The sequence below is a fragment of the Sagittula sp. genome, assembly GCF_052825245.1.
The window spans coordinates 1-56323 of sequence record NZ_JBRBWD010000038.1 but is presented as its reverse complement, the minus strand read 5'-3'; the positions used below and the strand labels follow the sequence as shown (position 1 = coordinate 56323).

Below are 56323 nucleotides of genomic sequence, written 5' to 3'. Positions count from 1 at the left end.
GTCCGTGGCCGGGGCGCGGCGCTTGTCCTTGCGGCCAAGGCGCAGGCCGGATTTCTTCGGCGTCTTCGGGCGCGCCTCGCCCTCGGACTTGGAGGTCGTGCGCGGCAGGGCCGATCCGAACCGCGGGGCCTCTCCGGTCTGCGGGCTGGCGGCGCCGAGTGTCGGGGCTGCGGTGCCTGCCTCCGGTCGGGAGGGCACACCGAGCGGGCGGGCTTGGGTGTCGGCGTCCGCGCGTCCGGCGGCGCCGAGCGTGGGGGCCGAATTGCTGGCGTCGGGATGGGACGGTGCGCCAAGCGCGCGTGCCGTGGTTCCGCCCTGACGGTCGCCTGCCGGGCCCACGGCGCGGGACGCGGCGGCGAGCGCGGGCTCATCCGTGCGCGGCGCCGGGGCTGCGGGAAGCGGCAGGGTGCCTGCGGGGATCGTGGTCTCGTCCGTCCGGGCCGTCAGCGGTGTGCCGGGCGCCGGGGGCGTGGCCTGTGCCTGCGGCTTCGGCGCTTCGGGTGTGCGGCCCATCGGCATGGCTGCCGGTTTCAGATCCGGCAGCCCCTCGATGTGATCGGAGGTGACATGCGAGTCGCGGGTGCGCATCTCGGGCGTGGCCAGCGGCGTGAAGCGCGCGCGGCGCGGCGGCACGTCTGTCGAGGGCACGAGGTTCGGGCGCGGCGCCGGGGGCACACGCCCGTCGGCGCGCAGCGTGCGGGACGATGCGAAGGCGACAGGCGCCGCCTCGGCGGGGGCGGCCTCGGTGCCGCTGTCCGAGGGCTGCGGCGCGGCATCGGTCTTGTGCGTGGCGACGGGGTCGGGGCGCGCGGGGGCGTCCACGTCCGGGAGGACCGGCATTGCAGGGGGCATCGCGGCCTTCCGCGGCATGGCCGGTGCGGCTGATGCGGGGATCGTCCTGTCGTCGGAAGCGGCGCGTGCCGTTTCGGGCTCTGACACCGCGTGGTCCGCGTTACCCGAAGGCGGCAGCGCGGCGGCCTCTTCTTCATCTGTTGCCGGGGCGAAGTTGGCCGGGGCGCGGTGCACCGGGGCCTCGTCGCGCAGCGGCAGCGCGGGGGCGTCGTCCTTCGTGGCGGCAACCGGCTTGGTGGCAACCGGCGCCATGTTGCGCGCTTCCGGGAGTTCCGCCGCGACGTGATCGGGCATCTCCGGCGTGCTGAGCGGTTCTGGTGCGGCCACCGGATCGGGCTTGCGGGGCGCCGGGGCGGCGGCGGAGACCGGGGTCAGGGCCGCTTCGGTGGCCGGCACGATCTCGATGGCGCGGGACGGGCGGTCCGCCGCGCGCTTCCATGTCCGCGCCTTGCCGAAGTAGACCGCGCCGTCGAACGCGCCGTCGGGCGCCTGCGCAAGGTGGCAGACCGGCGTGAAGCCGTGTTCCTTGGCGAAGGTCTCTGCCTCGTCCAGCGTCTCGCGGGCGACGGCGGCGATCTGCAGCCGTCCGCCGACCAGCGCGTGGTCGTAGGCCAGCGCGCTCAGCGGGTAGGGCGTGGCCCCGTCCAGCGCGGCGCGGATCGCCACGTCGCGCGCCGAGGCGTCCCCGCCAAAGTCCGGCAGGTCGAGGAAGCGGATCTGCTCCGTCGGGATGACGATGGCGACCTCGGCCCCCTTGGGGTCGAGCTTTTCGGCGCGGTCACGCATGGCGATGACCGCGACATCAAGGTCCGGGTGGTCGATGGGCACCTCTTCGATACGGGCCCAGGAGGACCCGACACGACGCAGCAAGGCGATGCCTTCGAACGAAAGGGCGAGCGCAAAATTCGATACCATGGCGCGGGTCTTACCAGTCCTGCCGTGCTCGGGGGAGGGTTTATCCCTTTTGCATGAAGTATATGGCAACTCTTCGCCGAGGGGAAGAAAGACCTCGCTCAGGGGATGGACGCCGACCGCCCGATGACCGACCTTCACACAGAAATGTTCCCTGATTTGAGGATGTTGCGATGCGCTTCATAACGATGATTTTACTTGTGGCGATGACCGGGCCTGCCTTCGCCCAGGAAACGCCCGCTCAGGCGCCGGCACAGGCCCCCGGCCGCATGACCGTCTCGGGCGAGGCAAAGGTCGTGGCGACCCCCGACATGGCGGTCCTGAGCCTCGGTGCGCAGGGACGCGGAGAGACGGCGGCGGAGGCGATGGATTCGACCTCGACCGCGGTGTCGGCGATCCTGAGCCGGTTGCAGGAACTCGGTGTCGCGGAGAACGACATCAAGACGACCTCGCTCAACCTCTCGGAAGAGCGGCGCTGGGACCGCGAGCAGGAGGTCGAGGTGTTCGAAGGCTACCGCGCGGAGAACCTCGTGGAGGTGCGCGTGCGCGACCTCGACGCGCTGGGGGCGATTCTCGGCGACGTTCTGGATGAAGGTGCGAACCGGATGCAGGGCCTGCAGTTCACGCTTCAGGACCCGCGCGAGGTCGAGGACGAGGCGCGCCGCCAGGCCGTCGCGGACGCCCGCGCCAAGGCGGAGCTTTACGCAGAGGCGGCAGGCGTGTCGCTGGGCTCGCTGGTGACGCTGACCGACAGCGCGACGCCCATCGTGCGCCCGATGGACCTGGCGGAGCCGGTGGTGATGGAAGCGCGTGCCGCAAAGGACGTGCCGGTCGCAGCGGGCGAGATCGAGATCCGCGCCGAAGTCACGATGACCTACGCGCTGGATCAGTGAGTTACGGGGCAGGGCGGAGATGATCCGCCCTGCCGTCACGCTGCCGGCGTCTTACGACAGCGACTTGTGCAGCGCCTGGTCCAGATCGGCGATCAGGTCCTTCGCATCCTCGATCCCGATGGAAATCCGCACCACGTCCGGCGCCGCCCCGGCCGCGACCTGCTGCTCTTCGGTGAGCTGGCGGTGGGTGGTGGAGGCGGAGTGGATCACCAGGCTGCGGGTGTCGCCGAGGTTGGCGACATGGCTGAAGATCTCCAGCGAATCCACGAACTTGATGCAGGCGTCGTAACCGCCCTTGAGCGCGACGGTGAACAGGCCGCCCGCGCCCTTCGGGCAGATCCGCGCCACGCGGTCATGGTAGGGCGAGCTGGCGAGACCGGCATAGGTCACGCCCTTCACCGCCTCGTGCTTCTCCAGCCAGGCGGCGATCTCCTTGGCGTTCTCCACGTGTTTCTGCATCCGGAGGCTCAGCGTCTCGATCCCCAGAAGCGTGTAATGCGCCGCCTGCGGGTTCAGCGTCATGCCGAGGTCGCGCAAACCGATGGCGATGCCGTGGAAGGTGAAGGCCAGCGGGCCGAAGGTCTCGTGGAATTTCAGCCCGTGGTAGGCCGGTTCCGGCGCCGAGAGCGACGGGAACTTGTCGGATGCGGACCAGTCGAACTTGCCGGAATCGACCACAACGCCGCCGGTGACGGTGCCGTTGCCCGTCAGGTACTTGGTCATCGAGTGCACGACCAGCGTCGCGCCGTGCTCGATGGGGCGACAGAGGTAGGGTGTGGCGGAGGTGTTGTCGACGATCAGCGGCAGCCCGGCCTTGTCGGCGATGGCGGCGATTGCGTCGAGGTCGGTGATATAGCCGCCGGGGTTGGCGATGGATTCGCAGAACACCGCGCGCGTGTCGTCGTCGATGGCCGCGGCCACCGCGTCGAGATCGTCGAAGTCGACGAACTTCGCGGACCAGCCGAAGCGCCTGATGGTCTGGCTGAACTGGGTGATCGAGCCGCCGTAAAGCCGGGTGGAGACGACGATGTTGCGCCCCGGACCCATCAGCGGGAACAGCGCCATGATCTGCGCCGCGTGGCCGGAGGAACAGCAGACCGCGCCCACACCGCCTTCGAGCACCGCGACGCGTTCCTGCAGGGCGGCAACGGTCGGGTTGGTCAGGCGGGAATAGATGTAGCCCACTTCCTGAAGGTTGAAGAGTGCGGCGGCGTGTTCGGCATCGCGAAAGACATAGGCCGTGGTCTGATAAATCGGCACCTGCCGTGCGCCGGTGGCCGGATCGGGCCGGGCGCCCGCGTGAATCTGCAGCGTGTCGAAGCCGAACTGGGGTGCATCAGTCATCTGTCCCTCTCCCTTTGGGTATTCGCGGCGACGGTATGCGAAGGGACGGGGGCGGACAAGCGCAAGCGCCCGCGCCGGACGCGCGCGCCGGAGGAAAGCTGCCCCAGCGTCAGGTCGGGCGGGCAGGGGACGCGGGGCGGAGGGGCGCCCCCCCGCCCTAGGGGTCAGCGCGCGGCTTCGACGCAGAGCACCGTGGGCAGGTGCTGCGCCAGTTCCTGCCAGCTGTCGCCCTCGTCGAAGCTGGCGAAAACCGACCCTGAGTTCGTGCCGAACCACAGCCCCGCGGCTGCGTCGGTGGTCATCGCCTGCCGCAGCACGGTGAAGTAGCAGTTCTCCTGCGGCAGCCCGGTGCGGCAGGCCTCCCACGTGTCGCCGCCGTCGCGCGACCGCCAGACCGCGGCACTGGCGTCGGGCGGGTAGCGGCCCTCCATGTCGCCGTTGAGCGGCAGGGTCCAGATCGTCTCGGGCTTCTCCGGATGGACGGCAATCGGGAAGCCGAAGGTGGAGGGCAACCCTTCGGTGATGTCGTCCCACGACCGCCCGCCATCGCGGGAGCGGAAGACGCCGTGGTGGTTCTGCTGGTAGAGAAGGTCCTCGTCGCCGCCCGCGCGGACGATGTTGTGCACGCAATGGCCGGTCTCGCCGTCCTTCGGTCCGGCCGGGTGGTGGGTGTGTCCGCAGGGGCCGAGGTTGCCCAGCCGGTTGCGCCGCTCCCAGCTTGCGCCGCCGTCGTCGGTGGCAAAGATCCCCGCGGCAGAGATGGCGAGCCAGACCTTTTCGGGCGTCTTCGGGGCCGAGACGATGCTGTGCAGCACCAGCCCCGCGCCGCCCGCCTGCCAGCTTTCTGCTGAAGGGTGGTCCGTCAGGCTTTCCACCGCCTGCCAGGACATCCCCTTGTCACCGCTGGAGAATAGCATTGCCGGTTTCGCACCGGCATAGATCCTGTCGCCCGCCTTGCCCAGCGACCAGATCGCCTTGATCCGTCCGCTGTAGGGGGCGGGGTCGGCGGTCGCGTCCAGGCCGAAGATCTTGGCGGCCTCCGGGTCTGCGCGGGCCCATGCGTCCATCTCTCCGTCGGCAAGCTTCACCACCTCCCAGGTCACGCCCTCGTCGGCAGAGCGCCAGATACCCGCGCCCGGGAAATCGCCGCCGCCACCCGCAAGCATCACGCCGTCGGAGCCGAGCGCGTGGTTGATCGGCCATCCGTCGCAATGCGGCCCGGAGAGGGCCCAGCCGTCGCGGCCGTTTTCGGATTTCAGAAGGAAAAGCCCCTTGGTGGTGCCGATGAATATGGTGGTGCAATGGCTCATGGTTAAACTCCTGTCGCGTGGCGCGAGACTAGCAGTTTCGGCGCGCCTTGTGTGAAAAGAGTTGATATCCACCCATTGCCGCGCGCAGAGTGGCAGATCCTTGCCAACAGGCCCCGTTCCGGTCGTAGATCGGGCGGCCGCTCCGCCTAGCGCATCCAGAAGCCTTCGCGCTTCAGCGTGTTGCGGATGGCCTGCTCGCGGCGGGGCAGGTCGTCGCGGTCGAAGAGCGCGCGGGCCTTCTGGCCGCGGCCCTGGTAGATCATGCGCTTGAACGGGTCGTACTGCTTCAGGATCTTCTTCAGGCGGTTGGGTTCCGTCACGCTTTCCAGCACCTCCACCGCCTTGTCCGATTCGCGCGCGTAAAGGAGCGGGATGGTGCGGTAGTGGCAGGTGACGGACCCGTCCAGCAGGCCCTCGGGCAGGGTGTCCTTGCCGCCGCCGAACGAATGGATCACCAGCGGCAGCGCGACCTGGTCGAGCCATGGGTCGAGCGACTGGCAGACGAGCGCCTCTGGCGGGTTGTCGCGGATTTCCAGTGCGTAGTCGAGGAACCGCTGACCGAAGACCTTCGGGCAGCGGTAGAAGAAGAACCCGGCGTTGAAGTAGAGATAGCGCTGCCAGTACTCGTCGGGCTGGCTCAGGTCGAGGCTCGACTCGAAATCCAGCCCGAAGCGGTCGTAGAGCGATTTCCAGATGCCCGTGTAGCCGGGGCCGTAAAGCTCCGGCTGAGGCCATGTGCCTTCGCGGCGCAGCGATGCGGTGGGCCGGTCGAAATCGAAGGGCACCGCGCCCAGGTCGTCCAGCACCAGCGTATCGGTGTCGAAGAACACGAAGGGTTCACCCTCGGGCAGGGCAAAGAGCGCCTCGATCTTGTTGCCGTACGGGTACTTGTTGCCGAAGTGGCGCGACTCGAAAGAGACGAAGGTCGCGCCAAGTTCCGTCAGCGCCTCGCGGATCTCCGCGTCGCGGATCGTCGGATCGTTTGGCCAGAGGGCGCCCGGAGCGGGTTCGGCCACGAACAGGCGGAACCCGTCCTTGGGAGAGCGTTCCGCGCGGGAGGCGGCGAACAGCAGCGCCTCGTAGGCCAGGCGGCCGTTCTGGCCGACGATGAGGATATTGACGGTTTGCGCGTCGCGCGCGGGGCGTGGCATGATAGGGCTGCTCGCATTTTTTCCGGCAGTATACGCGAGGACGCGCAGACCGAAAGCGCCGATCTGCCGACAGGTTTTAACGGGGAGATTGAGATGCTGGATGTGGTTCTGGTGATGATCGCGCTGGTGACGGGCGGCGGCGGGGCAGGGGCTGAGAGGGAGACATTGACCTTGGCGCCGGCGGAGACACCGGCCCCCGTGGCCTCATCCTCGTCGTCGTCAGAGGAGGCGCCGCCGCCGGTCACATCTTCCGAAGAGGCTCCCGCCGCTCTGCCGTACGAGGCCGAGCCGCAGGTGGCGACGGGCCGTTTCCTGACCGCGCTCGAGATCAAGCCGATCATGGGGGCCACGCGGGCCAACTGGGTCGCGGTGCGGGAATGGGACGGGCAGGACCTGATCTACGTGACCCACATCTGGAGCTGGCGCTGCGGGCTGGTGGCGATGAAGCTGGGCGTGAACGGCGCCGACCCCGAGGACTGGCCGCTGCCGCCCTGCCACGAGGACACCGCCCAGCCCAACGCCATGCTGGAGAGCGACGGGCTGCCCTACCGGGCCTTCCCGCTGAAGTCGGTGGAGACGGTCACGGTGGAGTTGATCTACGACGACCTGACGACCGAGCGGTCGACCTTCAACCGGCCGGGCGTGCTGATGCCCTGATGATCGTGCCCTGATCGTGATGGCGCAGGGAGGGCGGCGCACAGCCCCGCCCTACGATCCGCAGCACTTGCCCGAATCCGTCGTGGACAGATCCGGTCGGCGCTCAGACCTCGATGGCTTCCAGCACCTGCGGTTCGATCACCCTGACGCCGGGCAGGCCCGCCGCCAGCTTGTCGGCCGACTGTTCGAGCGCGTCGAAGGTGCGGTAATGGCAGGGGATCACGGTCTTGAAATCGAAGTAGGTCTTCGCGGCATACGCGGCCATTTCCATGTCCATGGTGTAGTAGCCGCCCGCCGACAGGATGCCGATGGTCGGTTTGAAGTAGTCCGCGATCCACGCCATGTCGGCCATCGGGCATGTGTCGCCGGAGAAATAGAGCACCTGTCCGCCGCTCTGGATGACGAAGCCCGCCTCCTGTCCCATGTAGGCCGCCGCGCCGTCGACCTTCATCGAGGAGGAATGCGAGGCCGGGACCATGGTCACCTTGACCTCGCCGAAGGTGATCGATCCGCCCATGTTGAACGCGTGCCCCTCCTTCGCGCCCATCGCCTGCAGCGCATGGCCCAGCTCGAAGATGGCGTGGACCGGCGCGCCGGTGCGTTCGGACACGTTGACGATGTCGCTCGTGTGGTCGAAATGCCCGTGGGTGACGAGGATCTGCGTCGCACTGCCGATGGCGGCCTCGGCATCCTTGCCTTCCATCATCGGGTTGCCGTCGATCCACGGGTCGATCAGCAGCACCTCGCCGCCGGTTTCGATGCGGAAACTGCCGTGGCCCATCCAGATGATCTTCATGTCTGTTCTCCCTGTGGTCTTCGGGGGGAAAGGCTAGCAGGGCGCGGCCCGAAGGCCAGAGGCGGGGCGCAGCAAATCCGGCTGCCGCGCGAGATTTCGCGATTGGCCGGTTGGTGGGGGCGACGGCGGCGCGGGGGCGGCTGGTGATCGCCACCTGCGGTCCGTTGCCGTGAATATCCGGAAAAGCGGGCAGCCCGGGGGCGGTATGCAGGCAGGGCGCGGCCTTATCCCGTCACATGCTTGCGGGCCGGGCGGCGGGGCGGTAAAGCGGCGCGTGAACTTTCTGCGAAAGAGGCCCCCATGTCGATCGACATCGAGACCGCCGCCCGCGTCGCCAAGCTTGCGCGGATCAAGGTGGAAGAGGACGACCTGCCCGCGCTGGCACATGCCTTCAACGACATCCTCGGGTTCATCGAGCAACTGAACGAGGTGGATGTCGAGGGCGTGGAGCCGATGGTCTCCGTCACGCCGATGCGGCTGAAGCGCCGCCAAGACGGGGTGACCGATGGCGGCATGCAGGACAAGGTCCTGTCGAACGCACCGGATGCCCGGGAAGGCTTCTTTGCGGTTCCGAAGGTGGTCGAGTGATGAGCGAACTGACGAAACTGAAGATTGCCGAGGCGCGCGATGCGCTGCGTTCCGGCGATGTGACCTCTGCCGAACTGACGGACGCCTGCCTTTCGGCGATCGACCAGGCCGATGCCCTGAACGCCTTCGTGCACAAAACGCCCGAAATCGCGCGCGAACAGGCGGCTGCGGCGGACGCGCGGCTGAAGGCGGGCGATGCGCCGTCGCTTTGCGGCATCCCGCTGGGCATCAAGGACCTGTTCTGCACCAAGGGCGTGGCCTCTCAGGCGGCGTCGCGGATCCTCGAAGGTTTCAGGCCCGAGTACGAATCCACCGTGACGACCAAGCTGTTCGAGGCTGGGTCGGTCATGCTGGGCAAGCTCAACATGGACGAATTTGCCATGGGGTCCTCGAACGAGACCTCGGTCTACGGCAACGCCGTCAACCCGTGGCGGCGCGGCAACGACGACGCGCAACTGACGCCCGGCGGCTCTTCGGGCGGCTCGGCGGCGGCGGTTGCGGCGGACCTGTGCCTTGGCGCGACCGGGACGGACACCGGCGGCTCCATCCGCCAGCCCGCCGCCTTCACCGGCATCACCGGGATCAAGCCGACCTACGGGCGTTGCTCTCGCTGGGGGATCGTGGCCTTCGCGTCCTCGCTGGACCAGGCGGGCCCGATGGCCAAGGACGTGCGCGACGCGGCGATCATGCTGCAGGCGATGTGCGGCCACGACCCGAAGGATTCGACCTCTGCCGACCTCGCGGTGCCGGACTTCGAAGCCATGCTGACCGGCGACATCAAGGGCAAGAAGATCGGTATCCCGAGGGAATACCACATGGACGGCATGCCCGCCGAGATCGACGCCCTCTGGGCATCGGGCTGCGACATGCTGCGTGACGCGGGCGCAGAGATCGTCGACATCTCGCTGCCGCACACGAAATACGCATTGCCCGCCTATTATGTCATCGCCCCGGCAGAGGCCTCTTCGAACCTCGCCCGCTATGACGGCGTGCGCTACGGCCACCGGGCGAAGCTGAGCCAGGGCGACGGCATCACCGAGATGTACGAAAAGACCCGCGCCGAAGGCTTTGGCGAAGAGGTCAAGCGCCGCGTCATGGTCGGCACCTACGTGTTGTCGGCGGGCTTCTACGACGCCTACTACAATCGTGCACGAAAGGTCCGGACCCTGATCAAGAAGGACTTCGAGGACGCGTTTCATGCAGGAATCGACGCGATTCTGACGCCTGCGACCCCCTCTGCCGCCTTCGGGCTGGGCGAGATGGTCGAGGCGGATCCGGTCGCGATGTACCTCAACGACGTGTTCACCGTTACGGTCAACCTGGCGGGTCTGCCGGGGGTTGCTGTGCCGACGGGTCTGAACGGTCACGGGCTGCCGCTCGGGCTTCAGCTGATCGGTCGTCCGTGGGAAGAGGGCGATCTGCTGAATACCGCCTATGCGCTGGAACGGGCCGCGGGGTTTGTTTCCAAACCCGTGCAATGGTGGTAAGGCGCTCGCCTGAAGAACCGGTGGGACAGGCAGGACATGTGATGCGGTATATCCTTTGTGGAGTGGCGGCGCTTGCGTTGACGGCGTGCACGACCTCCGTGCCCGACAGCGCGGCAGGGGTGGTCGACACGGGGCAGGGCGTCGGTTTCAACAACTACGACAGCTATCGCGCAGAGCGTGAGGCGCAGTTGAACGGCGCGACCGGCCAGTCCGCCCTGATCGCGCCGCCGGCAGACGTGCAGTCCGGGACGCTCGATCCGCAGGATGCGGCCGCTTCGCAGCAGGCCGCCGCGCTGAACTCCGGCCAGGCACCCATCGACGCGTCGCCCTCCAACCCGGCGCCGCAGATGGTCGAGAACTCGGCCGGGATCTCCGGCGAGAACGATTTCGACGCCGTCTCCGCGCAGCGTGACATCGCCGCCGACGCCGCGATGATCCAGCAGAACCGCGCGCAATACCAGGTGATCCAGCCGACCGATCTGCCGACCCGTCCGGGCACCAACCGCCCGAACATCGTGGAATACGCCCTGCGCACCACGAACCCCGTCGGCACCGCGCTTTACAAGCGGTCGTCGCTGCGGGCTGAGACGCGGTACCAGAACTCCTGCGGTGCCTTCGCCTCGCCGGACCTTGCGCAGGAAGAGTTCCTCGCGCTCGGCGGCCCGGAGAAGGACCGCAAGGGCATGGACCCGGACGGTGACGGCTACGCCTGCGGCTGGAACCCCGCGCCCTTCCGCGCCGCGAAGGGATGACGGCGGAGCCGGTCTGGCATCCTTCCCCCAACGTTGGTGACCGGCGCGGCGGTGTCGCGCCGGACATGATCGTCCTTCACTACACCGCGATGAAAAGCGCTGAGGCGGCGTGCGAGAGGCTCTGCGATCCGGCTGCGCAGGTTTCGGCCCATTACGTCGTGGCCGAGGACGGCCGCGCGTGGCAGCTGGTGCGTGAAGAGCATCGCGCCTGGCATGCCGGGGCAGGGGGCTGGGGCCCGGTCCGCGACGTGAACTCCCACAGCATCGGCATCGAGATCGCGAACACAGGCGCAGCGCCTTTCCCGGACCTGCAGATGACGGTTGTCGAAAACCTGCTGCGCGGGATCATGGCGCGCTGGCAAATCACTCCGGACCGGATCGTCGGGCATTCCGACACCGCGCCGGGGCGCAAGATCGACCCCGGCCCGCGGTTCGACTGGCGCAGGCTGGCACTTCAGGGGCTGTCGATCTGGCCCTCTGCCGCGGAAGCGCCGGGGGACTTCCTGCACGATGCACGTCGTTTCGGGTACGATGTGGAGGCCGCGGGGCAGGATGTCGTGCTGAACGCCTTCCGCATGCGGTTCCGTCCCTGGGCCGAAGGGTCGTTGGAGGACGAAGATCGGCGTCTGATGCACGATCTGGCCAATCGCTGGCCAGTCGCGCAGGCCGCGCTCGCTTAATCCAGCTTGTAGGGAAGCACGTCGCGCCGGTTCGGAGTGGTGGTCAGGCGCTTCTCAAGCGGCGGCACGGAGCGCTGGTGGCAGGACGTCCGCTCGCAGATCCGGCAGGAGATTCCGATGGGTTCGAAGGCGCTCGCCCGGGTGAAATCCATGTCGTCGGCGTAGACCAGCGCGGCGGCGTGGCGCACCTCGCAGCCGATGGCGATGGCGTAGCGCCGCACCGGCGCGCCGAAATGCCCGCCCGTCTTCGACACGTCGCGCGCCAGCGAGATGTAGCGCACACCATCCGGCGTCTCGGCAAGCTGGCGCAGGAAGCGGCCCGGCGTCTCGAAAGCGCGGTGCACGTTCCACAGGGGGCAGGCGCCGCCGAAGCGCGCGAACTGCAGCCGCGTGGCGGAGTGCCGTTTGGTGATCGTCCCGGCCTGATCGACTCGGACGAAGAAGAACGGCACCCCCTTCGCGCCCGGGCGTTGCAGGGTCGAGAGGCGATGCGCCACCTGTTCGATGGAGGCACCGAACCGCGCGGCCAGCAGTTCGAGGTCGTGGCGGGTTTCCTGCGCGGCGGACAGGAAGGCCTTGTAGGGCATCATGGCCGCGCCCGCGAAGTAGTTGGCCAGCCCCAGCTTGGCGATGGCGCGGGCCTCCTCGCTCTGGAAACGGGCGAGGTCGAGGGTCGCCTCGAGCAGCTGGTTCTGCCTGAGCAGCGCGATCTGCACGAACAGCTGGAAGGTCTGCGTCTCGACCGGCAGGAGCGAGGAGAGGGTCAGTTCCTGCCGCTCTGTGTCGAAGGCGCGCATGGGGGAGGCCTGCGAGAACCGGACCTTGATCCCGCCGATCTCCAGCCGGGCCACGGCGGCGGTGCGCAGGTCGCCCTCGCTGGCCAGAAGCCCGGCGAAGTGCTCGGCGGCGCGGTCCACGGCGTCGATGTAGTTGTCGCAGTAGTGGAAGAAATCGCGGACCTCTTCCCAGGGCGACGGCTGGAGTTGCGAGCCTTCGCGCCCCAGCGCCTCGTCGAGCGAGGCAAGCCGTTCGTGGGTCTGGCGATAGGCGCGGTGCAGAGCGAGGAAGGCGCGCGCCAGCACCGGGGCGTTGGACGCGGTCAGACGCAGGTCGGCCAGTTGCGGCGTGGCATCCCCGAAGACCGGGTCGGCCAGGGCCTCGCGCATGTCGGTGACCAGACGTTCCGCATCGCCTTGCCCCAGCTCGGTGACGTCGAAGCCGAACTCCTGCGCAAGCGCCAGCACAACCGTCGTAGACACCGGACGGTTGTTGTTTTCCATCTGGTTGAGATACGGCAGCGATATGCCCAGCTTGGCCGCGAAATCCTTCTGGGTCAGAGACAGTCGCCCGCGGATGTCCCGCAGCTTTGCGCCGGCATAAAGTTTCTGGGTCGCCATGGTCGTCCTGCTGTCTGCGCGTTTTGCAATTTTGCGGCTGCTCGAACCACTTTTTGCAACTTCACTCAGGCGACGTCCAGTCCTCTCAGTTGCCGTTCACGCCAGATCACTACCGAGATGGCGAGGATCGAGGCGACGGACGAGGCAAACATCATCCACAAAAGCGGCCATGCCCCGGTTTCCGGTGTCAGCATCGTGCCTGCCATCTGCGACAGCCCGGCGCCGCCGCCCAGCATGATGGCCCCGGCGAGACCGGAAGCCGTTCCGGCCAGGTGCGGACGCACGGACAGCGCGCCTGCCGTGGCGTTGGGGATGGTCATGCCGTTGCCCAGGCCCACCAGCGTCATGAAGCCGAAGAAAGTCCACTGGCTGCCGAAGCCCGCCGCGAAGACGAGGATCGATATGGCGAGGCCCAGGCTTACGATGCACGCGCCCCAGAGGATCATGCGGTTGATGCCGAAGCGGGCGGAGAACCGTCCGGAGATGAAGTTGCCGAGGAAATAGCCGACCGCCGGTGCGCCGAAGAAGTACCCGAGGTTGGCGGTGGTCAGGCCGAAGACCTCAATGCCGACGAAGGACGCGCCGCCCACGTAGGAGAAGAACGCACCGGAGGAGAAGGCGCAGGCCAGCGCATAGCCCCAGAACCGCGGCGAGCGGAAAAGCTCCGGGTACTGGCTGAACTGCTTGCCAAGGGTCAGCCCGCTTCGGGTGGCCGTCTCTCCGAGGTCGCCCCACACGAGGGCCAGCATCAGGACACCCGCCACCAGCATCAGCCAGAAGTTGGAGTGCCAGCCGAAGGCCTCCGCCAGTGCGCCGCCGAAGATCGGTGCGACCATGGGGACCAGCGACATGCCCATCGTGACGTAGCCGATCATCGAGGCGGCCTCGTCCGGGGGGTACAGGTCGCGGACCACGGCGCGGGACAGGACCATGCCGACGACCACGCTGGCCTGCATCATGCGGAAGGCGAGGAACACCTTCACATCGGTCGCCAGGATGCAGCCGATCGTCGCCAGGACGAAGATCGCAAGCCCGCCGAGGATCACCGGCCGACGTCCGAGGTTGTCGGCAATCGGCCCGATCAGAAGCTGGAGAATCGCGTTCATCAGCAGCGTCAGAGAGATCGCGAGCTGCATGATGTGGTACTCGGTCTCGTACCAGTCCGCCATGATCTGCAGCGCCGGAACGAAGACGTTCAGCGTCAGCGCCGTCATGCTGGCCAGCAGGACGAGCGTCAGGATATGAGGAGGGGTGGAGCGGTCCAGAAACCGCGCGTGTCTGCTGGGGGTCATGCGAAAGACGGGTAGGGCGGTGCGCCTCGTTTGTCCATCCGGATACATGCCTTTCTCATGTAGTATTCAATTTTGCAATTTGCATTCGTGATTATTTCCAGACTTTGCAAATTTGCGAGGAAATGCTTGAGTGGGCGCGCGCGCCCTGTATGTTCCGCCCAAACGGAAAGGGGCCGCCGATGAAGGACATTATCCAGGAACTGCACGACCGCCGCGAGAACGCCCGTCTGGGCGGGGGACAGAAGCGGATCGACGCGCAGCACGCCAAGGGCAAGCTGACGGCGCGGGAACGGATCGAGCTGCTGCTCGACGAGGGATCCTTCGAGGAATACGACACCTTCGTCGCCCACCGCTGCACCGACTTCGGCATGGAGCAGAATCGCCCCTACGGCGACGGTGTTGTGACCGGCTGGGGGACGATCAACGGCCGCATGGCCTATGTCTTCAGCCAGGACTTCACCGTGCTGGGCGGCTCGGTTTCCGCCACCCACGCGCAGAAGATCTGCAAGATCATGGACATGGCGATGCAGAACGGCGCGCCGGTCATCGGTCTGAACGACAGCGGCGGTGCGCGTATCCAAGAGGGCGTCGACGCGCTGGCGGGCTACGCCGACATCTTCCAGAAGAACATCGAGGCCTCGGGCGTGATCCCGCAGATCTCTGTCATCATGGGGCCATGCGCCGGCGGTGCCGTCTATTCGCCCGCGATGACCGACTTCATCTTCATGGTGAAGGACACCTCCTACATGTTCGTCACCGGCCCCGACGTGGTGAAGACCGTGACCAACGAAATCGTCACCGCCGAAGAACTCGGCGGCGCGTCCACCCACACGAAGAAGTCCTCGGTCGCCGACGGTGCCTTCGAGAACGACGTGGAGGCGCTGGCCGAGGTGCGCCGGCTTGTCGACTTCCTGCCGCTCAACAACCGCGAAAAGCCCCCGGTGCGCCCGTTCTTCGACGAGGTCGACCGGGTCGAGGCATCGCTCGACACGCTGATCCCCGACAACCCCAACATGCCCTACGACATGAAGGAGTTGATCAACAAGGTCGCGGACGAGGGCGATTTCTATGAGATCCAGCAGGACTTTGCGGGCAACATCATCACCGGTTTCATCCGCCTCGAAGGGCAGACCGTGGGTGTCGTCGCCAACCAGCCGATGGTGCTGGCCGGGGTTCTGGACATCGATTCGAGCCGCAAGGCCGCGCGTTTCGTGCGCTTCTGCGACTGTTTCGAGATCCCGATCCTGACTTTCGTGGACGTGCCGGGCTTCCTGCCGGGGACCGCGCAGGAATACAATGGCGTCATCAAGCACGGCGCGAAACTGCTGTTCGCCTACGGCGAGGCGACCGTGCCGATGGTCACCGTCATCACCCGCAAGGCCTATGGCGGCGCCTATGACGTGATGGCGTCGAAGCATATGAAAGCTGACGTGAACTATGCCTGGCCCACGGCGCAGATCGCGGTAATGGGCGCGAAGGGCGCGGCAGAGATCATCCATCGCGCCGATCTGGGCGACCCGGAGAAGATCAAGGCCCATGCCGATGCTTACGAGGAGCGGTTCGCCAACCCCTTCATCGCGGCAGAGCGGGGCTTCATCGACGAGGTCATCCAGCCGCGGTCGACCCGGCGCCGCGTGGCACGCGCCTTCGCGATGCTGCGCAACAAGCGGCAGTCGATGCCGTGGAAGAAGCACGACAACATTCCGCTGTGAGCCGATGATGCAGGGGGAGGTCGCAATCCGCCGTCTGAAGGGCGGCTGGGTCGAACAACGGTCGGCCGAGGGCTATGTTCTGGCCCGCGAATGGCCGCCGCGACTGGATGTTTCCGCCATGTCAACCTTTCCGGATCTGAGCGCCTCGCGACTCGCCCGGCAAATTCGTCAGGACCTCTGGAGAGCCCTTAAAAATATGCGTGGATTCTCGCCCATCGTGCAAATTCACTTTACGTTACAGGGAATGACTGTTACCGCTGGAGGGCGCGTTTGCGGACGCGCGCCACGGGGAATCGCTTCGCAGATTCAAGCCCTTCTGGACAACCCCGCCAATCGTGAGCGGTGGATCACATGGGCCCGGAGGCGCACGCAATGAGCGCAATGAGACACCATGCCCCGGGTGCGCCCGGGGCAGCAGCGGCCCCGGCGGGAGGAGCGAGCGCGTCAAAGCGAACGTGCCGGGGCTGCCACATGATCACCCGGATTCCGCTGTTCGTTTCGCTGATCTCGGCCCTTTCCGCGCCCGTCGCGGCGGGGGAGCCGGAGGTTGAGCGCATCCTGCCGGTATCCGGCCTTTCCGTCGCCTTCTTCGACCTGATCGACGACACGCCGACATGGCGGATCCGGTTCACCGCGCCGGGCCTCGCGTCCGAGGACGTGGACTACGCATCGGTGTCCGACGACATGGCGTGGCTGTGCCAGGAAGAGGCGCTGCCGCGCCTCGAAGCTGTCGCTGCGTCACCCGAACACATCGTCGTCACGCTGATGCAGGAGCCGGTGGAATTCGGCGCCGCGATGCCCGGAATCCGCCAGTTTTTCGAAAGCTACACGGTCGAAGACGGCCTCTGCATCTGGGAGGTCTACTGATGACTCCACTATATCTAGCGCAAAATGCCCCATCTGGACGGGTTTATGCGTCTTCCGAGTCACAGGTGAAATCGCTTGCTCGGACCGCGTATCTTTTCCCCCGCAAGGCCGTTATTCTGACACGCGATTGCACCCAAGCAATCGACACCTCGAAAGGGGGGGCGGCAAAGTGCGGCCTCCCGTTCAATGACAGGAGCAAGAGATGTCCAAGAGCATCAAACTGCTTGCCATGCTTTCGGTTGTCGCCGGCCTCTCGGCTTGCGCACAGCAGGAAGAAGAAGAGTACGTCGTGGTCAACCCTGAGCCGATCAGCGTTGAGCCGGTGTACACGGGCAAGTACAAGTAAGAACCTATCGGGGCGGGTGGTAACCCCGCTCGTCCCGACATTTCTATCGAGCACGGCTGATCGGGCCCCGTCGAACGAGGGCCGGACATGCTGAAGCACCGCGGTTTTCCGGGCCGCCTGCCAGGCACGGACTTTCAGTTCACGATCCGTCGCGCCAATCCTAAGGGCGCGACGCCTATCGTACGGCGCGACCGCTATCGCGACCGGCGCGCGCCAGACCGCAAGGCCGACTGGGTCTTTATGTCGGCGCTGTGGTATCACTTCGGCGACCAACCCTTCGAACGCGGCAACCTCGATGCCGGACGTCTGTCGTGGCTGTTCGGCCGCGAGGTCCTGCCCTACGACGACCCCTTCGATCCGGAGTCCTACGAGGCCCGCCTGATCATCGACGAGACCGCCGCGCGCGCATCCTTCCCCGAGGCCTTCGACGACCAGGAGCCGTGGGAAAAATGACCGTGCGCGTGGTTTTGCCGATCTCCCGATTTTATGCGCGGCACAATGCCGACGGGAATCTGCAGGCCATTTCACACTTTGCCGCGAGCGCCGCTTCTGCCAGCCTGACGACAGGTCAAGGGTTCAGTCCGTACAAGGCTGTCCGTTCCGCCCTTGCCCGTTCCCCAAAGGGGCGGCCGCACTTGTCCCCAGTACGGTCGCCCCGCCCTTGGGAGCACTTCCAGGAATGGTCGGATCGTCAGGAGTGTGTGTCATGCCACGTCATGCGGAGAAACTTCTGGAAGTTTGCACCTCTTTGGGCGACTCTGACCGCAGAGCAGAAAAAACATAAGCCTGAGGCAGACAGATGCAGACCCTTCGTATATCTTTCGCCATATTGGCGATGTTCCTGCTTGCAAGTTGTGGCGACACGCTTGGAGAGCAGGCCGTCGTGGGCATGGGCGCCGGTGGCGCCGCAGCCATGGTCCTTGAAAAGGACGCCATCACGGGCGCGGCCGTCGGTGCCGCGGCCAACATCGCCTATTGCAGGACATATCCGTCGCGCTGCTGAAAACAGGACGATACGCGCGCGTGCCGGGGTTTTCGTCAAAAATTTTCTGAAAAATGACGAAGACCCGGGAACCTTGTGCCCCGCGCGTGCGTATGGTCGTACGAATAATCAAAACTATCCGGCCTTTTCCAAGGAGGACATCCAATGCGCATTCTCACCCTCACCGCCGCTCTCGCTGCGACCCTCGGCCTTGCGGCCTGCGAAGGCACCGATCTGGAGCGCGGCGCTCTGGGGGCCGGTATCGGCGCGGCAACCGCGGCAGCGACCAACCGCAACGTGGCGGCAGGTGCAGCCATCGGCGGCGCAGCCGGTGTGGTCTGCGACGACGTCACACCGCAGCTCTGCAACTGATCGCAAGCTGACATCCGGCCTGCGCCTTCGCGGCGCATTCGGGCCGACAGTTACGGAAACACGCCGTCCGGGGCTTTGTCCCCGGGCGGCGTTTTCGTGTGCCCACATTCCCTGCCGAGGCGGGGCGACAGACGACACGCCCGGGGCGTGACGACAAGGAACACGCCCTCGGCGTGACGAACGAAGGGACGAGAGATGTTTGAAAAGATCCTGATCGCGAACCGGGGCGAAATCGCCTGCCGGGTCATCAAGACCGCGCGCAAGATGGGCATCAAGACGGTGGCCGTCTACTCCGACGCAGACAAGCACGCGCTGCACGTCGAGATGGCCGACGAGGCCGTGCACATCGGCCCGCCGCCCGCCAACCAGTCCTACATCGTGATCGACAAGATCATGGATGCCATCGCAAAGACCGGCGCGCAGGCGGTGCACCCGGGCTACGGTTTCCTGTCCGAGAACCCGAAATTCGCGCAGGCGCTCGAAAAGGTCTCCGTCGCGTTCATCGGCCCCCCGGTCAAGGCGATCGAGGCAATGGGCGACAAGATCACCTCGAAGAAGATCGCGCAGGAGGCGGGCGTCAGCACCGTGCCCGGCTACATGGGTCTGATCGAGGATGCCGACGAGGCGGTGAAGATCTCCAACGAGATCGGCTATCCGGTGATGATCAAGGCCTCAGCCGGCGGCGGTGGCAAGGGGATGCGGATCGCCTGGAACGACGCGGAGGCACGCGAAGGCTTCCAGTCGTCGAAGAACGAAGCGGCCAGCAGTTTCGGCGACGACCGCATCTTCATCGAGAAGTTCGTGACCCAGCCGCGCCACATCGAGATCCAGGTCCTGTGCGATGCGCATGGCAACGGCATCTACCTGAACGAACGCGAATGCTCGATCCAGCGCCGCAACCAGAAGGTTGTCGAAGAGGCACCGTCGCCCTTCCTTGACGAGGCCACCCGCAAGGCGATGGGCGAGCAGGCCGTCGCGCTGGCGAACGCGGTGGGCTACGCCTCCGCCGGGACGGTGGAATTCATCGTCGACGGCGAGAAGAACTTCTATTTCCTCGAGATGAACACCCGCCTGCAGGTGGAGCATCCGGTGACCGAGCTGATCACCGGCGTCGACCTTGTCGAACAGATGATCCGCGTCGCCAACGGCGAGCCGCTGTCGATCACCCAGGACGACGTGAAGATAAACGGCTGGGCCATCGAGAACCGCCTCTACGCCGAGGACCCGTACCGCAACTTCCTGCCCTCCATCGGGCGTCTGACCCGCTACCGTCCGCCGGAAGAGGGCGAGCTGGGTGAGGGCATCGTGCGCAACGACACCGGCGTCTTCGAGGGCGGCGAGATCTCCATGTACTACGACCCGATGATCGCCAAGCTCTGCACCTGGGGGCCGACCCGCGAGGCCGCCATCGAGGTGATGCGCAACGCGCTCGATTCGTTCGAGGTGGAGGGGATTGGGCATAACCTGCCGTTCGTCGCCGCCGTGATGGATCACCCGAAGTTCATCTCGGGCGACATGACCACCGCCTTCATCGCCGAGGAATATCCCGACGGCTTCGACGGCGTGACCCTGGACGAGGCGCAACTGAAGCGCGTGGCCGCCGCCGCCGCCGCGATGAACCGCGTGGCGGAGATCCGGCGAACCCGCGTGACCGGACGCCTCGGCAACCACGAACGCCGTGTCGGCGCCGAATGGAATGTGTCGCTGCAGGACACCTCCTTCGACGTGACCATCGACGCCGACCAGAAGGGCGCAACCATCGCCTTTGCCGAGGGCGGCACGATGCGGGTCGAGGGCGCCTGGACGCCGGGCCAGAGCCTCGCGTGGATGACCGTGGACGGCGCGCCGCTGGTCCTGAAGGTCGACAAGATCACCCAGGGCTTCCGCCTGCGCACCCGCGGCGCCGACCTGAAGGTGCATGTCCGCAGCCCGCGCCAGGCCGAGCTGGCCCGGCTGATGCCCGAGAAGCAGGCCCCCGATACTTCAAAGCTGCTGCTCTGCCCGATGCCCGGCCTGATCGTGAAGATCGACGTGGAGGAAGGGCAGGAAGTGCAGGAGGGCCAGGCGCTCTGCACCGTCGAGGCAATGAAGATGGAGAACATCCTGCGCGCCGAGAAGAAGGGCGTGGTGTCCAAGATCAACGCGGGCCCGGGCGACAGCCTGAGGGTCGACGACGTGATCATGGAATTCGAGTGAGACCATGGCGGCAGGCGGCAGGCAGGGGCAGAGAGGCAGGTGTCGGACGGGTGTCCGGCGGCCCTTTCCGCTGCGCCCGCCGGCTGCCGCCGCACCTCTCTGTGTGCACACTGCTTTTGGACCCGTGACCTCCGGACAATTTCCGGTTTATTGTCGGCGCGGGACGGGAACGAGTGGGGACACGGGCGATGGTGCGACGCGTCGCGGCAATCTGGCTGATGCACAGCCTGGCCTTTCTGGCCGGGCTGATCGTGTCCGGCGTTGTCGCGGTGGGTCTCTGGGCGGTGGTGCCCGCGGCCGGGCCGACCTGGATGCTGTTCGGCATGGCGCTTTCGGTCTCCATCGTGGCGGTGGGCGCGGGCTACGGCCTTTACCTGACGCTGGTGGGGCTGCTCCTCGATGTGGATCTCGGCTGGGCGTACTACCTGCTGGGGCCGGTCATCGTGCTGGTGGTCATGGCGCTGGTGTTCCTCGGGGTCTACTGGCACATCCTGACCGTGGGGCAGGGCAGCCTTGCGGGCTACGTGGCGCTTTTCGTGATCGGCGGGGCGATCCTGACCCATCGCGCCACGGGCATCCGGCCCCTGACGGAGGCCGAGGAAGACGCCTGACCGGCGCCTCCCGGCCCGGCGAAACGAAGTCTCAAGACCTTGCGCTTACCCTCCCGGCCCGTACCGAACGGCCGGAGGCAGGACATGATGCGGATCGCAAACCACGTGGTGCTGCTGTTGTCGGCGCTGCTGGTGCTGTCGTCCTGCCTTCCCCTCGACAAGGAGGAGGAGGTCCGCGCCGAACTCTCCGGCCTTGTCTACCTGGCTCAGACCCGTCGCTTCACGTCGAAGCCCACCTGCACGGCGGCGATCTTCGACCTCGCGTCCTCCTCGGTGCGCAGCCAGTCGGTGCGGATCGTCTCGGACGTGCGCTCCGGGCTGCGGCTGGTGAAGTCGGGTCGCGTGGTGGCCTTCGACGTGCCGGGGGCCAACCCCAACACCGTGTCGGAGCAGCTGATGTCCATCAGCCTGGAGGAGGGCATGGGCCTGCTCTCCAGCTTCATCGGGCCGTCGATGGCCTGCATGGACGACCAGTTCCAGCTCGATGCCTATTACGCGCTGATGTCGGAGCAGAGCCTGACGATCTACGACCCGGCGAACAACGCGATAATGCTGCTGCACCGCAGCGCGCGGCTGCTGTTCTTCATGCGCGGCAACGTCTGAGGGCGGCTCAGAAGCCCTTCAGCTCGTCCTGCCGGAGCGGCAGCTTGTCGATGGAGCGGGAGATTTCCCTGACCGACCATGGGCCCGGCTTGCGGGTGACGATGGTGCCGTCCTTGGCCATCACCACCAGCATGAAGCCGCGCGGCCGCAGCGCCTTGCGGACGGAGGTCATCGCCTCTGGGTCGCTGTCGACGATGATCACCACGTCGCGTTCCTCCAGCGCCGAATACCGCTCGGTCAGCAGTTCGATCTGTTCCTGGAAGCGCGGATCGGCGGCATTGTCGGCAAAGACCACCACCGGACGCTTGATCCAGAGCCAGTCGGACAGGGATGTCTCGGCGGCGTCGAGGACGACCGGCCTCTCGGCTTCGGTCTCGACCTCGTTGTCTGCGGCCCACGCCTGTGTCGGGGGGGCGGCCCCCAGGCTAAGAACGGCGATCAGGCATAAAATCCAACGCATGTCAGCAGATATATGCTGCCCGACGCGGCCTGCACAGTGCACAAGCGCGGCAGCCCCCGAAAATTTTACCTTTAACGGCATCGTCACCGGGTGGCGGGCAAGGTCCGTCCCCGCAGGGTCCGCGCGCGCATCGGGTGCGTCCGGGCGCCTCGGGACCGTGACGGCCATGCAGATCATTCTCCATCTCGGCGCCCATCGTGCCGCCACCACCAGCTTCCAGACCTACCTGCGCGCCCACCGCGCCGACCTGGAGGAGCGCCAACTGGGGTTCTGGGGGCCATGGCGCACCCGCAAGGGGCTCCTGCATGGCGTGGCCGAGGCACCGGAAAGCCCGGAACAGGCGCGCCGCGCCACCGGACGCGTCCGCCTCGCCCTCGAAGGTGCGCGCAAGACCGGCATCGCGCGGCTTGTCGTCAGTGACGAGAACATGCTGGGCATGCCGCGCCGGTGCCTGCGGCAGGCCAGCCTCTATCCCGGCGCCGGAGAGCGGGTGGCCCGGCTGGCACAGGCCTTCGGCCAGGTCAACACGATCTGTATTCAGGTGCGCGCGCTGGATGCCTGGTGGGCCTCGCTCATCGGGCACGTCATCCCGCGCGGCGAAGCGGTGCCCTCCGATGACACGCTCGCCCGCATCGCCGCCAACCCGCGCAGCTGGCGCGAACTGGTCACCGAACTGGCCTGCGCCTGTCCGGAGGCAGAGATCGTTGTCACCCCGTTCGAGGCGTTCTGCGACCGCCCCGACCGCCTGCTAACGGTGATGAGCGGGCTGACCCACCTGCCGGTCGCCCGGCCGGGCGCATTCTGGCGCAACCGCCGCCTCGACCTGAGGGGCCTGCGCAGGACACTTTCGGACCGGGGCGAAGATCCCGGCCACCTGCCGGAGGGAGAGGGCCGCTACATGCCCTTCACAGAAGGCCAGCGCGCCCGCCTGCGCGAGGCCTATGCCGACGATCTGTTCTGGCTCGAGGCCGGGGCGGACGGGCTCGCAACATTGAAAGCCGACCCGGACCCGGGCCGCCGCAGGCTGACCCTGGCGGCGGGTCTGAAAGAGAGAGGACACACACATGACGGATCTCCCCGACGACTGGCGCGCGATCGCTGAAAAGGAACTGCGCGGCAAGGCTGTCGACGACCTGACCTGGGACACGCTGGAAGGCATCTCGGTCAAGCCGCTCTACACCGCCGCGGACACCGAGGGCCTGCCGCACATGGGCAGCCTGCCGGGGCAGGAGCCCTTCACCCGCGGCGTGAAGGCGACGATGTACGCGGGCCGTCCGTGGACGATCCGCCAGTACGCCGGTTTCTCCACCGCCGAGGAATCGAACAACTTCTACCGCAAGGCGCTGGCCGCCGGTCAGCAGGGCGTTTCGGTCGCCTTCGACCTCGCCACGCACCGCGGCTATGACAGCGACCACCCGCGCGTGGTGGGCGACGTGGGCAAGGCCGGTGTGGCCATCGACAGCGTCGAGGACATGAAGATCCTGTTCGACGGCATCCCGCTCGACAAGGTGTCCGTTTCGATGACGATGAACGGCGCGGTGATCCCGGTGCTGGCGAACTTCATCGTCACCGGCGAGGAGCAGGGCCATGACAGGTCGGTGCTGTCCGGAACCATCCAGAACGACATCCTGAAGGAGTTCATGGTCCGCAACACGTATATCTATCCGCCCGCGCCCTCGATGCGGATCATCTCGGATATCATTGCGTATACATCGGATTACATGCCGAAGTTCAACTCGATCTCGATCTCCGGCTACCACATGCAGGAGGCGGGCGCGAACCTCGTCCAGGAGCTGGCCTTCACCCTCGCCGACGGCAAGGAGTACGTGAAGACCGCCATGGAAGCCGGTATGGACATTGACAAATTTGCCGGCCGGCTGTCGTTCTTCTTCGCCATCGGCAAGAACTTCTTCATGGAAGTGGCAAAGCTGCGCGCCGCGCGGCTCCTTTGGCACCGCATCATGACGGAGCTCGGGGCGCAGAACCCCCGGTCGAAGATGCTGCGCACGCACTGCCAGACCTCCGGCGTGTCGCTGGCCGAACAGGACCCCTACAACAACGTCATCCGCACCGCCTACGAGGCCATGTCGGCTGTGCTGGGCGGCACCCAGTCGCTGCACACCAACGCGCTGGACGAGGCGATTGCCCTGCCGACGGAATTCTCCGCCCGCATCGCGCGCAACACGCAGCTTGTGCTGCAGGAGGAAACCGGCGTCACCAAGGTCGTCGATCCGCTGGCGGGTTCCTACTACGTCGAGAGCCTGACCAACGAACTGGCCGAACGGGCCTGGGCGCTGATCGAGGAAGTGGACGAGATGGGCGGCATGACCCGCGCCGTCGAATCCGGGATGCCGAAGCTCCGGATCGAGGAAACCGCCGCGCGCCGTCAGGCCGACATCGACCGTGGCACCGATGTGATCGTCGGCGTCAACAAGTACCGGCTGGAGAAGGAGGACGACCTCGACATCCTCGACATCGACAACGCCAAGGTCCGTGAAAGCCAGGTCGCCCGGCTGGAGAAGATCCGCGCCACACGCGACGAGGCAGCCTGCACCGCGGCCCTCGACGAACTGACCCGCCGCGCCAGGGAAGGCGGCAACCTGCTCGATGCGGCGGTCGAAGCGGCCCGCGCACGTGCCACCGTAGGAGAGATCAGCATGGCGATGGAAAAGGAATTCGGCCGGCACCGGGCAGAGGTGAAAACCCTCGCCGGTGTCTACGGCGCGGCCTACGAGGGCGACGAGGGCTTTGCCGCCATCCAGAAATCGGTCGAACAGTTCGCCGAGGACGAAGGCCGCCGCCCGCGCATGCTGGTGGTCAAGATGGGGCAGGACGGCCATGACCGCGGCGCCAAGGTCATCGCCACCGCCTTTGCCGACATCGGTTTCGACGTCGACGTGGGCCCGCTGTTCCAGACCCCGGAAGAGGCCGCGCAGGACGCCATCGACAACGACGTGCACGTGGTGGGCATCTCCAGCCAGGCCGCGGGTCACAAGACCCTTGCGCCGCAGCTGGTGAAGGCGTTGCAGGCCGAAGGGGCGGGCGACATCATCGTGATCTGCGGCGGCGTCATCCCGCACCAGGACTACGAGTTCCTGAAGAACGCAGGCGTCAAGGCGATCTTCGGCCCTGGCACCAACATCCCGGAAGCGGCGCAGGACATCCTGCGGCTGATCCGGCAGGCGCGGTCCGACGCGGCGGCCTGACACCCTTCGCGCGTCCCCGGTCTGGGGGCGCGCACAATCGCTTTGGAAGGCAAAGCTACTCGCGCCGAACCCGGCGCTGCGCATCCCCGCAAGCAGCGGCGGGGCGCATCCTGCTGGATCGAGCGTCCGGCGCAGAACACGCGCGTCGCATCAAATCCGGCATTCCAAAACCCAGATTGGCCTTAAACCCAACGCCCAAGGCGTTATCGATGCGCCCTGTTCAGGGCGTTGTCGAGTTGGGCTATTGGGGAGAGGGGCCGCGAAGGCCCCTCAATGGGGCCTTCTGTCCGAGAGCTTGAAACGCTGGAACGTACGAATTCGAAGTCTATCGCTCGGGCCATATTTAGGAACAGCGGTATCGGGGCCGACCTTCTCGGACGGCCCCGACACAGTAGGTTCAGGCCGCGGTGGCGCTGGCCTCACGCTCGGTCTCGTCCGGCGTGTCTGCCTTGCTGGTTGACATGCGCAGGGCGACAAAGCCGATGATGCCCGAGATGATCGACCCGCTCAGCACGCCGATGCGCACCTCGTTCATCAGGGCCGGGTCCGAGAAGCTCAGCGAACCGATGAAGAGCGACATGGTAAAGCCGATGCCCGCAAGGCAGGCGATGCCGTAGATCTGCGCCCAGTTCGCCCCGTGGGGCATCCGCGCCATTCCGGTCTTCACCATCAGGAAGGTCACGCCGAAGACGCCCACCTGCTTGCCGATGATCAGGCCAAGCGCGATGCCGAGCGGCAGCGGCGCCAGAACCTGGCTCATCTCCATGCCCGCCAGCACGACACCCGCGTTGGCGAAGGCGAAGACGGGGATGATGAAGTAGAGGACATAGGGCGACAGGCCGTGCTCAAGCGAGTGCAGGGGGGACTTGCCCCACTTGTCCTTGAGCGGGATGAAGAAGGCGGTGACGACACCCGCCAGCGTCGCGTGCACACCGGACTTCAGCACCAGCACCCAGAGCACGAGGCCCAGCAGAAGGATCGGCGCGACACGGTGGACGCGCTGACGGTTCAGGTACCACATCAGCGCCATGGGAAGCAGAGCCATCAGCAGGTAGGTCACCTTCAGCTCGGCGGTGTAGAACAGGGCGATGATGATGATCGCGCCCATGTCGTCGAGGATCGCCAGCGTCAGCAGGAAGACCTTGAGCGAGGCGGGCACCCGGTCTCCGACCAGCGCCAGAACGCCCAGGGCAAAGGCGATGTCGGTGGCCGCGGGGATCGCCCAGCCGCCGACCGTTTCGGGGTTGCCCAGGTTGAAGATCAGGTAGACCGCGGCGGGCAGGACCATGCCGCCCACGGCCGCCATGCCGGGCAGCACCACGTCGGACGGGTTCTTCAGCTTGCCTTCCAGCAGCTCGCGCTTCAGTTCGAGGCCGATCAGGAAGAAGAAGATCGCCATCAGGCCGTCGTTGATCCACAGGATCAGCGGCTTTTCGAGGCCCTCGCCATTGATCGTCACGCTGAAATAGCTGCCCAGCACCTTTTCGTAAAAGATGTCGAGGCCGGAGTTGGCCACGATCATGGCCAGGACCGCTGAAAGTATGAGGAGGATGCCCCCCGAAGCTTCGTGACTGAAAAACTTGTCCAGAGCGCGCAGCAGCATCCGATGGTTCCCTCATGTAAAGATTATATATTCAGTCATATTTGGGACGCATGGCCCAGCTTTCAACGCAACAGGGGTCGATTTTCCGCTTTGCAGCATGGATTTGCGCGTCTATCGTGCTGCGACTGCACGGAAATCCCGCCCATGGTGAAGCTGACCCTCGATCATATCGCCGTCCTGGGCGAGACCCTCGCCGAAGCCATTGCGCATGTCGAAGGCGCACTGGGCCTGCCCATGTCCTCGGGCGGCGCGCATCCACGTTTCGGCACGCACAACCAGCTCGTGGGCCTCGATCCCGACCTCTACATCGAGGCGATCGCCATCGATCCCTCCGCCTCCGCCCCGCCGGATGCGCGCTGGTTCGGGCTCGACGGTTTCGAGGGCGAGGCGCGGCTGGACAAGTGGGTCTGCGCCGTGCCGGACATCCAGGCGGCCATCGCGGCGCTGCCCATGGCCGGGCGGGCCGTGTCGCTCAGCCGGGGCAAACTGTCATGGACCATGGCGGTGCCCGAAGACGGGCTCCTGCCGTTCGACGGGCTGTTCCCGGCGCTGATCCAGTGGCACTCGACGGTGCCGCCGGGGCGCTCTTTGCCCGCCTCCGGCGCGGCGCTGACCGAACTGACCGTCACCCATCCCGACGCCGCCGCCTTGAGCGATCTTCTCGCCCCCTATCTCGACGCACCGCAGGTCCGATTCGTGGAGGGGCCGGCAAACTTGGCGGCCACGATCCGACACGCGGACACGGAAATCATCCTGGCATGATCCTGCGCACCGCAGAGCCGCGCGATGCGGCGGCCATCGCGGCGATCTGGAACGAGATCATCGACCACACCGCCATCACCTTCACCACCGAACGCAAGACGCCCGAGGGCATCGTCGCCGACATCGCGTCGCGCGGCCCGGCCTTCATCGTGGCCGAAGACGCCGGGCGGCTTGCGGGCTTTGCCACCTATTTCCCGTTCCGTGGCGGGCCCGGATACGCCCATACAAAGGAACATTCCATCCAGCTGGCAGAGCACGCGCGCGGCGCGGGCCTTGGCCGCCTGCTGATGGCAGAGCTTGAGAGTACCGCCCGCGCCGAGGGCGTGCACAGCCTGTGGGCCGGTGTCTCCGGCGAGAATCCCGGCGGCGTCGCCTTTCACGCCGCCATCGGATTTACCCCCATCGCGACCCTGCCTCAGGTGGGCTTCAAGTTCGGGCGCTGGATGGATCTCGTGCTGATGCAGAAAATTCTGTAATTCCTGCCCTGACAGTTTCGCTGCATCGCGGTAAAATGCCCGCATGTCGATCTGGTCCCGCATAACCCAGGCGCTTGCTGCGCTCACCTCCGGCGAAACGCTTGGCGCGCTCTTCGACCGTCTGCGCACGCCGCCGGAACGCTCCGTGGCGTTCACCATCGCCGTGATTGCGCTGTCTGCGAAGATGGCCAAGGCCGACGGGCTGGTCACACGGGACGAGGTCACCGCCTTCCGCGAGGTGTTTCACATCCCCGCCGAGGAAGAGGGCAACGCCGCGCGTGTCTTCAACCTGGCCCGGCAGGACGTGGCCGGGTTCGAGGAATACGCCCGCCGCATTTCCACCATGTTCGGCGAGAACCGCGAGGCGCTTTGCGACCTGATGGAGGGGCTGTTCCACATCGCCATGGCGGACGGCCAGTATCACCCGGCCGAGGACGCCTTCCTGACCCGCGTGTCCGAGATATTCGGCATGTCGGAAAATCGTTTCCGTTCGATGCGCGGCCGTCTGGTGCCCGACGCTGTGCCCGATCCCTACGACGTGCTGGGCGTTACACCGGACATGGACCTGCCGGAGATCCGCAAGCACTGGCGGCAACTGGTGCGCGACAGCCACCCGGACGTGATGATCGCGCGCGGCGTGCCGGAAGAGGCGGTGAAGATCGCTGAAAAGCGGATGGCCGCGATCAACCGCGCGTGGGAAGAAATCTCCGCCCGCGAAGCCGCCTGACGCCCACCTTGCGGTTCGCCACATACAACGTCGAATGGTTCGACTCGCTGTTCGACGACAAGGGGCGGCTTTTGGCCGATGAAGGCTGGTCCGGGCGGCGCGACGTGACCCGCCGCGCGCAGGCAGAGGCCCTGGGCACCGTCTTCAAGGCGCTCGACGCCGACGCGGTCATGGTGATCGAGGCGCCCGATACCGGCAGCCGCCGGTCCACCACCCGGGCGCTCACCTCCTTTGCGCAGGCCTTCGGGCTGCGGACCTCCGCCACGATCACCGGTTTCGCCAACGACACGCAGCAGGAAATCGCGCTGCTCTACGACCCGGCGCGGCTGACCGCCCGGCACGAACCGATGGCCACGGCAGGCGCGCCGCGGTTCGACACCGAATTCCGGATCGACCTCGACATTGACGCCTTTCCCGACCCTGTCCGCTTCTCCAAACCGCCGCTTGAGCTGACTGTCACCACCGCCTCCGGCCAGGCGCTGCACCTGATCGGGGCGCATCTGAAGTCCAAGGCCCCGCACGGCGCGCGCAACCGCGACGATGTCATGCGGCTGGCCATCGCCAACCGGCGCAAGCAACTGGCGCAGGCGATCTGGCTGCGCGCACGTATCGACGCCCTCCTGTCCGACGGCCAAAGCGTGATCCTGCTGGGCGACCTGAACGACGGTCCCGGCCTCGACGAGTTCGAGAGCCTGTTCGGCCGCAGCTCCGTCGAGATCGTGATGGGGCAGGGCGACACGGCCCTTCACGATCCCCACGCGACAGAGGCCCTGGCAAGCCGCATCAGCGCGCAACCGGCCACCTCGCGTTTCTTTATCGAGCCGGAGAACCGCTATCTTCAGGCGCTGCTAGATTACGTGATGGTGTCGCCGGACCTGATGGCACGTCAGCCGGAATGGCGGATCTGGCATCCCTTCGACAATCCCCGCTGCTGGCGCGACCCGGACCTGCGCGAAGCGCTGTTGACCGCCTCCGATCACTTCCCGGTCACGCTCGACCTGGAAATCTGAGGGCGCGGCCCTTCCCGGACTGCGCCCGTCGACCTATCTTCACGGTATGAAACAGATCGCCGCACCGCTGCTCGCCCTGTCGCTCCTCGCCGCGCCCGTCGCCGCGCAGGAAGAAGACAACGGCGGCTTCAACCTTATGGAAGAGGGCGCACGGCTGTTCTTCCGTGGCCTGATGGGCGAGATGGAACCGGCGCTTCAGGAACTCGAGGACCTCGCCCGCGAGATGCGCCCGCAGATGAAGGCCTTCATGACGGAGATGGGCCCGGCCCTGCGCGATCTTCTGGAAGAGGTCGAGGACTGGTCGGTGTACGAGCCGCCCGAGATCCTGCCCAACGGCGACATCATCATCCGGCGCAAAACCCAGCCGGAAGACGAGGAACCGCTGCCGGACAACGGCGAAATCGAGCTGTGATGTCAGGGCGTTGACCGCCGGGCATCTCCGGCGCGCAGATCCTGTGAAGCCCTGCGCGACGCAGCACGCCGCAAGTGCATCAGCCTGACACGACCTCGAACTCTTGCGCGCCCATGGCCTGCGCCAGCGACTTGAACCGGGCGCGCGCGACCTCTCCGTAAAGGTCGATCATGTCCGGCTCCAGCCGCAGCACCAGCCGCTTGCCGTCCCAGTCGAAGCGTGCGTGACCGGCAGAAGACTCCAGCGTCCAGAGCATCGCGCCAAAGCGCATCGCCTTGCCCAGCACCTCCGCCTCGCGCCGGTGCGCCTCGTCCAGAAGGTTGTAGAGGTCTTCGAACCGGGTGCCTTCGCGCTTGTTCTTGTAGCGGTGCAGCAGCGACAGCCCGAGGTACACCCGCTCCCAGTGTTTCAGCCCGCCAAGGTTCGCCCGTGTGGCGTTGTCGAAACAGGTCTCCGCCCGGTAGTCGGGATGCGCACGCCAGCTCACGTCGTGCAGCAGGCAGGCGGCGTGGATCAGGCGCCGGCGCCCCTCCGACGCATCGGGAAACAGCGGCAGGACGAAATCGTAAAGCTGCCGGCCGAACCCGGGCAGGCGCGCGTCCTTGGCTTCGGCAAACCGGCAGGCCTCGATCAGGGGGTCGCGGTCGCGCAGCACATGCGGCATCTGTTCGTACAGCAGGCCCTCGCGGATGCCATAGCTGGAAATCGCGATGTCGGAGGGCTGGAAGCTGGCCACGATCTGCTGCAGCACCTCCGCCGCGAACGGCACCAGCGCCATGCGCGTCGACGACACGCCCGCCGCCTTGCGCAGCACCTCGTGGTCTGGCTGCGCCTCGATGAAGGCCACGGTTTCCGCCACGGTCGAAGCGTCCATCCGGTATTCGTGCAGCACACGCAGCGGATACTCGCGGCGCAGCATGTCGATGCGCGCGATGGCCCGCCAGCTTCCGCCCACCAGGAACAGCCGGTCGCGCTGCGTGCCCATGTAGTCGGTCAGCGCGTCGATCTCCTTGCGGATGTGCTTGTCGCGCGCCTTCTTGCCGCCGTCGAGGTCCTTCAGTTTCAGCGGCCCCAGCGCCGAGGTCATGCGGCGCCCGACGCGGCCCCCGCCGATCTCGGCCAGTTCCATCGACGATCCGCCGATGTCGCAGACAAGGCCGTAGGACCCGGGCCAGCCCAGCAGCACGCCCTGTGCCGAGAGCCGCGCCTCTTCCGCGCCGTCAATCACGTGCACCGTCAGCCCGGTTTCGTCCTCGATCTGGCGGCGGAACGCCGGTCCGTCCTCCGCATCGCGCATGGCGGCGGTGGCGACCACCGTCAGGCCCGACAGCCGCATCCCTTCCGCCATCAGGCGAAAGCGCTTCATCGCCTCCAGCGCGCGCACGCGCCCTTCGGGGCTCAGGTGCCCGGAGGTGTCCATGCCGTCGCCCAGGCCGCACAGGATCTTTTCGTTGAAATAGTAGGCCGGGCTGCGCGCTGCGCCGTCGAACACCACCATCCGGACAGAGTTCGACCCGATGTCCACCACGCCCACGCGGCTCAGCGCCCTCGCTTCGGGTCCGTCGAACAGAGGATGGCCGAACGGATCCCAGTGACCGTGGCTCTCTTCGGTTTCATCCATAAAACGCGCTCCCACGGTCCGTCTTGGGCGGAGTCCTAGGGGCAGGGGGAGGGGGGGTCAAGAAAGGACCGTCGTCTCCGTCACTTGGCGCGGGATCAGCGGAACAATGACAACAGCAGGGACGGGGCCTGGTTGGCGATGGAGAGGGAGGTCACCGCAAGCTGTTGCTGCACCTGAAGCGCCTGAAGTTGCGCCGCCGTCTCCTCCATGTCGGCGTCGACCAGCGTGCCGATTCCCGATTTCAGCGCGTTGGACAGGCCCTTCACGAATTCCGCCTGGCTTTCCAGGCGGCCGCCGGCGCTGCCGAAAGAGGCCGCTGCATCGATGGCTGTGTCCAGCAGCCTGTCGATATCCGCCAGCGCCGCGTCTGCCCCCTTTTGCGAGGTCACGTCCATGTACATCAGTGACGACAGGCCGCCGCCGATGGTGCTGGACGCATCCGCCGCGTACTGGTCCACCCGGACCGAGAAGGTGTCGCCGACCGTCCCGGCGCCCGTGAAGGTTATGGTGTTGCCGCTGACCTCCGCACCGATGCCGCCGGTGGCAGTCGCGCCGAGGTCGGCCTCCACGTAGCGGTTGAACTGCGCGGAGAGCGCGCGGGCCACGTCGGCCATGGTGTCGCCGTCGCGCGCCACGTAGTTGATCTCGTTCCCGGAGGCGGTGTCGGAGGGCGCGCCACCCGCCGATCCGCTGATCCAGATCGAGAAGCCGGTTCCGGCGGCAACCGACTGCGATGCCGAGGTGCCGAAGGTCGTAACGCCCGTCGGCGCCGTTGCGGCACCTGTCAGCGCGCTTGCCGTGGCATCGCCGAATCCGGTGATGTCGTTGGCGCCCGCGGCCAGCGAGGTCAGCCCGGTTCCGATGCTCGACAGGGTCAGCCCGAGGTCCTGCTTGCCCACGCGAATGTCGGAGGCGCGCACGCCGGAAGACGACCGGTCCAGCGACGCCAGCACGTTGATGCCGCCGCTGCCCGCGGTCTTGGACCGGTTGGACAAGAGGTTCAGCCCGTTGAACTGCGCCGCACCGACAACCGCACCGATCTGGTCGCGCAGCGCGGCGATATCGGCCTGGATCTTGGCACGGTCGACGTTCTCTTCCTGCGCGGCGACGATCTTCTCCTTCATGCGGGTCAGGAGGTCGGTCACCGACTCGGCCCCCTTGCGGGCGACCGCGACGCTCGACATGCCGAGGTTCAGGCTGTCCGAAATGCGCGAAAAGCCCGCGACGTCGGATTCCATCGTCTTGGCAATGGCCCAGACGGCGGCGTTGTCGCGCGCGTTGCCGACCCGCAACCCGGTCGAGACCTTGCGCCGTGTCTGCGACAACTGCTCGTTGATCGACTTCAATGTCTGCAGGGCGATCATCGCGCCCCGGTTCGTCAGAATGCTGGACATGGCACTCACCCAAATCTCGATACCAAACGCCGTTTTCCGGCGCCATCTTCTGATGTTGCGAGCCAAGGGTCCGAGGTCGCGCCACCCGGGGAGAGTGCAGGCCCACAGTACCGCGCGCATGTTAACACCGCGCTAGGACTGGTTGCGGATTCCTTCGAACTCTCCTTAAAAAATCATGCCCCGCAAACGGGTTGCGGGGCATGGTCTTGGTTCGGAAGCCGCGCTTCAGGAGACGCGCGCGCCTGTCATCAGCGGAAGAGCGACAGCAGCGACTGCGGCGCCTGGTTGGCGATGGACATGGCCTGGATCGACAGCTGCTGCTGGACCTGGAGGGCCTGCAGGCGGGCGGAGGTTTCTTCCATGTCCGCATCCACCAGCGTACCGATGCCGGACTTCAGCGCGTCGGTCAGGCCGGAGACGAAGTCCGACTGCGTCTCGATCCGCATCTGCGCGGAACCGAAGGCGGCGGCGGAGTCGATCGCGATGTCGATCAGCCCGTCAATCGCCGTAAGTGCCGCATCGGCACCGGTCTGCGTCGTCACGTTCACGTCCGCCAGTGCAGACAGACGGCCACCGATGGTGGTGGTGGCGCTCGGATCGTACTGGTTGACGGTCATCGAGAAGTTGTCGCCGGTGTTGTCGTGGCCGGTAAAGACGATCTCGTTGCCGTTCTGGACGGTGGCGTTGACGGTGGACCCGGCACCGAGGTCGTTGGTCGCGTAGGAGTTGAACGAAGCGGCAAGGCCCGCCACGACATCCGCCATCGTGTCGCCGTCACGGGCAACGTAGGAAATGTCGTTGCGGCCGGACGTGGCGGCAAGGCCGTTGCCCGCCGTGCCGGTGATGGTGATCGAGAACCCGGTGCCCGCCGCAACGGAGTCGGTCGACGCCGTGCCGAAGGTCGTGGTGCCGGTCGGCGCAGTGGCCGCGCCGGTCATGACATAGGCCGCCGCGTCGCCGTCGCCGGTAATGTCGTTGTTCGCGCCGGTCAGGGCGGTCAGTGACGCACCGATGGACGAGGAGCCGGTGCCGAGGTCCTGCTTGGCCACGCGGATGTCGGTGGAGGACACCGTGCCGTCACCGGAGCGGTCGATGGAGGCCAGCACGTTGATGCCGCCGGAATTGGCCGTCTGCTCTGTGTTCTCCAGCAGGTACTGACCGTTGAATTGCGATGCACCGACAACGGCGGCGATCTGATCGCGCAGGGCGTTGATGTCGGTCTGGATCTTGTTGCGGTCGACGTTCTCTTCCTGGGAGGCGACGATCTTTTCCTTCACCTGCGTCAGAAGCTCGGTGACGGTTTCTGCCCCCTTGCGGGCGACGTCGATGGTGGCCTGACCGAGGCTCAGGCTGTCGGAAATGCGCTTGAAGCCGGCAACGTCGGATTCCATAGCCTTGGAGATTGCCCAGACGGCGGAGTTGTCCTTGGCCGTGGCCACCCGCTTGCCGGTGGAGATCATGCCCTGGGTTTCGGTCAGCGACCGGTTGACCATCTTGAGGGTCTGGAGAGCGGTCATCGCGCCGGTGTTGGTAAGAATGCTCGACATATCGAGTGCGCCTTTCATATTGGCATGGCGTGTTTACGCCGGTTGTGCCAGCCGTTCGGCCGACTTCGGGAAAAGCGTCTTCTGACGATTGCAGGCGGCTCAGGGGCGTTCATGTGCCCGGGGCCCTGCCTTTCAGACCGCCCGCGTTCCGGGCGGATTCTCCCCGCGGCCCGATGCGGGCCAGGGAAAGCGCCCCGGGGGAAGGGCCCCTCCCTGCGGTCTTTCACCGAGGGAAGGGCGCGCCCCGAGGCGCTTCGTTCCGTTAGCGGAAGAGACCCAGCAGTGACTGCGGTGCGCTGTTGGCGATGCTCATGGCCTGGATGCCCAACTGCTGCTGGACCTGCAGGGCCTGGAGCCGCGCCGAGGTTTCTTCCATGTCCGCGTCGACCAGCGTGCCGATGCCGCTCTTGAGCGCGTCGGTCAGGCCGGACACGAAGTCCTTCTGCGACTCGATGCGCATCTCGGCAGAACCGAAGGCAGCGGCGGAATCGATTGCGGTGTCGATCAGCGCGTCGATCCCGGCCAGCGCCGCGTCCACACCGGTCTGGGTGGTGACGTCGATGTCGGCGAGGCCCGACAGCCTTCCACCGATGGTGGTGGAGGCATCAGCGGCGTACTGGTTGATGGTCAGCGAGAAGTTGTCGCCGGTGCCGTCATGGCCGGTAAAGACGATCTCGTTGCCGTTCTGCACGCTGGCGTTGACCGTCGTGTCGGTGCCCAGATCGTTCGCTGCGTATGTGTTGAACGACTGCGCGAGACCCGCCACGACATCCGCCATCGTGTCGCCGTCACGGGCGACGTAGGAGATGTCGTTGCGGTCGGTGGTCGCCGCAAGGCCGTTGCCCGCCACGCCCGAGATCGCGATGGAGAACGCGGTGCCCGCCGCCACGGAGTCGGTCGAGGCGGTGCCGAAGGTCGTGGTGCCGGTCGGCGCGGTGGCAGCACCGGTCATGACATAGGCCGCGCCGTCACCGTCGCCGGTGATGCTGTTGTTCGCGCCGGTCATCGCGGTCAGCGACGCACCGATGGACGAGGAGCCGGTGCCGAGATCCTGCTTCAGGACGCGGATGTCCGAAGAGGTCACGCCGTCGAAAGACCGGTCGATGGAGGCCAGCACGTTGATGCCGCCGGAGTTCGCCGTCTGGTCGGTGTTGGTCAGCATGTACTGACCGTTGAACTGCGCCGCGCCGACGACGGCAGCCACCTGGTCGCGCAGGGCGTTGATGTCCGTCTGGATCTTGTCGCGGTCGACGTTCTCTTCCTGCGCCGCGACGACCTTCTCCTTCACCTGGGTCAGGAGGTCGGTCACCGTCTCGGCACCCTGGCGGGCGACGGAGATCGTGGCCAGGCCGAGGCTGAGGGAGTCGGAGACCTTCTTGAAGCCCGCGACATCGGATTCCATCGCCTTGGAGATGGCCCAGACGGCAGCGTTGTCCTTCGCGGAGTTCACCTTCTTGCCGGTGGAAATCTGCGTCTGGACGGCACCCATCTGCCGGTTGATGCCTTTCAGAGTCTGCAACGCGGCAATTGCCCCGTTGTTCGTGAGAATACTCGACATGAGTCTCGCCTTTCGGTTCGTGGCGCGTTTGGCGCCGGGATTTGCCGGTGTCCTTCTCCGGCATCAGAACCGTCTTCTGACGCTACGGACCGCATCCTCACGACACGTCCGCGCCACTCAGGTCGAGTGCAGGGGCAACATGCGCCCCGCCGATTAATCTCCATTTAACGATTTGCGGCCCCCGAAGGGTCATTTCAGGGCAGGGATGTGGCGCGCTGCCCAAGTGCTGACACAGCGATGAATCCGGGATTCACCATGTCCGTGCAAGTCATTGATACGAAGGGGGCTTTCCCCAGCCTGTCCAATGCTAAGCATCCAACCCCATGACACGGGCCGCACCGGGTCTTGAGTCGTCAACCCGGCGCACGATCCGCCGTCTGACACCGCCCCCGGCACCGGGCCGGAGACGCGTTTCGTTAACACAGTTGAACCTTCAGTCCTCGGTGTGCGTCAGTTGCGGCACGTCCTTCGCCCCGGCGGAGCCGCGGCCCGAAAGCGAGGGGTTCTCCATGAAGAACCGGTGGCAGTTGAACGCGAACTCCCCCTCCGGCACGGCATGGCGGGCAAAGCGGCCCGACGGCTCCATCACCCAGCTCTGCGCCGTGTCCGCAAGGTTCGCCGCCATGATCTGGCTGACGATCTGCGCCTTCACCGTGGCGTTGCGGATCTCCACCCCGGTCTCGATCCGGCGGTTCAGGTTGCGCCCCATCCAGTCGGCCGACGAGATGAACACCCGGCTCTTGCCGTGCGGCAGGCCGTGGCCGTTGCCGAAACAGGCGATCCGCGAATGTTCGAGGAAGCGGCCCACGATGGATTTCACCCGGATGTTCTCGCTGAGGCCCTTCACGCCGGGACGCAGCCCGCAGATGCCGCGGATCACGCAGTCGACCTTCACGCCGCCCTGGCTCGCGCGGTAGAGCGCGTCGATCATGTCCGGTTCGATCAGCGAGTTCATCTTGAGCCAGATCGCCGCCGGACGGCCTGCCGCCGCGTGCTCGATCTCTTTCTCGATCAGGTCGAGCATCCCCGGTTTCAGCGTGTGCGGCGAGATCAGCAGGTTCTCCAGCCCCTCGGGCATCGCGTAGCCGGAGAGGTAGTTGAACAGCTTCGCCGCATCGCGCCCCAGCGCCGCATCGCAGGTGAAGAACGACAGGTCGGTGTAGATCTTCGCGGTGATCGGGTGGTAGTTTCCGGTGCCCCAGTGCGTGTAGGTCACCAGCTTGTCGCCTTCGCGGCGCACCACCTGGCTGATCTTGGCGTGGGTCTTCCATTCGAGGAAGCCATAGACCACATGGGCGCCCGACCGCTCCAGCCGCCGCGACTGTCGAATGTTGGCGGCCTCGTCGAAGCGCGCCTTCAGCTCGACCAGCGCCGTCACGGACTTGCCGTCCTCTGCCGCCTCGCAAAGCGCGGCGACGATGGGCGAGTTCTTCGACGTCCGGTAGAGCGTCTGCTTGATCGCCACCACGTCGGGGTCGAGCGCGGCCTGGTTGAGGAAGCGCACCACCATGTCGAAGGTCTCGTAGGGGTGGTGCAGCAGCATGTCCTTCTGCTTGATCGCGTCGAACATGTTGCCGTCGAAGTCCTGCACCCGCTCCGGCACGCGCGGGGTGAAGGTGGGCCACAGCAGGTCGGGACGGGAATCGAGCACCAGCTCCTTGGTGTCGGCCACGCCCAGCATCCCGTTCAGCTCGATCACCTCGTCGGGGGCGACGTGCAACTCGCGCATGACGATGCCGCGCAGGGCCTTCGGCGCACCGGCGCTGACCGTCAGGCGCACCACCTCGCCGCGGCGGCGCCGCTTCAGCGCGACCTCGAACTCGCGCACCAGGTCCTCGGCCTCTTCCTCCACTTCGAGGTCGCTGTCGCGCAGCACGCGGAAGCCGAAGTGATCCTTCACCTTGTACTGCGGGAAGAGCGAATCGATGTGCAGCAGCACCACGTCCTCGAGGTAGATCACCCGGTGGTGGCCCGGCTCCGAAGGCAGGGTCATGAACCGGTCGATCTGCGCCGGGATCGGGAGCAGCGCCTGCAACGGGCGCTTGTCGCGGTTCCGTTCAAGCTGCAGCGCAAGGCAGTAGCCCATGTTGGCGATGAACGGGAAGGGGTGCGCGGGGTCGATGGCCAGCGGCGAAAGCACCGGGAACACCTGTTCGAGGAACGCGGTGCCGAGGTGCTTCACATCCGCCTCCGTCAGGTCGTCGCGCCCGACGATGTGGATGTTCTCCTCCGCCATCTGGCCCTGAAGCACACCCAGCACGCGCTGCTGTTCTGCCATCAGGTTGCGGGCGTCCTCGTCGATCAGGACAAGCTGCTCGGCCGGGGTCAGCCCGTCGGCGGCGGGCGTGGTGTTGCCGTTGTGCGCCAGCTCGCGCAGACCGGCGACGCGCACGGTGTAGAACTCGTCGAGGTTCGCGGCCGAGATCGACAGGAAGCGCAGCCGCTCCAGCAGGGGGACGCGCGGGTTCTCGGCCTCTTCCAGCACACGCCAGTTGAAGCCGAGCCAGCTCAGCTCCCGGTTCACGTAACGCCCCGGCCCCTGCAGGTCGAGCTCGGGCAGGTCGGTGGCGGGCGGCAGCGGGGATTTGAGAAAGTCGGCAATGGTCATGACGGGCTTATGCCTCTGGTTCTGCAACGGATTGATGACAGTGGCGCAGAGATCCCCGGCGCCTGTTGTCCACAGTCTTGCCCGCGCGCAGCCGTGGCCGCAAGCCGCTGCAAACACCCGTCTTCCCGGCTGGCGGGCTCAGGCGGTGCCGTTGTCGTCCGTGGCGGCCATGCGCGCCAGCACCGCGACGGCCATGGCCCGCGTGACCCGCTTCTTGTGCGCCAGCGACGCCTCGTCCAGCGCCGCCACCACCGCCCGGGCAGCGGCGTGGCTGCGCGGCATGTGCCGGGTAAGATACGACAGCACCTCCGGCCCCGGCGTGATCTGGCGGTCGGCGAACTGCTTGGCCAGAAGCGCGGTCAGAAGCGCATCGTCCGGCGCCCCCAGCCGCGCCACCTGCGCCCCCATGATCCGGCTTTTCAGGTCGGGCAGCACCAGCGGCCAGAGCGTCGGCTCCCGCTCTGCCGTCATGAGAAGCGAATGCCCCTGCGCCAGAACGAGGTTGTGCAGGTGGAAGAGCGCCTCCTCGGCCGGACGGTCGCCCGCGATCTGCGGCACGTCCTCGACACAGACCGGGCCAGAGGCGAGGTCGGGGATCTCCGCCTCCGCCAGTGTGTCGGCGCCGACGATGCGGGCGCCCGAGAGCTTTGCCCAGACATGGGCGAGATGCGTCTTGCCGGACCCGCGCGGCCCGCAGATCACCATCTTGGCGCCGGGCCATTCCGACCAGCGCTCCACCAGCGCGACCGCCATGGCGTTGGCCTCGCTGACAAAGAAATCCTCCCGCCCGAGCGCCTCTCGCGCGGGCAGGGGAAGCGGCAGTTGCTTCGATCCCGTCACCGGGTGTCACGCCCCGGCTGGCTGACGGTCAGATGCGCCGTCGCCTGCGTCATCTCCGGACCGCCGACGCGCTCCGTGGCCGAGACCGACTCTGCGTCGTTTCCGGCAAACCCGAGGTACAGCTTCGATTCGCGGTAACGGTCGCCGAGGAAGCGCACGATAACGCCCATGGCGGCGGCAAGCGGCACCGCCACCAGAAGCCCGATGAAGCCGAAGAGCGCGCCGAAGACCGACAGCGCCAGCAGCAGCCACACCGGGTGCAGTCCCACCGAACTGCCCACAAGGCGCGGCGTCACGATGTTGCCCTCGATGAACTGGCCGGACTGGAAGATCGCCCAGACCGCGACGATCCACCACCACTCGCCCCAGAACTGGAACAGCGCGAGGCCGATGGCCAGGCCGCCGCCCACGATGGCGCCCACGTAGGGGATGAAGGTCAGGAAACCGGCCACGACGCCCACCACCAGCCCGAACTGCAGGCCCACGGCCCAGAGCAACACGGCATAGTAGGTGCCGAGGATCAGCATCACCGACCCCATGCCGCGGATGAACCCCGCCAGCACGCTGTCGACGTCGCGGGCCAGCTTGCGCACCGTCTCGCGGTGATCCAGCGGCACGAGGCTGTCGATCTGAGCCACCATGTTGTCCCAGTCGATCAGCATGTAGACCGCAACGACCGGCACGATAAGGAACAGCATCAGCACGTTCAGGAGCGATCCGACCGAGGCCAGCGCCGTCTCGGCCACCGCGGCCCCCTTGGTCTTGATCGTCTCGCCCAGCGAGGCCAGCGACTGCTGCACCACGCCGCCGTCGGTCATCATGTTCGGGAACTTCTCCGTCAGGAAGGCCTGCAGGTCGCGGAAAAGCTGCGGTGCGGTCTCGAACAGGGCGGTGGTCTGCCCGATCAGCATCGGGATGATCGCCACCGTCAGCACCACGAAGATCAGCACCGCGGCGACGGTGATCACCCCCACCGACGCGCCGCGCGACAGGCCCGCCCGCTCCAGCCGGTCGGCCACCGGGTCCAGACAGTAGGCAATCGCCCCGCCCAGCACGAAGGGCAGCAGGACATTGCCGAGGAACCACAGGGTCACGGCGAAGATCGCCGCGGCGATCCCCCAGTATTTCAGCTGCTTTCGGACCGGCAGGGCCATGGGCGCTCCTTTTGCTGCGCTGCCACAATCGCCCGCGCAGACGCCGGTTTCAAGGCCGCAGGCGGGGTGTGTCAAGTCCGATATGCCCACCTGACAATTTCGCCGGGACAGGCTAGCAGTTTTTGCATGACCAGCCCCCTGCGCCCTTCCGCGGCGGAATGCGCGCCGCTTCCGGCCCTCGACGCGGCCGAGGCCGTGCGCCGCGTCGCCGCCATCGCGGAGGCGCCGGACATGGAAACCGCCTGGGCGGTCTTCGTCGCCGCCGCCCGCGCCATGGGGTTCGAACGCATCAATTACGGCTACACGCGTTACCGCACAGGGGCGGGCATCGGCGACCCGGCGGATGCGATGTTCCTCTCGACCCATGCGCTTGAGCAGGTGATCGCCTTCCACACCACCGGGCTCTACCTGCAATCCGCCGATTACCGCTGGACAAGGGACAACTGCGGGGCGTGTTCGTGGGGCTGGGTGCATGAGGAGCGCGCCGCCGGGCGCCTGTCCGCGCAGGAGATACGCACCATGGACAAGCTGGGCCGCACCCGCGCGGGCTATACCGTCAGCTTTCCCGTGGGCGCGCCGCGCTCGAAGGGGGCGATGGGCCTTGCCGCGCCGCGGGACGTGCCGCAGGAGGCGGTCGATGCCCACTGGCAGCACCACAGCGACGCCCTGCTGGCCCTGACGCACATTGCGCATTTCAAGCTCAGCCAGCTTCCGCTGCCGGTCGCCGCCGCACAACTGACGCCCCGCCAGCGCGAATGCCTGCAATGGATCGCCGACGGCAAGACGCAGGCCGACATCACCCAGATCACCGGCATGGCCGCCTCGACCGTCGAACGCCACCTGTCGCGCGCCCGCGACCACCTGAGGGTGGAGACCACAGCGCAGGCCATCGCCAAGCTCGCCTTCCTCAACCAGCTCTGGGTTACCCAACTGGACGAGGCGCCGTGAGGCCAAGGGGCAGGGCGGCGCGTCCGGCGATTTTCTGAAAAATTAAACAAAGACAGTTCTTTAATTGCCAATCCTGACCTCCATTCAACCCTGAGATTCCCCCAAGATCGGCGGTTTTCGGTCGTCCGGCGCGGGAGTCTGGCGGCCTTCCGCGCACACACCTGCTCGTGATCCCGGGGCGCTTGGCGCATCGGCCACCGCCATGCTTAAATCTGTCCTGTTGCTGCCAAAACCATTTGTTCCATAGGTGCCTTCGATGCCCAGACCGCCCCTGTTCGTCTTCTTCGTGCTCGCTTTGTCGACGCTCATCACCGCCGTCGGTTACGCCGAATCCGACAGCCGCCACGCCGCCGTCTCCGCCCCCTCTGCCGGAGCACTGTCGGTAGAGGGCGCCCCCCGTTCGCCGCACCCTGGCAGAACGGGCTGAGCGGACCGTCCCGCGCGCCCCGCCTGTCCCGGCGGACGGCGGGCGACGCTTTACCCCATGCGGGTTTTGCGCCATTCCCAGCGGATGGCGCTTTCTTTTTTCCATGGGGCAGAGGGCATGACGGGTCCACGCACGGCAGGCAAGGGGCAGGGCTGAGATGCTCTTCCTGACGATCTGGCCGCTCTTCGCGCTGATCTGCGCGGGCTTCCTCCTCGCCCGCAAGGGGTTTCCCGCCGAAGGCTTCTGGCCGGCGGCCGAGCGCATGAACTATTTCGTGATGTTCCCGGCGCTGCTGTTCTCCAGCCTTGCCCGCGCTCCGATCCGCGACCCGGAGGTGCTGCGCCTCGGTGCGGCGGCCATGCTGACCCTGCTGATCGCGGCGGCGCTGCTGGCCTTCGCGCGCTGGCTCAGACCCGCGCCCGCCGCCCGCTTCGGCCCGGCGCTGCAGGGCGTGCTGCGGTTCAACACCTACCTCGGCGTCGCCGCGATCACGAGCCTCGCCGGACCCGAGGGCCTGTCCCGCGCGGCGGTCTACCTCGCCATCGCCGTGCCGCTGGTGAACCTCCTGTCGATCCTCGCGCTCAGCGAGGGCGGGGCCACGGGGCGCTGGCGCAGGCTGGTCCGGACGATCTTCACCAACCCGCTGATCCTCGCCTGCCTTGCGGGCATCGCGGTGGCGCTGGCCGGGACCGGGCTGCCCTTCGGCTCCGGCGCGTTTTTCTCGCTCCTGGCCCAGGGCAGCCTGCCGCTCGGCCTGCTGTGCGTCGGCGCCGCCCTCCAGCCGCAGGCGCTCAGGCAGGACATGACGGCGCTGGCGGGGATCGGCGCGCTGCGCCTTCTGGCGATGCCGGTGCTTGCCACGATCATCGCGCTCCTCATGGGGCTCGAGCCCGTGTCGGCGCTGATCCTCGTGATCTTCTCCGCCATTCCAACGGCGCCCACGGCCTACGTGCTGACGCGGCAACTGGGCGGCGACGGGCCGTTCATGGCGGGGATCATCACCTCGCAGACGCTGGCCGCCGTGCTGACCCTGCCGCTGGTGGTCTGGCTCTTCGGGCTGATGGGCGGCAACTGACCGCCCGCAGCCCGTCAATTCGCCCGGACGGGGGCTGCGCAAACGCCACCCGCAGGCCATGCACCGCCAGAAGGCTTGCAAACCCCCCGCACGAGCCTCTAAACCGCGTGGAAACCCTCTTTTGCAAGGTCCAGACCCGATGCGCCTCAGCCGCTACTTCCTGCCCGTCCTCAAGGAAACCCCGTCCGAGGCGCAGATCGTCTCGCACCGGCTCATGCTGCGGGCCGGCATGATCAAGCAGGCGCAGGCGGGGATCTATTCCTGGCTGCCGCTGGGCTTCAAGGTCCTGAAGAAGATCGAGAACATCGTCCACGAAGAGCAGCAGCGCGCGGGCCACATCCCGCTTCTGATGCCGACGCTGCAATCGGCGGACCTCTGGCGCGAATCCGGCCGTTACGAGGCTTATGGCGAAGAGATGCTGCGCATCACCGACCGTCACGGCCGCGACATGCTGTACGGGCCGACGAACGAAGAGCTGATCACCGACATCTTCCGCAGCTTCGTGCGGTCCTACAAGGACCTTCCGCTGACGCTCTACCACATCCAGTGGAAGTTCCGCGACGAGATCCGCCCGCGCTTCGGCGTGATGCGCGGCCGCGAGTTCCTGATGAAGGACGGCTACAACTTCGACCTCACCAAGGAGGACGCGCTGCACGCCTACAACCGCCACCTCGTCAGCTACCTGCGCACCTACGAACGCATGGGCCTGCAGGCGATCCCGATGCGCGCCGACGGCGGCCCGATCGGCGGCGATTACACCCACGAATTCCTCGTGCTGGCGGAGACGGGCGAGTCGGAGGTCTTCTACGACAGCGAGATCACCGATCTTAAGTTCGGCACGCGCGACATCGACTTCGACAGCGTCGAGGAATGCCAGTCCGTGCTGGAGGAGTTCACCTCGCGCTACGCCCGCACCGACGAGACCCACGACGAGGCCCTGTTCAACCAGATCCCCGAAGAGCGCCGCCGCTCTGCGCGCGGTATCGAGGTCGGCCAGATCTTCTACTTCGGCACCAAGTACTCCGATGCGATGAACGCCGTGGTGCAGGACCAGTCCGGCGCGCAGGTGCCGGTGCACATGGGCTCCCACGGGATCGGCGTCAGCCGCCTTCTGGGCGCGATCATCGAGGCGTCGCACGACGACAAGGGCATCATCTGGCCGGAAGGCGTGACGCCCTTCCATTGCGGCATCGTCAACCTCAAGCAGGGCGACGCAGAGGCCGACGCCGCCTGCGAGGCGATCTACCTCGACCTGGTGAAATCCGGGCTTGAGCCGCTCTACGACGACACCAACGAACGGGCAGGGGGCAAGTTCGCCACCATGGACCTGATCGGCCTGCCGTGGCGGATCACCGTCGGCCCGCGCGGGCTGAAGAACGGCGTGGTCGAACTGACCTCCCGCCGTACAGGCGAGAGCGAGGAGATGCCGCCCGAGCAGGCGGTCGAGCGCATCCGCCAGATCTACGCCAACCACTGACTATTGCGTGCAGGCCCGCATGCCGGGCCTGCGCTCTCCCTGCAACCCCTGTGCGCCTCTCACTGCCGACCCGCTTGATGCGGCGCGGCGGGCCGCCTTATGCTGGCCGTAAAAAACGGCAGGAGCAGAGGCAATGATTGGGCGGGCACTGGCACTCGCGGGCGGCTTGACGGGCGCGGTGGGCGCTTCGCAGTTCCCCGAATTTTCACAGCAATACATGCAGCGCCTCGGCGGCACGGTGGACGAACTCGCCCGCCAGATCGACCGTTACGAGGCTGACGCGCAGGCGGTCGACATGACGCTGGACGACTACCTCCGCCAGCTTGCCGTCGAAGGGCCGCTGGCCCGGACGCAGGCCGGCAACATGGTTGAGGACATCGCCCGCCACGACCGCCTGACAGAGGCGCTGACCACGCTGGAGGGCGCAGGCCCCTTCATGCGCGCGCGGCTCGCCAGCTACATGGGCGACAGGGAAATCGCGGAACGCGCCTTCGAGGTCTTCAAACCGGCGGTGCCGGCGACCTTCGAAGGCGCTGTCTTTGCGGGAACGGGGTTCTTCGCGGGCTGGCTGGGTCTCAGCCTGCTCTTCGGGTTCCTCGCGCGGCTCTGGGCCACGGCACGGGCGCCTTTCCGCCCGCGCCGGATGACCCGCCGCGGGTATGGCTGAGGGGACGCGCCCCGGTTCAGGCTTCTGCCTGCGCCACCGCCTCGACCTCTGCCACGATGCCGTCGACCACCGCCAGCAGCAGGGCGTCGTCCTCGCATTCGGCCATCACGCGGATCAGCGGCTCCGTCCCCGACTTGCGGATCAAAAGCCGGCCCTTGCCGGTCAGCCGTGCCTCCGCGTCGCGGATCACCGCCTGCACTTTCTCTGACTCGAGCGGCGCCACACCCGGCCCGAAACGCACGTTCTTCAGCAGCTGCGGCACCGGCGCAAAGCTGCGCGTCAGTTCCGAGGCGCGGCGCCCGGCGCGGACCATCTCCGCCAGGAACTGCAGGCCCGCCATCAGCCCGTCGCCCGTGGTGGCATAGTCGGTCATCACGATGTGGCCCGACTGCTCGCCGCCAAGGTTGAAGCCCCCCGCGCGCATCCGTTCCACCACGTAGCGGTCGCCCACCGCCGTCCGCTCCAGCCGCAGGCCGCGCCCGTAGAGGAACCGTTCCAGCCCGAGGTTCGACATCACCGTCGCCACCAGCGCGCCGCCCTTCAGACGGTCTTCCTGCGCCCAGCGGTCTGCCAGCAGCGCCATGATCTGGTCGCCGTCGACCACCGATCCGGTCTCGTCGATCAGGATGATCCGGTCGGCGTCGCCGTCGAGGCACAGTCCGACGTCCGCGCCATGTGCCACGACCGCCTCCGCCGCCGCCTCCGGATGGGTGGAGCCGCATTTGGCGTTGATGTTCAGGCCGTTGGGGCTTGTGCCCAGCGGCACCACGTCTGCGCCCAGCTCCCACAGGACCTCGGGCGCGGTCTTGTAGGCGGCGCCGTTCGCGCAATCCACGACCACCTTGATCCCGTCGAGCCTCAGGCCGGAGGGCAGGGTGCTCTTCACCCGCTCCTGGTAGCGGAAGCGACCGTCGTCGATGCGCTTCGCCCGGCCGATGTTCTGCGGCTGCGCTCCGTGCACGCCGCCCTCGACCAGCCCCTCGATCTCTGCCTCGACCGCGTCGGACAGCTTGAACCCGTCGGGGCCGAAGAACTTGATGCCGTTGTCGTCCGCCGGATTGTGGCTGGCGGAAATCATGATCCCGAGGTCGGCGCGCATGGAGGTCGTCAGCAGCCCCACGGCAGGTGTCGGCACCGGCCCCAGCAGCAGCACGTTCATGCCCGTCGAGGTCAGGCCCGCGGTCAGCGCGTTCTCGAACATGTAGCCCGACAGGCGGGTGTCCTTGCCGATCACCACGCGGTGCACCCCGCCGTGTTCGTTGCGGAAGTGGCGGCCCACCGCGGCGCCAAGCGCCACCGCCAGCTCGACGGTCATCGGATAGGTGTTGGCCTTGCCTCGCACCCCGTCGGTGCCGAACAACTTGCGGCTCATGTCTTGCCTCTCCCTTGTATGGCCCGCAGCATCGTCAGCGCCTGCGCCGTCTCTGCCACGTCGTGAACCCGGACGATCTGCACGCCCTGCGCTGCCACGGCCAGCGCACAGGCGACCGAACCGGGCATGCGCTCGGCGGCCTTCTCGACCCCGGTGAGCTTGCCCACGAACCCCTTGCGCGACGCCCCCACCAGGATCGGACAGCCAAGCCCGTGATAGAGCGACACGTTCGCCAGAAGCGCGAGGTTGTGATGCATGAGCTTGCCAAAGCCGATCCCCGGATCGACCACGATGTTGCTGCGCGGCATCCCGAGGTCTTCGAGCTTCAGGATCTGCCGTTCGAGGAAATCGTAGACGTCCAGCAGCACGTCCTCGAACTTCGGATCGTCCTGCATCGTCTCCGGCTCGCCCATCATGTGCATGACGCAGACCGGCAGGTTCCGCTCGGTGCAGAAGCGCGCCAGCATCGGATCGTATACGAAGCCCGAGATGTCGTTGACCAGCCGCGCCCCCGCATCGACCGCCGCCTCTGCCACGACCGACTTGCGCGTGTCGATGGAAACCGGCGCCGCGATTTCGCTCGCGATGGCGCGGATCACCGGCTCGACGCGGGCGATCTCGGCCTCGCGCGGGACGGTCCTTGCGCCGGGGCGCGTGCTTTCGCCGCCCACGTCGAGGATGTCGGCCCCTTTCTTCACCAGCGCCCGCGCATGGTTCAGCGCGGCGGCAGAGGACTGGTACTGCCCGCCATCGGAAAAGCTGTCGGGGGTGACGTTGAGGATGCCCATGACCCTGCAGCGGTCCATCGCGACCCCGGCGACGGGCGCGCGCGGCGCACTGATGCGGTCGCGCCACTCCTGCGGCACCGCCTCCAGCGGCACGGTCCGGGGCGCCTGGCCACGGTCGTACTTCACCGCCTGGTCGAACCAGCCCGGACCGCCGGCGACAGGAAGACTGTGTCCCTCCGGCTCCGGCGCGTCGAACCGGACGAGTGGCCTGTAGTAGGATCTGCTCATGCCGCCCTCACTACCCGATCCGGCGCCCTTTGCAAGATCGTGGGGCGGGTGTCACAGCAGCGGTGCGCCGGTCTCTACCCTGCGCAACGGCACGGGCGCGGTTTCCGGCAGGCTTTCGCCGACAACCAGCAGCTCGGCGGCCTCGATCTCGCCCGCAAACCAGGCAGACAGGGCGACCGCATCGCGGGGCGAGCCCTTCGGCGGTTCGGTGGCATCCAGCACGATCTTCGACGGCGCCCAGACGCAGGTCTGGCCGTTCTTCATCGCCCAGTCCAGCTCGGTGCGGGTCGAGACCACCTTGCAGCGCAGGTCCCGCGCCGCCAGCCGCCAGGCGTTCTGCTCGATCGCCAGCAGGTCGACCCGGCGCTGGGTCATCCTGTGCCCGGTTTCCAGCGGTGCCTCGGCGGGCAGCCCTGTGGTCAGGATCACCGGCGCCCCGTCCGCCACGAGATCGTCGATCCAGCGCCCCAGGTCGGGGTGCGCGATGGCGTCGTTCGACAGGTAGACCACGCGCGGATGCGGCCGGGCCGAGGCCGCGTCCTCGGCCAGCGCATCGAGGTGGGCTGCCACGTCCTTGCGGGCGCGCACGATCTCGACGCCAAGCGCGCCGGGCCCGCGGTCCAGCTTCTCGATCCGGACGAAGGCGCGCAGCGCCTGCGGCTCCAGCAGGATGCGTTCGGAAATGCGTTCCGCCAGCGTCTCAAGCAGGTTCAGCCGTTCGGCGGCAAGTTCGTGGGCAATCGCCTCCGTCACCCGGTCGTAGGACAGGATACGGTCCACGTCGTCGTCGATGGTGCCGGTGAAGGGCGCGACCTCGACCACCACGTTGAACCGCAGCCGCTGCGTGATGCCGCGCTCCGCCTGAAAGGCGCCGATCTCCGCCTCGACGATATGGTCGCGAAGGGAAATGCGGTCGCGCGGCGCGTCGCCTGCGGTCGCAATGGCGCGCTCGGACGGATGGGCAAAGGCAAGGCGGACTTCAGAGGCCATGTCGACTCCCGATTGGTGGTGGGGCCCACCTATAGGGCCCATTCCGCGGGGATGGCAGGCCGAAAGCGGCAAACGCCGACCTGTGGCGGCATCCTGCACGGCTGTTGACGGTAGTCGACGGGCGGGGAAGTGCCGCCGCTCAGCGCGGATTGCGGTAGAAGATGTGCTGGCCGATGTTGGCCGTCTTCATGAAGGTGCGCGACCACTTCGGGCGCACGGCGTTGGTGTGGTAGTAGGTAGCCCCCTGAGTCAGCGTGCGCGGCGCGCCGTTCAGCATGACCTGCGCCACCTTGCCGACCCGGTTCCACGCGGCGGGCTCGTTGATGCGCTCGGGGTTGCCGTCGCAGGTGTAGGTGAACTGGCAGCCGTATTTCTTGCCGGTGCCCTGTTTCACCACGCCGCAGACCGATCCCGGGAAGCGCGGCGAGGACACGCGGTTCATGATGACCTCGGCCACCGCGAACAGGCCCTGCACGCTTTCGCCGCGGGCTTCGAAGTACAGCGCCTCCGACAGGCATTGCCATTCCGCGCCGCCGGTCGAGATGATCGGCTGACGCGCCAGCCAGTCGTTGGAGTAGGTGATGCCGCCCGCGCCCTGCGCGCCGGCGACCGGCGTGACCAGTTTCTCCAGGTGGCCGTTGCGCGCCCGGGCCAGCGCCTTGGTCTCGAGCGAGACAAGCGTCTTTGCCTTGAGGACGGCATCGGCATGGGCCGGGGCGGAAATGGTCGAAGCAATTGCCAGGCCGATCAGGGCGGCAGCACGGAAGGCACGGATCATCGCGGCGGTCTCTTTTTACGGGAACGTGGCCCCGATCCATGCCGGGACGGCGCGGTACGTAGCCAATTTCCCGAAATTCGTAAACATCGCGATCCGGAGACGCGGATTCTTGCCGCCAGTTGCGGCCGATCTGCGACTTGTCCACCGCTTTTGTCGCAGGCCGTCTTGCAAATTCCGCGACCGCATCGCCTGCGCGACGAGCGCCGGGCGACTCGGGGTAAGCCCCCATAAACCTTGGGCGACTCGTGTTAAGGTTGCTTTACGTCGGGGAGGGTTCAGGAAGGCGGGCAAGCCCCCATGTGTCACATGCGCGGAGGTTTGCGCACACCTTGGGCGGAAAGTGCAAATTGTGCCGCGGCCAGCCGTGCGACCGGCACCCGGAAGGGCGAACAGCTGACATAGGTCATCCCCACCGCGCGGCAGAAGGCGATTGATTCCGGGTTGCCGCCGTGCTCGCCGCAGATCGACAGGGTGACACCGGGGTTGGACGAGCGGCCGCGCTCCACGCCGATGGCCACCAGCTCGCCCACACCGTCGAGGTCGAGCACGTGGAAGGGGTCCTCGCTGAACACGCCCTGCTGCACGTAATCGCCCATGAAGCGGCCCGCGTCGTCGCGCGACAGTCCGTAGGTCATCTGCGTCAGGTCGTTGGTGCCGAAGGACAGGAACTGGCAGTGCGGGGCGATCTCGTCGGCGCGCAGGCAGGCGCGCGGCGTCTCCACCATCACGCCCAGCCGGTAGGTGAAATCGCGCCCGCGCTCCGCCCGGACCTCGGCGGCGACCGCGTCGATGCGCGAACGCAGCAGCTCCACCTCGCGGTTCGCGCTGACCAGCGGCAGCATGATCTCCGGCACCACCGGCGCCCCCTCGCGCGAGGCGTCGAGCGTCGCCTCGAAGATCGCGCGCGCCTGCATGTCGTAGATCTCCGGCACGGTGATCCCCAGCCGCACGCCGCGCAGGCCCAGCATGGGGTTGTACTCGCCCATCGACTCCACCCGCCGCGTCACGTCCGACACGGGCAGGTCCAGCGCCTCCGCCAGGTCGCGCAGCCCCGCGCGGTCGGTCGGCAGGAACTCGTGCAGCGGCGGATCGAACAGCCGGATGCACACCGGCAACCCCTCCATGATGCGGAAAAGCTCTGTAAAGTCGGCACGTTGCATCGGAAGCAGGATGGCAAGCGCCGCCTGCCGGTCCTCCGTCGCATCGGCAAAGATCATCTCCCGCATCGGCGTGATGCGGTCGGCTTCGAAGAACATGTGCTCGGTCCGGCACAGGCCGATCCCCTGCGCCATGAAGCGCCGCGCGGTCGCCGCGTCGGCGGGCGTGTCGGCATTGGCGCGGACGCCGATGTCGCGCGCCTCGTCGGCCCAGCCCATCAGCGTCTGGAACGCATCGTCGAGCGCGGCCTCCACCATGTCGGGGCTGCCCTCCAGCACCTCGCCCGCGGTGCCGTCCAGCGTGACGATGTCGCCCTCGCGGAAGGTGCGGCCGTCCTCGGCGAGGATCGTCTTGCGCTGCAGGTCGATCTTCATCCGCGCCGCGCCCACCACGCAGGGCAGGCCCAGCCCGCGCCCGATCACCGCGGCGTGCGAGGTCATGCCGCCGCGCTCCGTCAGCACGGCCACGGCGGCGTGCATGCCCCGGATGTCCTCGGGCGATGTCTCGCGCCGGACAAGGATGCAGGTCTCCCCGCGCGAGGTGCAGGCCATCGCCTCCGCCGAGGAGAAGACGATCCGGCCCGTCGCGGCCCCGGGCGAGGCGGCGATGCCGCGCCCGATCACCCGACGGTCGGCGCCCGGCGCCACCTGCCGGTGCAACAGTTCCGAGATCGCGCCCGGCTCGATCCGCATCACCGCCTCCTGCGGCGTGATGATCCCGTCCTCCACCAGCCGCACCGCGATCCGCACCGCCGCCCGCGACGACCGCTGGACGCGCATCCCGTCGAGGATGTGGACCTGTCCGTTCTGGATGGTGAACTCGATCTGCATCTCGGCGCGCAGCTTGCGGCGCATCAGCTCGGCGTTGGCCTTGAGCTGGTGGAAGGCCTCCGGCGCCAGCTCTTCCAGCGAGGGGCCGCGCGGGTCCTTTTCGAGAAACAGGCTGGTGTTGCGGTGCTTCAGCGCCTCGCGGCCCTGGCTCTGGCTTAGGTAACGTCCGGTGATCTGCGGCAGCCCGGTATCCGAATCGACCAGCTGCAGCACGCCCGACCCGCATTCGCCCTTGCCCAGACCCGGCGCCATCTCCTGCACCACAAGGCCAAGGCCCGCGTCCACCGGCGCGCCCTTGGCCTGCCGCAGCAGCCGGGCGGTCGTGCCCTCCCACGCCCGCGCCATGGAGCGCAGGACCTCCCGCAACTGCACCGCCGGGTCCTGGGGGAAGACCTCTTCGGCCTCCTCCTCGTAGGCGGCGAGCGCGGCAGAGAGTCCGGCCTGTCCCACATCCTCGATCTCGTCGAAGAGGTCGGGGTCGAGCCGCGCGACGTGGATCGCGTAGCCCTGCACGAACCGCATGTAGAGCGAGGCAGAGGCATCGTGCCCGATACTTTCCGTCAGCGCCACGTAGCGCGCGTCGTTCATGCCGATGTTCAGGACCGCGCCGGGACCGCCCCAGTCGGGATCCTCCGACGAGGGCCGCACGCACAGAAGCGCGTCGGGGTCGAAGTGCGCCAGCAGCGCGGCCATGTCCGGCATCTGCCCGGCGGCGATGCGGTGCACCTCGGCAAAGGACAGGGCCACGGTGCGCGGCACCGGCAGGTCGAGCCGCACGAGCCGCTGCAGGCACTTCGCCCGCCCGCCATGCGTGGGCGTCGCCATCGGCGCGCTCGGAGTGATGAGCGTGACGTCAGGGTTTTCGGAGAACGCTTTCTGCACTGCAGCACCTGTCTTGGATGCGCGCAGAATACGGAGTGACAGTCATATGACAAGATGGGCTGTCGTCGCGGGCGGGAATGCGTGACGCCGCGTCGTTCTGACGGGTGGTCTCGCCTTGCCTGCGCAAGGCGATCCGCCGGGGAGAGGCGCTGCCTCCCCCCGGTCCCCCCTCCAGCCAGGCCCCGGCCAGGGGGCGACAGGCAGGCGGGGGCGGGCCTCAGCCCTCGATCTTCGTCAGGTCGGCCACCTGCAGGCAGGTCTGGCGGATGCGGCTCAGCAGGTTCAGGCGGTTGCGGCGCACCACGGAATTGTCGGAGTTGACCTGCACTGCGTCAAAGAAGGCGTCGATGGGCGCCCGCAGCGTGGCCATGGCCTCCATCGCGGCGGTGAAATCCTCCGCCTGCATCGCCGGGGCGATCTTGGTGTCGGCAGCATCGAGCGCCTCGAACAGCGCGCGTTCCTCGTCGGTCTCGGCGAACTTCACGTCCGCGCCGAAGGAATACTCGACGCCGTCCTTTTCCTCGGCCTGCGTGAGGATGTTGTTGGCCCGCTTGAAGCCCTGCACGAGGTTCCTGCCGTCCTCGGTCTGCATGACCGCGGCCAGCGCCTCGGCGCGCTTCACCAGCAGGGTGAGGTCGTCGCTGTTCGGCATGGCAAGGCAGGCGTCGATGACGTCATGCGGAATGCCCTCGCCGCGCAGGTGGACCTTCAGGCGGTCGTGGATGAAGGAGAGGAGGTCGTCGGACACATCAGGTTTGTGGTTCTCGATGGCTTCGACCCACTCCGGCGCCTCTTCCTTGCGGGACTCGAGCAACGTGCGCACGGCCGAACCGAAGACGCCGTGCAACGCGATCTCCGAAAGGAGCGTATCGCTGAGTTCGCTGTCTTGCGTGTTTGACGGCGCAATCTTGTGGCGCAGCAGTTGCGCGTCGATGAACCGGTCGAGGTGCAGCCGCAACCCGTTCACCAGCACCAGCCGGATCACCCCCAGCGCGGCGCGGCGCAGGGCGTAGGGGTCCTTGGACCCGGTGGGCTTCTCGTCGATGGCCCAGAAGCCGGTCAGCGTGTCCAGCTTGTCGGCCAGCGCCACGGCGACGGAGGTGGGGGCGGTGGGCACGTCGTCGGACGGACCCAGCGGCGAGTAATGTTCCTGGCAGGCGGCGGCGACATCGGCGGGCAGGCCGGCTGCCTCCGCGTAGTAACGGCCCATCAGGCCCTGAAGCTCGGGGAACTCATAGACCATTTCCGAAGACAGGTCGGCCTTGGCGACCTCCGCTGCAAGCTGGGCCTGGTCGGCTTCTGCATTCACCTTCGGGGCGAGGGCACGGGCCAGCGCGGCGATCCGTTCGATCCGGGCCTTCTGGCTGCCCAGCTTGTTGTGGAAGGTCACGTTCTCCAGCCGGTTGGTCCAGGCGGTCAGGCCCTCGTCCTTCGCCACGCGCAGGTCGTTCTCCCAGAAGAACTTCGCATCCGACAGGCGGGCGGCCAGCACCTTCTGGTTGCCCGCAAGGATGGTGGCGCCGTTGTCCGCCGTCTCGATGTTGGCGACGGTGACGAACTTCTCGATCCGGCCGGTGGCGGGGTTCTTCACGGAAAAGAACTTCTGGTGTTCCTTCATGGAGGTCTGCAGCACCTCCGGCGGCAGCCCGAGGAAGGTGTCGGCGATGTCGCCCATAAGCACGAACGGCCATTCCACGAGGCCCGCGACCTCCGCCAGAAGGCCCTTGTCCTCGACCACTTCGAGGCCCTGGGCAAAGGCCATGTTGGTGGCGTCGTTCCAGATGTGCTCGGCACGTTCCCCGGCGGAAAGGATCACATGCGCGCGCTTCAGCTTGGCGGCGTAATCGTCGAAGGAGGTGACCTCGAACGGCGCGCCGCCCATGAAGCGGTGGCCCTCCGTGGTGCGGCCGGCGCGGATGCCGTCGATCTCCAGGTCCACCACGTGTTCGCCACCCTCGTCGCGCATCACGCAGAGGATGCGGTGCAGGGGGCGGACCCAGCGCAGGCTGCCCGCGCCCCAGCGCATCGACTTGGGCCAGGGAAAGCCGCGCACGGTCTTTTCGAGCTGCTCGGCCACGATGGCCTCGGCCTTGCGGCCCGGGGTGATGACGGTGGCGTAATAGAACGCGCCCTTCTTGTCCTCGCGCTCCTCGAGCTGGTCGCGGGTGACGCCCGCGCCGCGCATGAAGCCTTCGAGCGCCTTGTCCGGCGCGCCGACCTTCGGGCCGCGGCGCTCTTCCTTCAGGGTGGGGCTTTCGGCGGTCAGCCCCTCGACCGTCAGGCAGAGGCGGCGCGGCGTGTGGAAGGCCGCGGCGGAGGCATAGGTCAGACCGGCCTCGACCAGACCGTCGGTCATCATCTTCTTCAGGTCTTCGGCCGCCCGCGCCTGCATGCGCGCCGGGATTTCCTCGGAAAAGAGTTCGATCAGAAGGTCGGGCATCGTCTCACCACAGCTTTGGCCCGCGCCTTGGCGGCACGGGCTTCGTCGTTGCAGCGGTGTCTAGCGGGCCAAGCAGGGGGTCGCAAGCGGAGACGGTGCCGCCTGCGACCCGGGCGGGGTCAGGCTGTGGCTTCGTTGAGCTTGCCCTCGGCTTTCAGCTTGGCGCGGCGGGCGAGGGTCATGACGTCCTTGCCCTCGTAGCGCGGCAGCACGCGGTACCAGCCTTCAACGGCGTTCTCGACGGCGAAGGCCAGGAGGCCAAGCGCCACGATGCCCAGAAGGATGCGCCCGTAGGCCATGGAGCGGAGCTGGTGCAGGGCGTCGCCCACGCCGCCGGCCTCGCTCGGATTGGTGGTCATCGCCGCCACGATGATCGAGATGCCGATGAGCGAGATCACCACGCCCTGCGCGATGCAGCCGAACTTGCAGACCGGGTCGAGCTTGCGGGCGGTCGGCGTGACGCGGATGTGTTCCTTGTACTTTTCGGCCCAGCCCTTGTGCATGTAGTAGATGCCTGCGCCCAGCGTGGCGAGGCCGACGGCCCCCACGAGCCACGGTCCGAACGGCATGGTCATCAGCTTCTGGGTCATCGACTGCGTGCCGCCTTCGCCGCCGCCGCTGCCGCCCATGGCGGTCGCCGCGACCGAGACGCCGATGGCGCCGTGGATCAGGCCGGTGACGACAAGCCCCGCGCGGGCGATCATGCCCTTCGCGTCGGTGCCGTAATCCTCCAGGTCCATCCAGGCGTCGACCAGCCGCCAGGCGAGATAGGCCCAGAGACCCACGGCGATCGCCCAGAGCGCGGCCACGCCCCAGGCCTGTCCGCGCAGGTCGGCGAGCGCGTCGGTGGTGCCCTGCGCCTCGCCCCCCTTCACCGCGGCCATGAGGGCCAGACCGCCCACGACCACGTAGACGGCGGCGCGCGCGAAATATCCGGTGCGCATGACGGGCGGAACCCAGGCGGGGGCTTTTTCGGACATGGTCGATCTCTCCTTTGTTGCAGGGAGAGCGCTTGGCAGGGCGATAAAGTTCCGTGGAAGTTGTGGCAGGCCCGGGTTTCGCCGCACTTTCCGCGCGGCGATCCG

At 67.1% G+C, this 56323-nt stretch carries 50 protein-coding genes (1 of these 50 cut by a window edge); 27 read left to right on the top strand and 23 right to left on the bottom strand.

Annotated elements, in window-relative coordinates; all coding sequences use genetic code 11:
- Positions 1-1767, bottom strand: the start of a protein-coding gene (locus ACU0DV_RS17115) for a hypothetical protein (protein ID WP_446243131.1). 1854 nt of this gene lie to the left of the window's left edge; only the first 1767 of its 3621 coding nucleotides appear in the window; the start codon lies at positions 1765-1767; the stop codon falls past the left edge of the window.
- A gap of 170 nt (positions 1768-1937) precedes the next feature.
- On the opposite strand from ACU0DV_RS17115, the gene ACU0DV_RS17110 reads away from it, so the two are divergent.
- The gene (locus tag ACU0DV_RS17110; protein WP_370313413.1) at positions 1938-2657 is read left to right on the top strand and encodes an SIMPL domain-containing protein; all 720 of its coding nucleotides are present in this window, start codon (positions 1938-1940) and stop codon (positions 2655-2657) included.
- Positions 2658-2708: 51 nt separating this feature from the next.
- Here ACU0DV_RS17110 and ACU0DV_RS17105 read toward each other — a convergent pair whose 3' ends face one another.
- The 3 genes from ACU0DV_RS17105 to ACU0DV_RS17095 form a co-directional block, all read right to left on the bottom strand.
- On the bottom strand, positions 2709-4001 hold the full coding sequence (locus ACU0DV_RS17105; protein WP_100927166.1) for an O-acetylhomoserine aminocarboxypropyltransferase/cysteine synthase family protein: 1293 nt from the start codon (positions 3999-4001) through the stop codon (positions 2709-2711).
- Between the two features lie 164 nt (positions 4002-4165).
- Positions 4166-5311: a WD40/YVTN/BNR-like repeat-containing protein gene (locus ACU0DV_RS17100; protein WP_446243132.1), complete on the bottom strand. Its 1146-nt coding sequence runs from the start codon at positions 5309-5311 to the stop codon at positions 4166-4168.
- A 146-nt stretch (positions 5312-5457) separates the two neighbouring features.
- Positions 5458-6462: a hypothetical protein gene (locus ACU0DV_RS17095; RefSeq protein WP_446243133.1), complete on the bottom strand. Its 1005-nt coding sequence runs from the start codon at positions 6460-6462 to the stop codon at positions 5458-5460.
- A gap of 93 nt (positions 6463-6555) precedes the next feature.
- Here ACU0DV_RS17095 and ACU0DV_RS17090 point away from each other — a divergent pair, with 93 nt between their 5' ends.
- Entirely contained in the window at positions 6556-7119 is a 564-nt protein-coding gene (locus ACU0DV_RS17090) for a hypothetical protein (protein WP_446243134.1), read from the top strand.
- 103 nt (positions 7120-7222) lie between these two features.
- Here the strand turns inward: ACU0DV_RS17090 and ACU0DV_RS17085 are convergent, their stop codons facing one another.
- Positions 7223-7915 (bottom strand): metal-dependent hydrolase, encoded by a 693-nt coding sequence (locus ACU0DV_RS17085; protein ID WP_446243135.1) that lies wholly within the window; start codon positions 7913-7915, stop codon positions 7223-7225.
- 300 nt (positions 7916-8215) lie between these two features.
- On the opposite strand from ACU0DV_RS17085, the gene gatC reads away from it, so the two are divergent.
- From gatC to ACU0DV_RS17065, 4 genes are read left to right on the top strand one after another with little or no spacing between them, the layout of a single operon-like run.
- Complete coding sequence (gene gatC, locus ACU0DV_RS17080; protein WP_100927162.1) at positions 8216-8503, top strand: Asp-tRNA(Asn)/Glu-tRNA(Gln) amidotransferase subunit GatC; 288 nt, start codon at positions 8216-8218, stop codon at positions 8501-8503.
- Positions 8503-9990, top strand: coding sequence for an Asp-tRNA(Asn)/Glu-tRNA(Gln) amidotransferase subunit GatA (gatA, locus tag ACU0DV_RS17075; protein ID WP_446243136.1), 1488 nt, complete (start codon positions 8503-8505; stop codon positions 9988-9990). Before gatC ends, gatA begins: the two co-directional genes overlap by 1 nt.
- A gap of 41 nt (positions 9991-10031) precedes the next feature.
- Positions 10032-10742, top strand: a complete 711-nt coding sequence (locus ACU0DV_RS17070; RefSeq protein ID WP_198521802.1) for a hypothetical protein — start codon at positions 10032-10034, stop codon at positions 10740-10742.
- Positions 10739-11422: an N-acetylmuramoyl-L-alanine amidase gene (locus ACU0DV_RS17065; RefSeq protein ID WP_446243137.1), complete on the top strand. Its 684-nt coding sequence runs from the start codon at positions 10739-10741 to the stop codon at positions 11420-11422. The genes ACU0DV_RS17070 and ACU0DV_RS17065 overlap by 4 nt, the downstream gene beginning before the upstream one ends.
- Here the strand turns inward: ACU0DV_RS17065 and ACU0DV_RS17060 are convergent.
- A complete protein-coding gene (locus tag ACU0DV_RS17060) occupies positions 11419-12819 on the bottom strand; it encodes a helix-turn-helix domain-containing protein (RefSeq protein WP_100927158.1) in 1401 nt (466 codons plus the stop codon). The two genes, ACU0DV_RS17065 and ACU0DV_RS17060, sit on opposite strands and share 4 nt — an antisense overlap.
- A 65-nt stretch (positions 12820-12884) precedes the next feature.
- Entirely contained in the window at positions 12885-14111 is a 1227-nt protein-coding gene (locus ACU0DV_RS17055) for a multidrug effflux MFS transporter (RefSeq protein WP_100927157.1), read from the bottom strand.
- A 179-nt stretch (positions 14112-14290) separates the two neighbouring features.
- On the opposite strand from ACU0DV_RS17055, the gene ACU0DV_RS17050 reads away from it, so the two are divergent.
- The 9 genes from ACU0DV_RS17050 to ACU0DV_RS17010 all read left to right on the top strand — a co-directional run bounded on the left by ACU0DV_RS17050 (position 14291) and on the right by ACU0DV_RS17010 (position 21800).
- Positions 14291-15823 (top strand): acyl-CoA carboxylase subunit beta, encoded by a 1533-nt coding sequence (locus ACU0DV_RS17050; RefSeq protein WP_283982915.1) that lies wholly within the window; start codon positions 14291-14293, stop codon positions 15821-15823.
- 471 nt (positions 15824-16294) lie between these two features.
- The gene (locus ACU0DV_RS17045) at positions 16295-16690 is read left to right on the top strand and encodes a DUF6497 family protein (protein WP_446243138.1); all 396 of its coding nucleotides are present in this window, start codon (positions 16295-16297) and stop codon (positions 16688-16690) included.
- Between the two features lie 202 nt (positions 16691-16892).
- Complete coding sequence (locus ACU0DV_RS17040; RefSeq protein WP_005856236.1) at positions 16893-17036, top strand: hypothetical protein; 144 nt, start codon at positions 16893-16895, stop codon at positions 17034-17036.
- A gap of 87 nt (positions 17037-17123) precedes the next feature.
- The gene (locus ACU0DV_RS17035) at positions 17124-17489 is read left to right on the top strand and encodes a hypothetical protein (protein WP_100927154.1); all 366 of its coding nucleotides are present in this window, start codon (positions 17124-17126) and stop codon (positions 17487-17489) included.
- Between the two features lie 346 nt (positions 17490-17835).
- Positions 17836-18039 (top strand): hypothetical protein, encoded by a 204-nt coding sequence (locus tag ACU0DV_RS17030; protein WP_100927153.1) that lies wholly within the window; start codon positions 17836-17838, stop codon positions 18037-18039.
- Positions 18040-18183: 144 nt separating this feature from the next.
- Positions 18184-18390, top strand: coding sequence for a hypothetical protein (locus ACU0DV_RS17025; RefSeq protein ID WP_005856230.1), 207 nt, complete (start codon positions 18184-18186; stop codon positions 18388-18390).
- A gap of 195 nt (positions 18391-18585) precedes the next feature.
- The gene (locus ACU0DV_RS17020) at positions 18586-20586 is read left to right on the top strand and encodes an acetyl-CoA carboxylase biotin carboxylase subunit (protein ID WP_446243139.1); all 2001 of its coding nucleotides are present in this window, start codon (positions 18586-18588) and stop codon (positions 20584-20586) included.
- Between the two features lie 188 nt (positions 20587-20774).
- Positions 20775-21197 carry a hypothetical protein gene (locus ACU0DV_RS17015; RefSeq protein WP_283982918.1) on the top strand — a complete coding sequence of 141 codons (423 nt, stop codon included), beginning with the start codon at positions 20775-20777 and terminating at the stop codon, positions 21195-21197.
- 84 nt (positions 21198-21281) lie between these two features.
- Positions 21282-21800, top strand: a complete 519-nt coding sequence (locus ACU0DV_RS17010) for a hypothetical protein (protein ID WP_446243140.1) — start codon at positions 21282-21284, stop codon at positions 21798-21800.
- A 7-nt stretch (positions 21801-21807) separates the two neighbouring features.
- On the opposite strand, the gene ACU0DV_RS17005 is transcribed toward ACU0DV_RS17010, so the two are convergent.
- Positions 21808-22260: a DUF4174 domain-containing protein gene (locus tag ACU0DV_RS17005; protein ID WP_283982920.1), complete on the bottom strand. Its 453-nt coding sequence runs from the start codon at positions 22258-22260 to the stop codon at positions 21808-21810.
- A gap of 166 nt (positions 22261-22426) precedes the next feature.
- Here ACU0DV_RS17005 and ACU0DV_RS17000 point away from each other — a divergent pair, with 166 nt between their 5' ends.
- Together ACU0DV_RS17000 and scpA are read left to right on the top strand one after the other, a co-directional pair.
- A complete protein-coding gene (locus ACU0DV_RS17000) occupies positions 22427-23362 on the top strand; it encodes a hypothetical protein (RefSeq protein ID WP_446243141.1) in 936 nt (311 codons plus the stop codon).
- Positions 23325-25466: a methylmalonyl-CoA mutase gene (gene scpA, locus ACU0DV_RS16995; RefSeq protein WP_446243142.1), complete on the top strand. Its 2142-nt coding sequence runs from the start codon at positions 23325-23327 to the stop codon at positions 25464-25466. Before ACU0DV_RS17000 ends, scpA begins: the two co-directional genes overlap by 38 nt.
- 397 nt (positions 25467-25863) lie before the next feature.
- Here the strand turns inward: scpA and nhaA are convergent, their stop codons facing one another.
- On the bottom strand, positions 25864-27069 hold the full coding sequence (gene nhaA / locus ACU0DV_RS16990) for a Na+/H+ antiporter NhaA (RefSeq protein WP_100927146.1): 1206 nt from the start codon (positions 27067-27069) through the stop codon (positions 25864-25866).
- Positions 27070-27213: 144 nt separating this feature from the next.
- On the opposite strand from nhaA, the gene ACU0DV_RS16985 reads away from it, so the two are divergent.
- The 5 genes from ACU0DV_RS16985 to ACU0DV_RS16965 are packed head-to-tail and all read left to right on the top strand — an operon-like array spanning position 27214 to position 30456.
- Positions 27214-27831, top strand: a complete 618-nt coding sequence (locus tag ACU0DV_RS16985; RefSeq protein WP_446243143.1) for a VOC family protein — start codon at positions 27214-27216, stop codon at positions 27829-27831.
- Positions 27828-28307, top strand: a complete 480-nt coding sequence (locus ACU0DV_RS16980) for an N-acetyltransferase family protein (RefSeq protein WP_446243144.1) — start codon at positions 27828-27830, stop codon at positions 28305-28307. The genes ACU0DV_RS16985 and ACU0DV_RS16980 overlap by 4 nt, the downstream gene beginning before the upstream one ends.
- A gap of 43 nt (positions 28308-28350) precedes the next feature.
- A complete protein-coding gene (locus tag ACU0DV_RS16975; protein WP_283982924.1) occupies positions 28351-29034 on the top strand; it encodes a TerB family tellurite resistance protein in 684 nt (227 codons plus the stop codon).
- Between the two features lie 8 nt (positions 29035-29042).
- Positions 29043-30044, top strand: a complete 1002-nt coding sequence (locus ACU0DV_RS16970) for an endonuclease/exonuclease/phosphatase family protein (protein ID WP_446243145.1) — start codon at positions 29043-29045, stop codon at positions 30042-30044.
- A 46-nt stretch (positions 30045-30090) separates the two neighbouring features.
- The gene (locus ACU0DV_RS16965; protein ID WP_283982926.1) at positions 30091-30456 is read left to right on the top strand and encodes a hypothetical protein; all 366 of its coding nucleotides are present in this window, start codon (positions 30091-30093) and stop codon (positions 30454-30456) included.
- A gap of 79 nt (positions 30457-30535) precedes the next feature.
- On the opposite strand, the gene ACU0DV_RS16960 is transcribed toward ACU0DV_RS16965, so the two are convergent.
- The 7 genes from ACU0DV_RS16960 to ACU0DV_RS16930 all read right to left on the bottom strand — a co-directional run bounded on the left by ACU0DV_RS16960 (position 30536) and on the right by ACU0DV_RS16930 (position 41178).
- Positions 30536-32077, bottom strand: coding sequence for a Ppx/GppA family phosphatase (locus ACU0DV_RS16960; protein ID WP_283982927.1), 1542 nt, complete (start codon positions 32075-32077; stop codon positions 30536-30538).
- 95 nt (positions 32078-32172) lie between these two features.
- Complete coding sequence (locus ACU0DV_RS16955) at positions 32173-33471, bottom strand: flagellin N-terminal helical domain-containing protein (protein ID WP_446243146.1); 1299 nt, start codon at positions 33469-33471, stop codon at positions 32173-32175.
- A 248-nt stretch (positions 33472-33719) separates the two neighbouring features.
- Positions 33720-35018, bottom strand: a complete 1299-nt coding sequence (locus ACU0DV_RS16950) for a flagellin (RefSeq protein ID WP_198521801.1) — start codon at positions 35016-35018, stop codon at positions 33720-33722.
- Positions 35019-35280: 262 nt separating this feature from the next.
- Complete coding sequence (locus tag ACU0DV_RS16945) at positions 35281-36576, bottom strand: flagellin (RefSeq protein WP_100927137.1); 1296 nt, start codon at positions 36574-36576, stop codon at positions 35281-35283.
- Positions 36577-37009: 433 nt separating this feature from the next.
- The gene (locus tag ACU0DV_RS16940; protein ID WP_100927136.1) at positions 37010-39184 is read right to left on the bottom strand and encodes an RNA degradosome polyphosphate kinase; all 2175 of its coding nucleotides are present in this window, start codon (positions 39182-39184) and stop codon (positions 37010-37012) included.
- Between the two features lie 138 nt (positions 39185-39322).
- Positions 39323-40024, bottom strand: a complete 702-nt coding sequence (locus ACU0DV_RS16935) for an HdaA/DnaA family protein (protein ID WP_283982929.1) — start codon at positions 40022-40024, stop codon at positions 39323-39325.
- A complete protein-coding gene (locus ACU0DV_RS16930; RefSeq protein ID WP_283982930.1) occupies positions 40021-41178 on the bottom strand; it encodes an AI-2E family transporter in 1158 nt (385 codons plus the stop codon). The genes ACU0DV_RS16935 and ACU0DV_RS16930 overlap by 4 nt, the downstream gene beginning before the upstream one ends.
- A gap of 126 nt (positions 41179-41304) precedes the next feature.
- Here ACU0DV_RS16930 and ACU0DV_RS16925 point away from each other — a divergent pair, with 126 nt between their 5' ends.
- The 5 genes from ACU0DV_RS16925 to ACU0DV_RS16905 all read left to right on the top strand — a co-directional run bounded on the left by ACU0DV_RS16925 (position 41305) and on the right by ACU0DV_RS16905 (position 45772).
- Positions 41305-42126, top strand: a complete 822-nt coding sequence (locus tag ACU0DV_RS16925) for a helix-turn-helix transcriptional regulator (RefSeq protein ID WP_446243147.1) — start codon at positions 41305-41307, stop codon at positions 42124-42126.
- A 256-nt stretch (positions 42127-42382) separates the two neighbouring features.
- Entirely contained in the window at positions 42383-42553 is a 171-nt protein-coding gene (locus tag ACU0DV_RS16920; RefSeq protein ID WP_446243148.1) for a hypothetical protein, read from the top strand.
- A gap of 157 nt (positions 42554-42710) precedes the next feature.
- Complete coding sequence (locus tag ACU0DV_RS16915; RefSeq protein ID WP_446243149.1) at positions 42711-43628, top strand: AEC family transporter; 918 nt, start codon at positions 42711-42713, stop codon at positions 43626-43628.
- Positions 43629-43767: 139 nt separating this feature from the next.
- A complete protein-coding gene (gene proS / locus ACU0DV_RS16910) occupies positions 43768-45105 on the top strand; it encodes a proline--tRNA ligase (RefSeq protein ID WP_446243150.1) in 1338 nt (445 codons plus the stop codon).
- Positions 45106-45238: 133 nt separating this feature from the next.
- On the top strand, positions 45239-45772 hold the full coding sequence (locus ACU0DV_RS16905) for a DUF2937 family protein (protein WP_446243151.1): 534 nt from the start codon (positions 45239-45241) through the stop codon (positions 45770-45772).
- Between the two features lie 16 nt (positions 45773-45788).
- Here the strand turns inward: ACU0DV_RS16905 and glmM are convergent, their stop codons facing one another.
- From glmM to ACU0DV_RS16870, 7 genes are all read right to left on the bottom strand, one after another.
- On the bottom strand, positions 45789-47144 hold the full coding sequence (glmM, locus tag ACU0DV_RS16900; RefSeq protein WP_100927130.1) for a phosphoglucosamine mutase: 1356 nt from the start codon (positions 47142-47144) through the stop codon (positions 45789-45791).
- On the bottom strand, positions 47141-48160 hold the full coding sequence (folP, locus tag ACU0DV_RS16895; RefSeq protein WP_446243152.1) for a dihydropteroate synthase: 1020 nt from the start codon (positions 48158-48160) through the stop codon (positions 47141-47143). The genes glmM and folP overlap by 4 nt, the downstream gene beginning before the upstream one ends.
- A gap of 51 nt (positions 48161-48211) precedes the next feature.
- On the bottom strand, positions 48212-49150 hold the full coding sequence (locus tag ACU0DV_RS16890) for a dihydroneopterin aldolase (protein WP_446243153.1): 939 nt from the start codon (positions 49148-49150) through the stop codon (positions 48212-48214).
- Between the two features lie 139 nt (positions 49151-49289).
- Positions 49290-49928: a cell wall hydrolase gene (locus tag ACU0DV_RS16885; protein ID WP_100927127.1), complete on the bottom strand. Its 639-nt coding sequence runs from the start codon at positions 49926-49928 to the stop codon at positions 49290-49292.
- 302 nt (positions 49929-50230) lie between these two features.
- A complete protein-coding gene (locus ACU0DV_RS16880) occupies positions 50231-52741 on the bottom strand; it encodes a putative PEP-binding protein (protein ID WP_254698452.1) in 2511 nt (836 codons plus the stop codon).
- 274 nt (positions 52742-53015) lie between these two features.
- Positions 53016-55238, bottom strand: a complete 2223-nt coding sequence (gene glyS / locus ACU0DV_RS16875; RefSeq protein WP_446242812.1) for a glycine--tRNA ligase subunit beta — start codon at positions 55236-55238, stop codon at positions 53016-53018.
- Between the two features lie 119 nt (positions 55239-55357).
- Entirely contained in the window at positions 55358-56218 is an 861-nt protein-coding gene (locus tag ACU0DV_RS16870) for a DUF1206 domain-containing protein (RefSeq protein ID WP_100927124.1), read from the bottom strand.
- Positions 56219-56323: the final 105 nt, after the last annotated feature.

What these genes read in the sequence shown, in the direction of transcription:
- ACU0DV_RS17085 (WP_446243135.1), bottom strand. Translation starts at nt 7,915, where the DNA reads ATGAAGATCATCTGGATGGGCCACGGCAGTTTCCGCATCGAAACCGGC.
- nhaA (WP_100927146.1), bottom strand. Translation starts at nt 27,069, where the DNA reads ATGCTGCTGCGCGCTCTGGACAAGTTTTTCAGTCACGAAGCTTCGGGG.
- ACU0DV_RS16945 (WP_100927137.1), bottom strand. Translation starts at nt 36,576, where the DNA reads ATGTCGAGTATTCTCACGAACAACGGGGCAATTGCCGCGTTGCAGACT.
- gatA (WP_446243136.1), top strand. Translation starts at nt 8,503, where the DNA reads ATGAGCGAACTGACGAAACTGAAGATTGCCGAGGCGCGCGATGCGCTG.
- ACU0DV_RS17035 (WP_100927154.1), top strand. Translation starts at nt 17,124, where the DNA reads ATGCTGAAGCACCGCGGTTTTCCGGGCCGCCTGCCAGGCACGGACTTT.
- ACU0DV_RS16955 (WP_446243146.1), bottom strand. Translation starts at nt 33,471, where the DNA reads ATGTCCAGCATTCTGACGAACCGGGGCGCGATGATCGCCCTGCAGACA.
- ACU0DV_RS16890 (WP_446243153.1), bottom strand. Translation starts at nt 49,150, where the DNA reads ATGGCCTCTGAAGTCCGCCTTGCCTTTGCCCATCCGTCCGAGCGCGCC.
- ACU0DV_RS17005 (WP_283982920.1), bottom strand. Translation starts at nt 22,260, where the DNA reads ATGCGTTGGATTTTATGCCTGATCGCCGTTCTTAGCCTGGGGGCCGCC.
- ACU0DV_RS16905 (WP_446243151.1), top strand. Translation starts at nt 45,239, where the DNA reads ATGATTGGGCGGGCACTGGCACTCGCGGGCGGCTTGACGGGCGCGGTG.
- ACU0DV_RS17105 (WP_100927166.1), bottom strand. Translation starts at nt 4,001, where the DNA reads ATGACTGATGCACCCCAGTTCGGCTTCGACACGCTGCAGATTCACGCG.
- ACU0DV_RS16985 (WP_446243143.1), top strand. Translation starts at nt 27,214, where the DNA reads ATGGTGAAGCTGACCCTCGATCATATCGCCGTCCTGGGCGAGACCCTC.
- ACU0DV_RS17110 (WP_370313413.1), top strand. Translation starts at nt 1,938, where the DNA reads ATGCGCTTCATAACGATGATTTTACTTGTGGCGATGACCGGGCCTGCC.
- ACU0DV_RS16885 (WP_100927127.1), bottom strand. Translation starts at nt 49,928, where the DNA reads ATGATCCGTGCCTTCCGTGCTGCCGCCCTGATCGGCCTGGCAATTGCT.
- ACU0DV_RS17100 (WP_446243132.1), bottom strand. Translation starts at nt 5,311, where the DNA reads ATGAGCCATTGCACCACCATATTCATCGGCACCACCAAGGGGCTTTTC.
- ACU0DV_RS16915 (WP_446243149.1), top strand. Translation starts at nt 42,711, where the DNA reads ATGCTCTTCCTGACGATCTGGCCGCTCTTCGCGCTGATCTGCGCGGGC.
- ACU0DV_RS17070 (WP_198521802.1), top strand. Translation starts at nt 10,032, where the DNA reads ATGCGGTATATCCTTTGTGGAGTGGCGGCGCTTGCGTTGACGGCGTGC.
- ACU0DV_RS17000 (WP_446243141.1), top strand. Translation starts at nt 22,427, where the DNA reads ATGCAGATCATTCTCCATCTCGGCGCCCATCGTGCCGCCACCACCAGC.
- ACU0DV_RS16940 (WP_100927136.1), bottom strand. Translation starts at nt 39,184, where the DNA reads ATGACCATTGCCGACTTTCTCAAATCCCCGCTGCCGCCCGCCACCGAC.
- ACU0DV_RS16980 (WP_446243144.1), top strand. Translation starts at nt 27,828, where the DNA reads ATGATCCTGCGCACCGCAGAGCCGCGCGATGCGGCGGCCATCGCGGCG.
- ACU0DV_RS17050 (WP_283982915.1), top strand. Translation starts at nt 14,291, where the DNA reads ATGAAGGACATTATCCAGGAACTGCACGACCGCCGCGAGAACGCCCGT.
- ACU0DV_RS17055 (WP_100927157.1), bottom strand. Translation starts at nt 14,111, where the DNA reads ATGACCCCCAGCAGACACGCGCGGTTTCTGGACCGCTCCACCCCTCCT.
- ACU0DV_RS16960 (WP_283982927.1), bottom strand. Translation starts at nt 32,077, where the DNA reads ATGGATGAAACCGAAGAGAGCCACGGTCACTGGGATCCGTTCGGCCAT.
- ACU0DV_RS17090 (WP_446243134.1), top strand. Translation starts at nt 6,556, where the DNA reads ATGCTGGATGTGGTTCTGGTGATGATCGCGCTGGTGACGGGCGGCGGC.
- proS (WP_446243150.1), top strand. Translation starts at nt 43,768, where the DNA reads ATGCGCCTCAGCCGCTACTTCCTGCCCGTCCTCAAGGAAACCCCGTCC.
- ACU0DV_RS17030 (WP_100927153.1), top strand. Translation starts at nt 17,836, where the DNA reads ATGCAGACCCTTCGTATATCTTTCGCCATATTGGCGATGTTCCTGCTT.
- ACU0DV_RS16965 (WP_283982926.1), top strand. Translation starts at nt 30,091, where the DNA reads ATGAAACAGATCGCCGCACCGCTGCTCGCCCTGTCGCTCCTCGCCGCG.
- ACU0DV_RS17020 (WP_446243139.1), top strand. Translation starts at nt 18,586, where the DNA reads ATGTTTGAAAAGATCCTGATCGCGAACCGGGGCGAAATCGCCTGCCGG.
- ACU0DV_RS17045 (WP_446243138.1), top strand. Translation starts at nt 16,295, where the DNA reads ATGATCACCCGGATTCCGCTGTTCGTTTCGCTGATCTCGGCCCTTTCC.
- ACU0DV_RS16880 (WP_254698452.1), bottom strand. Translation starts at nt 52,741, where the DNA reads ATGGCGACGCCCACGCATGGCGGGCGGGCGAAGTGCCTGCAGCGGCTC.
- ACU0DV_RS16925 (WP_446243147.1), top strand. Translation starts at nt 41,305, where the DNA reads ATGACCAGCCCCCTGCGCCCTTCCGCGGCGGAATGCGCGCCGCTTCCG.
- ACU0DV_RS17060 (WP_100927158.1), bottom strand. Translation starts at nt 12,819, where the DNA reads ATGGCGACCCAGAAACTTTATGCCGGCGCAAAGCTGCGGGACATCCGC.
- ACU0DV_RS17025 (WP_005856230.1), top strand. Translation starts at nt 18,184, where the DNA reads ATGCGCATTCTCACCCTCACCGCCGCTCTCGCTGCGACCCTCGGCCTT.
- ACU0DV_RS16870 (WP_100927124.1), bottom strand. Translation starts at nt 56,218, where the DNA reads ATGTCCGAAAAAGCCCCCGCCTGGGTTCCGCCCGTCATGCGCACCGGA.
- ACU0DV_RS17040 (WP_005856236.1), top strand. Translation starts at nt 16,893, where the DNA reads ATGTCCAAGAGCATCAAACTGCTTGCCATGCTTTCGGTTGTCGCCGGC.
- ACU0DV_RS16975 (WP_283982924.1), top strand. Translation starts at nt 28,351, where the DNA reads ATGTCGATCTGGTCCCGCATAACCCAGGCGCTTGCTGCGCTCACCTCC.
- ACU0DV_RS17065 (WP_446243137.1), top strand. Translation starts at nt 10,739, where the DNA reads ATGACGGCGGAGCCGGTCTGGCATCCTTCCCCCAACGTTGGTGACCGG.
- scpA (WP_446243142.1), top strand. Translation starts at nt 23,325, where the DNA reads ATGACGGATCTCCCCGACGACTGGCGCGCGATCGCTGAAAAGGAACTG.
- ACU0DV_RS17095 (WP_446243133.1), bottom strand. Translation starts at nt 6,462, where the DNA reads ATGCCACGCCCCGCGCGCGACGCGCAAACCGTCAATATCCTCATCGTC.
- ACU0DV_RS16920 (WP_446243148.1), top strand. Translation starts at nt 42,383, where the DNA reads ATGCCCAGACCGCCCCTGTTCGTCTTCTTCGTGCTCGCTTTGTCGACG.
- ACU0DV_RS16930 (WP_283982930.1), bottom strand. Translation starts at nt 41,178, where the DNA reads ATGGCCCTGCCGGTCCGAAAGCAGCTGAAATACTGGGGGATCGCCGCG.
- ACU0DV_RS17010 (WP_446243140.1), top strand. Translation starts at nt 21,282, where the DNA reads ATGATGCGGATCGCAAACCACGTGGTGCTGCTGTTGTCGGCGCTGCTG.
- glmM (WP_100927130.1), bottom strand. Translation starts at nt 47,144, where the DNA reads ATGAGCCGCAAGTTGTTCGGCACCGACGGGGTGCGAGGCAAGGCCAAC.
- ACU0DV_RS16950 (WP_198521801.1), bottom strand. Translation starts at nt 35,018, where the DNA reads ATGTCGAGCATTCTTACCAACACCGGCGCGATGACCGCTCTCCAGACC.
- ACU0DV_RS17015 (WP_283982918.1), top strand. Translation starts at nt 20,775, where the DNA reads ATGGTGCGACGCGTCGCGGCAATCTGGCTGATGCACAGCCTGGCCTTT.
- gatC (WP_100927162.1), top strand. Translation starts at nt 8,216, where the DNA reads ATGTCGATCGACATCGAGACCGCCGCCCGCGTCGCCAAGCTTGCGCGG.
- folP (WP_446243152.1), bottom strand. Translation starts at nt 48,160, where the DNA reads ATGAGCAGATCCTACTACAGGCCACTCGTCCGGTTCGACGCGCCGGAG.
- glyS (WP_446242812.1), bottom strand. Translation starts at nt 55,238, where the DNA reads ATGCCCGACCTTCTGATCGAACTCTTTTCCGAGGAAATCCCGGCGCGC.